The organism is Thalassospira lucentensis, from assembly GCF_032921865.1.
Classification (GTDB): Bacteria; Pseudomonadota; Alphaproteobacteria; order Rhodospirillales; family Thalassospiraceae; genus Thalassospira; species Thalassospira lucentensis_A.
Genome location: NZ_CP136683.1, coordinates 57,672 through 113,401 on the forward strand (window position 1 = coordinate 57,672; position 55,730 = coordinate 113,401).

The window sequence follows — 55,730 nt, forward strand, 5'->3', positions numbered from 1 at the left end:
CGCTTGGCGAAATCGCGATCATCGACACGGGTAACCTGATATCCATTGGTCTCAAGATATTCGCCGTAGGCATCACAGCATCCGCAGTTCGGATCCCGATAAATTGTGATCGATTTGCTTCTCTCACCAGCTACCGTCACGTTCTCTTGCGCCTCTCCTTTTCCCGGAGGGAACATTGTAAGTGCAGCACTTCCGGCAACAGCCAGGACCGCAACACCTGTCAAAATCACAAATTTTCTCATCTGTTTCTCCATCATCATATGTTCGAGATGGCGGTCCATGTCCTGCCACCGTCTGGGCTTTGTAAAACGCCGTCATCATTCACAATCGCGAGGTCATCGGCGCGCAACGGATGAACCGCGATAGCTGTTGCGATGACCTCTGATCGCTTTAACCAGGTGACACCCGCATCCAGCGAATGCCAAATTCCGGATGGCAATGCGGCGTAAAGTATGGCTGGTTGCGATGCGGCACTGACCAGCGCATTCACGGGTTCACCCTCAGGTAATGGTGCTTTGGGAGGTGCGGGCTTTCCAGCGGCAAGGGCATCCATGGCATCGCCCGGCTGGACATCCTGCCAACGGCAGAAACAATCCGGCACACGCGTTGCACCGGTATCGGTTCCGGCATACAACCAGATCCCGCCCATTCCGCTTGCCAGATCGATCGAAGACAGTGCTGTCAGATCTCGCTCGGCATTCGCCAGCCATGGCCGATCCATGACAAACGTCCATGACTGACCGGCATCATCGCTCTGCCATAAGCCGTCACCACGAATGGCGGCATATAAGGTATCGGGGTTTGTCACCGCCGTTGTGATGGCAGTGACGGCAGCTTCTGGCAGTCCTTGCCCGCGCACGTCCCAACTTTTCCCGCCATCGACAGACAGAACAATCCCGCCGGTATCCAGACCGCCAACAATGCGGCCCGGCCTTTCTGGATGTGTTGTAAAAGTGAGAATGGTGCCTTCCGACACCTTCGGCAGCGCTGTCCAGTTTTGGCTCCCATTGCGATAAAGAAGCGAGGTACCGCGCGCAACAATCAGCGAATTGCCGTCAAAAACGATTGCACTGCTTGTGCTTTTGCTAATCGCGGCAAAGGCCGTGGCTGGCAACAGGTAGAGGCCGGCACCCGCCATGAGACCGCGAAGCAGCACACGTCTGGAAACGGCGCCACCCACTATGGTGTTTCTCTTCATATGCCTGTTTCTCAAGGAGTTGGAGCTATCAGACCGTGATACGGAACCTGCTCACAATGATCCTATAAGGTTTGATCTTCAGGGGTCGGGCTCCCGTAAAAGCGGGGCGCTCAAGGCAGGGGCGGATTGCCGCCTGTCCATTGAGTGAAGCCGTGCTTTTGGGCCTCGTAGATCGGAAAACATGATTTCCGACCCTGTCTGAAGAAGCTCTCAAGCCCGCAATAAAAATTGCGGGCACGAAGCAGCACGTCATGAGAAATCGCGGTGATGCCCCATGACACTGATATCCTCAAACCAAAACGGATTAAGGAGATATCAGTTCAGAGTGTTGGTTCTGGGAGGGAATGGATCGGGAGAGTTTGAGCGGCCGGTAAGGCTGCCTGTCGGCCCGAAATGCTCGACTGAGGCGAGTGCAGGTATTGCAACTTGTACAGGCGAAATTGCGATAGTTGATACCTGAGGGCACGCAATATCGCAGTCCGGCATGATGTCGCCGCTGCCAGAACAATCCTGACAATTGTCCATTGCCAATTCCGCCATCGGCATCCCGACCTCCATAACAGCAGCATTGACCGTCTGGAAACTTGTCCCGACGGCAAAAGCAGCTATCAAAAGTATGGTCAAAAACCTGATGCGATTGAGCATGGTTTACTTCTATCCCAAGGATGCGATGCTGTCTATATCGAACTACAGTAAATCCTATTGCTGCACCTCTGTGCCCATATCCAGAGACTAGGAGAATTGTTGGGTTACGCAGCATTTAATAGGATTTGATTGTGCTTCATCTATAAATTGATTGTTAGCAAGTCATACCCGCAGATTAGTGAATAACTCAGCACAACAGGTTGTTCATCTGTAGCGCATAACGTGATTTCATGGCGACGAATGCAGTAATCTATTGTTTTCACCTTGCTGATGGCTCAAGCAGCAGATGTAAATTCGTGAAATAGTCTGTCTTTGCCACAATATTGCCACTTGACGAAACCGGGGGAGCCCGATATTGCGTATGTTGCAATGCATCACTAAGGAACATTCCGTGCGCATCCTTTCCTGCTTTCTTGCAATCGCGATAGCCATGACAGTTCTGCTGTCGGGGGTTGAGGGTGTGCAAGCAGGTTCGGGACATGGCCATGACAATCATCACGGCGTCATGATCGATGTTTCTGATAGCTCGCAACATGATCGACGTGACATGCATGCGGATCTTTGCGGTATGGCGGTTTGCGGCCCGTTCGTTAAAGAAGTAGAAGGTGTTCTGTCTTCCAGCCCAACGGTGCTTGCGGTAACATACTGGTATCAGGACCTGACTTTGACTTCCGCAGGTTTGGACGTTAGAGCCAAGCCTCCGCGTTCCTGAGATATTTCAGATTTTCCGAACATCCCTTTGCCTGGTTCAATCACTGTTCCTCGAATGAAACAGCGTTTTGCCTGAATTACAGCAGCGCAGACTGTTGTCGTGATTGAACATGGGACGAGGGCCTTCTTACTGAATATCTATTAGGAGCATATACATGCCCAACTTCAAGAATTCCCTTATGCGTCGCGTTAGCGTTTCAACCTTTATTCTTGGCGCGCTTGTCGGTCTTCAGTCACCTGCCTTTGCGGGTGCGGGTCATAGTGGCGGTCATAATGATGGCGTCGAAATCGGAGCGCCTGGCGATATCTCTGATGTTCGCCGGACAATTCGGATCACGATGGAAGACAATTTCTATGACAAGGAAAAGATTGTTGTTCGCGGCGGCGAAACCGTTCGTTTTCTAGTCGAAAACAAGGGTGAATTCGTTCACGAGTTCAACATTGGCACCGCAGCCATGCACGCGGACCATCAAAAAGAAATGATGATGATGATGGAACATGGGGCCCTTGAAGCAGACAAAATCAACATGGACATGATGGAAATGGACATGGGGAACGGCGAAACCATGAAGCACAACGATCCGAACAGCGTGCTTCTGGAGCCGGGTGATTCTGCCGAGGTGATCTGGACCTTCCCGAAAGACGCAGAACTTGAATTTGCGTGCAATGTCCCGGGTCACTACGAGAGCGGCATGGTCGGTAAAGTTCGCCTGCAGTAATCACTGCTTTTGGGGCTTGTGCCAGAGGGAAACCCTACCTATCCCCTCTGGCGCACCCGGCTCAAAGGATATCAAAAAATGAACAAGTTTCTTGGTAGTGCCCTTCTCGGTGCGCTAAGCGTTATTGCTGTGTCATCAGTAGCGAACGCAGCAACATATGACCTGTCAGTCGACTACGTAACAATCGACACAGGGGAAATGAAAACAAAAGCAATTGGCTATAACGGGTCCTCGCCCGGTCCGACCTTGCGCCTCAAAGAAGGCGAAGATGCCGTCATCAACGTGACGAACAACCTGGACGAGACTACATCTATCCATTGGCATGGGTTGATCCTTCCCTACCAGATGGACGGTGTGCCGGGCATCAGCTTCACCGGGATCGAACCGGGCGAGACTTTTACCTATCGCTTTCCTGTCAAACAGAGCGGGACCTATTGGTTTCACAGCCACTCTGGCTTCCAGGAACCAGATGGCGCTTACGGCTCAATTGTTATCGAACCCGAAAAACGCGAGCCATTCAAGTTCGACCGTGAATATGTCGTTGTTCTGAAAGACAAGCACCCTCATTCCGGGGCGCGTATTCTGCGCAACCTAAAGATGATGCCGGACTACTACAACCGTAACCAACGCACGCTCGGAGACTTCATCTCCGACGTTTCGGAAAACGGTTTGGGAGAAACTCTCTCTGAACGTGGAGACTGGGGCAGCATGCGCATGATGCCAACAGATATTGAAGACGTTCAGGGCTTCGTCGGCCTCATCAATGGTAAATCACCGGAACAAAACTGGACCGGACTATTTGAGCCAAACGAACGTGTGCGCCTGCGCTTCATCAATGCATCGGCCATGACTTACTTCGACGTCCGCATTCCGGGACTTGAAATGACTGTTGTCCAGGCCGACGGCAACAATGTTCAACCGGTCAAGGTTGATGAATTCCGCATTTCGGTTGCAGAAACATACGACGTGATTGTTCAGCCGACAGCTGAAAAGCCGTATGCAATCATGGCCGAATCAATGGGACGCTCGGGTTATGCATTCGGATCGTTGTCGCCGCAAGAAGGGTTGAAAGCTGAAATGCCAGCCAGACGCATGGACGCTCCGTTGCTGACAATGGCGGACATGGGAATGGATCACGGTAGCATGGCCGGAATGGATCATTCTTCGATGGGCAGTGGTAACGAGAACGGTATGGCTGGAATGGACCATTCGAATATGGCCGGAATGGATCATTCTCAGATGGGAATGTCCAAAGATGATCCCTTCTATGCCGCTGGAAGTGGTTTGACACCAAAAGCAGCCAATGGCGGAAAGTTCCTCTCCTATGCCGACCTGAAGGCACAGAAGCCTTTGTACCCTGAACGGCCTGCAACGCGTGAAATTGAACTGCGCCTTACCGGAAACATGGAACGCTATACGTGGTCAATCAATGGCGTCAAATATGAAGATGCAGAACCTATCCGCTTGAAATATGGCGAACGGGTGCGCTTCAAGTTCGTCAATGAGACCATGATGTCACACCCGATGCATTTGCACGGGATGTGGTCAATCCTCGATACTGGCAACGGTAAATGGGATCCGGTTAAACACACCATCAATATCAACCCTGGCATGACCGTTTATTCGGAAACCGAAGTTGATGAACCTGGGCAATGGGCTTTCCACTGTCACCTTAGCTATCACATGGCTTCTGGCATGTTCCGAAAAGTGGTTGTAGAGGGCGGTCCAGCCGTCGCGGCACTTGAGAATGGAGTTCAATAACAATGAAAACACTAACTTTGGCCGCGATTGGTGGTGGTGTTCTTTCCACGATCCTGTCCTTCTCGTTCACTGCCAAAGCAGACAATCACATCTTTTATGGCATTCAAATGGAGCAGTTTGAATACCGCTCTGGTGACGAAGGGGAAAATCTTTTCGTTTGGGATGGTGATGCATTTGTTGGCACCGATGAACTGAAGTTACGTTGGCAAGGCGAAGGCGAGCGTGATCTCAAAAACGACCTTTACGAAAACTTCGAGAACAGACTGGTCCTGCAAACACCAATCAGCGACTTTTTCGATGCCAAAGCCGGTATTCGTCTGGATACGCCAAGCACAACAGATCGTTGGTATGGAACCGTTGGAATCATGGGGCTTGCTCCTCAATGGTTTGAAGTCGACGCTGATCTGTTTGTCAGCGAGACCGGAGACGGCAGTGCGCGGCTTGATGTTGAGTATGAAGGCTTGCTGACCAATCGTTTAATCCTCACACCTTCGCTTGAGCTGAATGCTGCGTTCTCTGACGATCGCGAGATTGAGGTCGGACGCGGGTTTTCAAGCGCAGAGATCGGACTGCGGCTTAGCTATGACCTCATCGACCGTGCCGTTGCACCGTATATCGGGGTTGCCTATGAGCGGAAACTCGGCAAAACCGCAGACTTTGCAAAAGATGACGGCGAAGATTACGAGGCAACTTACCTCGTAACCGGTCTCCGCCTTCTTTTCTAAGCATCACACGACAGGGAGGACTTTCCTCCCTGTCTGTTTTGCCGAACCTTCTCAAGGAACCTAACTACAATGATGGAAATCGTCCACGATATGGGGCATCGCTTGACACACTACATATCAAGCGATGCACACTGGTGGGTTCATCTTGTATTCCATTTGGTGGTGTTTGGGGTGCCGGTTGCGCTAATTATTATTCTCAGCGCGACGGGATACAGGGCTTTAAGACGCCGCAGATCTGTTCTTGCGCAACAGGCTCAAAAGCCCTCGGCAAAGAGCGGAACAGCGCTCCTGCAGTACATATTCAGAGCTTCATGGAAGCGGCAGATAAAACTGGGGCTACTGGCGACGGCCTCTTTGCCGGCTCTTTACATGAGCCTCGAGCTTCCGAAGTTGATCATCAACAACGCCATTGAGTCAGGACATTTTCCAGTTACCTATTTAGGAATGGAGTTCTCTCAAACGATGGCTTTACTTACTCTCTGTCTGCTTTTTTTATTGGCGATTGGCGTGCATGGCTGGCTGAAATATCAGGTTAATTTGCAATCCGGTGCGCTGGCAGAACACATGTCACGCCGCCTACGGCTTGATATTTCAAAATTCAGCTTTCGAAAGCCATCCCCCAAAGGAGGGGAATTGATTCCGGTTATTGTGCAGGAGGTAGAGCCCGTAGCTGGATATGCTGCAGAGTCGATTGTGCTGCCTTTGTTACAAGGCGGTACATTCCTGACGATTCTGACTTTCATGCTCGTGCAAGATTTGGTTTTGGGCATCGCCGCAACCGCACTGTTGCCGCTTCAGATTTTTGTCATCCCCAGATTCCAGAAGAAAATTAATGCTTTGTCTCGAACGCGGCTGAAGGAAGTCAGAGTTCTCGGCGAGAAGATAGGGAACATCTCAAACGATAACCAGCCAGGTGCCCGGGATATTTACGGGTCATACAAGCGACTTCACGACCTTCGTCTCTCTATCCACAAGAACAAGTTCGCCATGAAGTCTTTAAACAATTTCATATCACAGATGACGCCCTTCTTCTTTTACACAATTGGAGGGTATCTGGTGATAAAAGGCGATCTCACGCTCGGGGCTCTAATCGCAGTATTAACTGCATACAAAGACATGGGCGCTCCGCTAAAAGAGCTCTTTCGCTACTATCAGGCGCAAGCCGATGCTCACGTCAGATACTCCGAAATCAAACCTTACATCTCAAAGGAAATCAACAGTACGGACAACCGGCTTGCAGATGTAACGGTTCTGTCTGAAGTCGGTTAAAAAAAACGTCCCCTTAATTGAGGTAGGTCAACGTAACTCGATATTTAAGGGCATAAGTGTTACGTTACTGCCCAAAGGAAGTTTGATCAATGAATGCACAGCAAGCACTAATACGCGCCGTACTGATCCTGCTCGTCGGGATTAGCGCTATAATGCTTGCTCCCCATATTGCAGTCGCGTCGACTGGATCTTTTCCTGCGCATTCTGCAGAACTCAATGGTTTTGACGTTGAACACCAGCATGACCTGGCTTCGTGCTGCCCTCAGGTTTCTTGTCACTCCACATCAGCGGTCCTTACCGAGATTATCCTACCGGTTTCCGAGTTTTCCCATGTACAGAACGGGATAGAAGAAGTGTCCCTTCAGCCGGTATCTCGGTCATGGATTTTCCAGCCTCCCATATCCTGATCCTCCCGAACAAATAGCGAATAACTGTTCTGGGTTCTGCACCTGCCGATGGCATGCGTACAGATCGAGCCTTGGTGTTCTGCACCATGCTGCTTTCAGACGGAACAGTCATACCTAAAGGTATTTATGGGATGGCGAAGAGAAATGGAAAATATTCTCAGTTGGTTGCTTTGGGGAGCCTTCATCATATTGATGATGCGCTTTGGTTGCGGTGCTCACATGTTTGGGCACAAAAAGCACACCCACAATAAGAAACAAGCGGACGGTCAGGCTGAGGCAATCCGATGGGAGCACCCTCAGTCCGCCGTTGACCCGGTTTGTCATAAAACTGTCGATCCGCGCATCGCCAAAACAGCCATTTATGGCGGTGAAGTATTCTACTTCTGTTCAGACACCTGTCGTTCGAAATTTGAAGTGTCGCCAGATACCTATGTCGATGGCAGCGCAATTAGCCGACAAACTCACGTATCGCCAAGCTAGTTCAGCGAAATCAATAGGCGGCAGCAACAGGACCAGGGTTGACTAGTTCCCTTGGTCTCACGTGTCTTCGAATATTTGATACATACGCATAAAACAAAGGCCCGAAGAAAATGAAAAAACAAATCAATTGGCCAAAGTATTTGGTTATCGGTTTTTTCGCAGTAGGGATCATCGCCATGACCCTGAATTCGTTTCTGCCCGGGAAAGATGACATCAAAGATCTTGAACTGACCGATAGCGGGATTGCGCTCCCCAGTTTCAGCAAGGAAGCCATGGTAGGAAAGCAGCTTTTCGATATGAACTGTGCTGCTTGTCACGGACGCAATGCAACAGGCACGGAACAAGGCCCGCCACTGATGCACAGAATCTACAATCCGGGACATCATTCAGATCGCGCATTCTATCTAGCTGTTCAAAACGGGGCGAAACAACATCACTGGCCCTTCGGCGATATGCCAGCCCAACCTCAGGTAAGTTCGGAACAGGTATCGCGGATCATTCGTTATATACGCGAGCTGCAGGAAGCAAACGGCATTATGTACCAACAACATCAAATGTGAGGCAGGGATGGACCATCAGTCAGAATACAAAAAAAACAGTATCTCGCTCCTTGGCGCCATATCCATGGGCACCGGTGTTATGATCGGAGCAGGAATTTTTGCTTTGACCGGACAAATTGCCGAACTTGCAGGAAAGTGGTTCCCGTTGTCGTTCCTGTTTGGCGCACTTGTCACTGCTTTTAGTGCTTATACCTACATCAAGATGTCAAACGCCTTCCCGTCAGCGGGCGGGATTGGAATGATTCTTCAAAAAGCATACGGGCCGGGAGCCATAGCAGGTGGCGCAGCATTGCTGATGGCCTTTTCGATGGTCATCAACGAGAGTTTGGTCGCAAGAACATTCGGAACCTATGTTTTGCGGGCTTTTGACCTGACAGATAGTGAAGTTCTGATACCGATCTTGGGTGTCTGCCTGATCATTTTTGCATATGCTGTCAACAGAGCTGGCAACAAATCGGTTGGTGTGTTTTCAATGGTCATGGCCACACTGAAGATCGGTGGAATTGCTTTGTTTGCAATTGCAGCTCTGTGGGCTGGTGGATATTCGTTCGAGCCGTCATCAACTGACGGCGCGAGTTTTCCTCTAGCCGGTTTTGTAGCATCAATTGCTCTTTCAATTCTAGCCTTCAAAGGATTCACTACGATCACGAATAGCGGCGCTGAAATCGTGAACCCTCACAAGAATGTTGGCCGTGCGATCACGTTCTCAATCCTGATTTGCGTTGTCGTATATATTCTCGTGGCGCTCGCTGTTGGCTCAAGTCTTGGCTTGGATGAACTGATAAAAGCCAAAGACTATGCCCTTGCCGAAGCCGCAGCGCCTGCATTGGGCCCTACCGGATTTTATCTGACTGTGCTGCTCGCAGTCGTTGCGACGGCCTCCGGTTTACTTGCAAGCGTGTTTGCTGTCTCAAGAATGCTCGCGATGCTGACTGATATGGAGATGATCCCACACAGTCATTTTGGAATGTCCGGTTCAATCAAAGACCACACGCTTGTTTACACGGTTGTCGTGGCAGCGCTGTTGACAATCTTTTTTGATTTAAGCCGGATCGCTTCACTTGGAGTGTTTTTCTATCTCGTCATGGATGTGCTCATCCACTGGGGATGTTTTAAGTATCTACGGCAGGAAATAGGTGCACGCGGCTTTGTTATGATTACAGCGATTGTCTTCGACATCATCGTATTGCTCGTTTTCGCCGGCATGAAATTGCAAAGCGACCCATCCATTGTTCTCATTGCAACCTTGATGATTGTTGCTGTGTTCATTTTTGAACGTTGGTTCCTGTCAAACCGGATAAACCAATCGGCCAAGGCGCACAGTCACGATCACTCAGGACATTGATAAACCGCAGTGACATTGAGGCATAACAGCAGGAAGCAGACCATGTCTGAGCATCATCATAAAAAGCACCAGCATAATCACAGAACGTCGGATCAAGCAGAACATGCAACCGATCCTGTTTGCAGCATGTCGGTCACGCTGGATTCCGATACACCACGCTCACCGTACGGCGATGAGACATATTACTTCTGTTCCCAGAAATGTAAGAGCAAGTTCGATAGCTCTCCTGAAAGCGTATTATCCGCAAAGGAAGAGACATCTGCTGCAAACAGCGCTTCGTCATCCGCTTCTCGCCGCTACACCTGCCCGATGCATCCGGAGATCATACGATCCGAACCTGGTTCCTGTCCGATCTGCGGAATGGCACTGGAACCGATGGATATACCAACAGAAAATGAGGAACCAAACCCCGAGATTCAAGACTTCAAAAAGAGATTCTGGTTAGGCGCAGCTCTTACGGTGCCGCTGATTGTCCTAACGATGGGGCCCTTTGTTGGTTTGGGTTTCATCCGAGAAATGATTGGAGAACGCGTTACTCTTTGGGTTGAGTTAATTCTTGGAACGCCTGTCGTCCTGTGGTCTGGCTTCCCATTCATGGTTCGTGGATGGAATTCTGTGGTGAACCGTTCTCTCAACATGTTCACATTGATCGGGATGGGTGTTAGCGCAGCTTATATATTTAGCGTCGTCGCAGTGATTTCTCCTGACATTTTTCCTGATGGATTCAGAGATGCACAGGGACATGTCGGTGTGTACTTCGAAGCTGCAGCTGTCATCGTTGTACTTGTGCTTCTTGGCCAACTGTTGGAATTGGGGGCTCGGGAACGAACCGGCTCGGCAATCAAAGCGTTATTGGGTCTTGCTGCGAAAACAGCCCGCATTATTGAAGATGATGGTTCTGAACGAGAAGTTCCTCTTGAGGATGTAACCGTCGGAATGCGTTTGAGGGTTCGCCCAGGTGACAAGATACCTGTCGATGGCGTTGTCGTTGAAGGACGGTCGTCAGTTGATGAATCCATGATTTCGGGTGAACCCGTTCCAATTGAAAAAAATCCAGATGACGATGTCACCGGAGCAACAATCAACGGAAATGGCAGCCTGATCATCCTGGCCAAACGGGTTGGCAAAGATACTGTCTTGAGCCAAATCGTTGATATGGTCTCCCATGCTCAGCGAAGCAAAGCGCCAATCCAAAAGGTTGCAGACACGGTTGCAGGCAAGTTTGTGCCTGCTGTTATCCTGGTTGCTTTGATCGCCTTCGTCGCTTGGGCCATCTGGGGGCCCGATCCGTCATTGTCATACGGGCTTGTCGCAGCGGTTGCTGTTCTGATCATTGCGTGTCCCTGCGCCCTTGGTTTGGCAACGCCGATGTCAATCATGACAGCGACCGGCCGTGGTGCACAAATTGGTGTGCTCATTAAAAATGCAGAGGCCTTGGAGCGATTTGCGAAGATCGATGTGCTCATTGTCGATAAAACCGGGACTTTGACAGAGGGTAAACCAAAACTTGCAGGTGTAATCGCCCAACCGGATTTTCAGGAGGAGGAAGTTCTTTCTGTCGCTGCGGCGCTGGAAAAGGGATCCGAACATCCATTGGCTGACGCCATTGTCAGTGCTGCTCAGGAGCGCGGATTGTCCCTTGATAAGGCAGAGGAATTTGAAGCTGTAACCGGTCAGGGCGTCACCGGAAAGGTGGGTGGCAAGTCGGTTGCCCTAGGTAATAGCAAACTCCTTCAGACTCTCAATATCGATCATTCTGCTGTTGATAAAACAGCAAATGATCGGCGAGATATGGGGGAGACGGTAATGCATGTCGTTATTGATGGAAGAATTGCCGGGCTCATTTCCGTAGCCGATCCGATCAAGGACACGACGTTGGAGGCTTTAAAGGCGCTCAAGAAGCAAGGCTTCAGAATCGTCATGGCAACCGGTGACAACCAACGAACAGCAAAATCCGTTGGCAATAAACTTTCCATTGACGAGATTCGGGCCGATGTCTCCCCAGAAGACAAAGCCAATTTAATTATGGAACTCAAGGCTGAAGGCCATCAGGTAGCCATGGCAGGTGATGGCGTCAACGACGCCCCTGCTCTTGCTCAGGCTGATGTCGGAATTGCGATGGGTACGGGCGCTGATGTTGCAATTGAAAGTGCTGGTTTCACCCTCGTCAAAGGTGACTTGAGCGGGATTGTTAGAGCCCGAGAACTCTCGGAAGCAACGATGCGCAATATCCGGCAAAACCTCTTCTTTGCGATGGTCTATAACGCAGCCGGTGTGCCTGTTGCTGCGGGTCTGCTCTATCCGTTCTTTGGCATTCTCATCTCACCAATGTTTGCAGCTGCAGCCATGAGCTTATCCTCGGTATCAGTCATTGCGAATGCACTGAGGTTACGTCGAGCAAGTTACTAGCATCCCAATATTGACTGATTGGGCGAGGGGTGAACCAGACAAGGCTGACTTTAATACACGACAGTTCACCCCTCGCCCATTTTAAATGACATACCAGCCAGCACTCAGAACTTTAAATCTCTTCTGATCCGTTCCCAAAATTCATCTGTCGACTTTTTACACTTGGTAGCCAGAAATCTATTTTCATCGAATTAGTGTTGATGCACTTATCTTCTAACCACCTATATAATTTGACTGAACAGTTTTTGTGTGAATAGCCCCTGGAATTGTAGACACCCGATAGCCTATAAATTGAGGCAAGGAGTTTACGATGCCCAAGAGTCATTTTACCGATGAGTTCAAGATTGATGCCGTTCGCCAGATTACCGAACGAGGCTACTCAGTAGCGGAAGTTTCTGCACGTCTCGGTGTCAGCACACATTCCCTGTATGTGTGGAGGAAGAAGTTCAGCAAGTCCCCTGATGCGATTGCTGAAGCTGATCAACAATCATCCGAGATACGCCGCCTGAAGCAAGAACTCGCCCGGATCACCGAGGAGCGCGATATTCTAAAAAAGGCAACCGCGTACTTCGCCAGGGATGCAAAATGAGGTACGCGTTTATTGACCAGCATCGCCGGGTCTATTCGGTCCGCACCATGTGCCGGTGTTTGCAGGTTCATCCCAGTGGCTTTTATGCCTGGCAGAAGAAACCACACAGCGCCCGGTTTCTGGAAGACCAAAGGCAGACCGCGCTTGTTCGCCAGATATGGGAAGATAGCGGTCAGGTATATGGCTACCGCAAGATCCATGATGATCTGATGGATATGGGAGAGCGTTGCAGCCCGAACCGTGTGGCCCGACTGGCCCGCAATGCAGGCATACGCGCGCGGATCGGTTACAAGAAGCGTCCCGGCAAATATGGCGGCAAACCGGCTGTCGTCGCTGACAACAAACTGGATCGGCAGTTTGATACCGCCAGACCAAATACCGCTTGGGTGACCGATATCACCTATATCAAGACACAGGAAGGATTTGCGTATCTTGCCGTCGTCATTGACCTTTATTCCCGCATGGTGGTTGGCTGGGCATTGAAGCAGCGACAAGATACAAATGTTGTTCTGCAAGCATTGCTGATGGCCGTCTGGCGGCGAAAGCCAAAGAACAGGGTACTGATCCATTCTGATCAGGGTTCCCAATATACCAGCATCGACTGGGCCGCTTTCCTTCGTCAGCACGATCTGGAACATAGTATGAGCCGCCGCGGAAACTGTTATGACAATGCTGTTGCCGAAAGTTTCTTTAACTTGCTTAAACGCGAACGCATCCGCCGCAGGGTTTATAAATCACGGGATGAGGCACGTCAGGACGTCTTCGACTACATAGAAATGTTCTATAACCCGAAGCGCAAACATAGTACCAATGGGATGTTGTCACCCGTCGAATTCGAAAGACGACAAATCTGATCAATCCGGGTGTCTACAATTCCAGGGGCTATTCAGTTAATTCAGAATAGGGAACTTGTCGCCTACCTCTCTAATTCCACATAACAATGAAGCCAAGGCCCTTGGCATCAAAATGGGGCAACCGCTTTTTGAAATCAAAGATCTCGTGCGCCAGCACGGCGTGATCGTGAAATCGAGTAATTACGGGCTCTATGGTGATATCAGCCGACGCGTCATGGAACTGGTTTCATCCGCTGTGCCGGAAAGCTCAGTCTATTCGATCGATGAAATCTTTGCCGATCTGTCAGACTGGCCCCTGCCCGATCTGACCATTTGGGCGCGGGCGCTGAAGGACAGGATCTATCGCGAAACCGGCATTCCAGTCGGAATAGGTATATCCCACACCAAGACGCTTGCGAAACTGGCCAATCGGCTGGCAAAGAAATCCGTCAAAGCTGCCGGCGTCCTGGTCCTCGATCGCCCGGACTGGATCGATCTGGCACTTGAACGAACAGAGGTTGGCGATGTCTGGGGTATCGGCCGCCAATATGCCCGCAAGCTGTCCGTTTTAGGCATACAGAATGCCCGGCAGCTTCGGGACATGCCAGACAGGTCAGCGCGAGACATAATGGCCGTGTGCGGCCTTAAAACGGTCCGTGAGCTGCGGTGTCAACGCTGTTTCCCGCTGGATGACAGCCCGACCGACAAACAGACGATTTGCGTATCTCGATCGCTTGCAAGTGAGATCACGTCCCCTGACGCGCTCTCTGATCTGCTTTTCAGCTTTGCCGGCCGCGGCTGCTTCAAACTGCGCCGGGCTGGGCTCGTCTCCGGTCGGATACAGATTTTTGCCCTGGGCAACCGGTTCCGTCCGGATCGGCCGCAATTCTCGCGCGCGGTCGATATCGGTCTACTGCCGTACTCGAACGACACCAGACATATCTGCATGGCTATTGGCCAGAATGTCGTTCGCCTCTGGCAACCGAGCCTTCAGGTAAAGAAAGCCGGAATCATGCTGCTTGATCTCTGTCGACCTGAAGCTGCCCCTCGGGACCTGTTTACACCGGCACCGATATCGACCTCGCCGCTGATGACCTCCATCGACCGACTGGAAGAAAAGTTCGGTCGTGATTCCGTGGTCATCGGCAGGTTGCCGCGAAGCCGCGTCGACTGGTTTACCCGGTCGGACAACCGCAGTCCCTGCTATACGACCCGCTGGAGCGACATACCTCGCTTCAGATGATCATCCCGGCGCATCTTCTGTAGGACGTTTCGACATGGATTTGACCAGGTCGCAGATCCGCTTGCGTTGTTCTTCATCCTCTATGCGGTAGAAATGCCGCAGCAGCTCTAAAGAATCACGTCTTTGCAGGGGATTGAGCGGGAAGGTGACATCTTTCGCCGACGTCAGATATCGTTCGGAAACGGCCTGATTGCGGACCTCATCAGGCATTTCCTCAAAAAAGAAACCGACCGGCACGCTGAAAATCAGGGAAAAGTCAAACAGCCTGGAGGCGCTGATCCGGTTGATGCCGCGCTCGTATTTCTGGATCTGCTGAAAGGTCAGATGAACAGCGTCGGCCAATGCCTGTTGACCCATGCCGTGAAACACACGCAGCATTTGCACCCGCTTACCAACATGAAGATCAACCGGATCTGGTCCGAGTTTCGACACATCTCGACTGCGGCGCCCGCGGCGATTGCGGCCAGGCGATGCTGTTTTATTCATACTCTCTCCCCCCGAAATATAGAGGAAGGGCCGTAATCCGGCCCTTCCCTGCTCGTATCCATTACTTTAGCCCTAACCGGGTTGTTTTTGCAGGTCTGTTTTGGAACGCAGCGCCTGATGCGCTGCGTTCAGATAAAACTGGGCTTCACGATAGACAGGATCTGCACCCAGCTTTGTCAGTTCAGCGAGAAGCTCGCCGCATGATTTTTCGAGTTCCATATGTTCAGAACGCATATTATCTCCCTGGTGTCTTGAACATGAAATCTCCCCCAACAGGTCTTTTGCCTGCCAGCAGGAGATTTTAAGCATCAGGGATTAACGGGCAGTCGTGGGATGGAAAATGCCACTCAGCAGATGAGTTGACCGACAAACACGTAAAACAACTTGCCTGTCGCAGGTGAAACCGGAGCGGACATCGGCGAGAATGCTCTCTTTTGCATCGGATGAAAGCAAATCGGCAATTCTCTGCCGTTCCTGAAAGCCGGCTAAGGTCATACACTCTCCCAAATGACAGTTTGAGCCAGGAACAAATGGGGTAATGCGCCAGTCAAAATTTAGATTTGGTCCCAGCCCGACCGGATCATTCAACCCATGTTAACGCCCGAATTGAAATCAGGCAAAACGTCTTTTGATGTCCTTCATATCTGCCTCTGGCAGGGATGGGTATTCAGGTTCAAGCATGTATTCAGGAAAGGCCGCAAGATATGCCTCTGCATCCATGGGTTCCTCTCCCATATACTGACGCTCATCCTGTTGCGCTTCATATTCCTGCCACCAGACAGAATAGTGCTCCTGGGCATGACGATCGGAATACTTGTCCCGCAGACTATCTGCATACTTAAAGCGGCAGGATACAAGCCCGATCAGCTTGCCATTCTCGCGTCTATAGCGAATGTGTGAAGCTCCATAGATCCTGCGCAACCGGGACAGTTCCGGCAAAGTTACATATAATACAATGTCATAGCATTTCTGCTTTTCAAGCGTTCCCGCAAGCATTCCTCAAGTCTCCCCGGCCGAAAAATCTATAATCAGTTTGGTTCCACCACCCTTATGGTTTTCCAACGTAACCTTCCCCCCCGATGAGGAAACAATGTTACGTATTACAGCCAGCCCCAGGCCGGTGCCGGCTGTTCCTTTTGTCGTGAAACTGGGCTCGAAACATAGCTCCAGATTTTCTTTCGCGATCCCTGGTCCTGTATCGCGAACAGTCAGGCGCCCCCTGCCATAGGCAAGATGGACTGTCCCCTCTCCACCCATGGCATCGCGCGCATTCGCAAACGCTTCGCTGAGAATTGAACGTAACTGTACAGGATCAAAAACCACTGTCCCGCGACAGGAAGAACTCTCCAGCCTGATGCCCGGCCCCAGAATCTCGGCAAATGAAACGCTCTCCCGCTCAATAAAGCTTTCAAGCAAAAACTCTTCTGACCGGATATGGGATGTCCCCCGTGCCAGCAGGAGCAACCTGCCGGTCAATTCGGCCATATGATCAATCAGGGCATAAGCGCTTGCAGCTTCCTTTTTCGGATCTCCCATGATCGCACGGTCAAAGGCCCAGCGCAGGCCGGGAAGTCGGGTATTGAATTCATGAACAATCCCGGCGGCAAACAAGCCAAGCCTTTCCATATGCAAACGGGCTTCTTCGGCCCGGGACAAACGCAGCTCTGCATTCTTGTAGTAAAGCGCCATAACGGCAATTGACGAGAGAGCCAGAAGGGTCAGCAGGCCGACGAACCAGCGATGAAAAATACTGCGCTGGGAAATGAACAAATCCGGATAAGCGTCATCACGGATCGCAAATTCCATGGCAATGGCCGAGAGCAACTCGGACTGCTCTGCCAGAAGGATTTTCAAAGCTTCCGGATTACCGGCCCTCATGGCATTGCCGGTCCATTCCACCTGTCGGCCAAAGTTCAAAATTTCTTCGTGACCCAGCCGGAGCTGACCGAAAATCGGCATTTCAGGCAACATGCGCCCCTGCCCCATATATATGGCGCCCTCAGTCACAAAATCATCGCTGTCACGCAAAGCCAGCGCAAATCGATGCAGGGCGCGTTCCGTTTGACTGATCTGCCAGATCGCTTCTGCATGCCAGCGGCTCGTGAGGTCAGCTTCCTCCTCGATTTCCATAGCCACTTTAAAAAGAGCGGCCGACAATCCGAGCACAACCAGGCCTGTTGCAACAAAAGCCAGAATGGTTCTGAGCGTCATTCTGCCACCAGTACCATTTCATCAAGCATCCAGACCCAGAAGGAATCCTTGACCGGACCGACTGTCGAATAATCATAAATGATCCGTAACGGACCACGATCCTCCAGTGCGATCCTGTTTCCATCGACCCGTGTCGCGAGCATCACATCCGTATCGATAAATTCACTGACCGGTATGCGCACATTGTAACCGTTCAATGCTTTTGCCAGGACAAATCCGGCATCCAGGGGCATATCGGAATCGGCCAGGACATCTCGCACGAGCGGCCCGGAAAATTTTTTTTCCACATCAGACCAGGTCGTTCGTGTCGAGATGACATTCTGATCAAAACGGTCAAGTTTGCTAAGTGCATAAGAATGCGAACCAATTTCGGTTGTCACTTTCAGCACCGGTTCCGTGGCACCAGCTGTAAAGCAGGGAAAGCCCGCCAATACAGCCAGTGCGAGTAGTCGCACCACTTTCATTCAATCCCCCATTTTTGTATGACACTAGGTCAGTGTTACCAAAAGACAAAAGTGAAGTCGTGCTTCCCACTCCAAAGGATAGGCCACTTTCGCACTGGTTGTAGCCAACTCTTCGGGCCTGTTCCGCATGAAGAAAGTCTTGATCGTCGAAGATGAACATATCACCAGAGAAATGCTGGTGCAGTCCGGACGCATCCTGTTCGGGGATGCCGAAATCCACTCGACAGCCAATCTGCCCGACGCACTTCAGGTGATCGACCAGTACAGACCAATCGACACAATTCTCCTTGATCTGCGCATTCCGGGAGCGGTCGGCATGGGTGGATTACGCGAAATCCGCAAAGTCGCCCCTACAAGCTGCATCATCGTCTGGACAGGCTCATTCGTGCCCGAGGATGCCCCCTATGCCATGAGTGCCGGGGCCAATGGCTTTTTGCCAAAGACGAAATTTCATCTCTCCGACCTTGCCGATGCCATATCCGAGATTGAACAGGGCAAGAAACTGACATTCGTCGATGCCGACAGCAGTGCCGGAATCCGGCGAACCTATACCGGATTGTCTCCACGGGAAAATGAAGTATACGAGCTTGTCTGCCGCGGCCTTGGCACGCAGGAAATCGCCCGACAGCTGGAGACTTCCGACAGATACATCAAACAGGTTCGCCAGCAGATCCGCAGCAAGCTGGGAACCTGAACCGGCTTTACTCAATTTGCTGCTCTACCCATGCGAGTAGTCCCGCCCGGTTCATATCAAAAGAAGTAACATACACGCCAAGAGGGCTTATATCATTTGCCCGTTCCGGATCGAAAGCGAGCTCCATGAACAGATTTTCCCTGGTTTCTGCAATCAGCTCGATGGCATATTCACCATCAGTGACAATGTTTCGGTAAAGCCGGACCTTAAGTTCGCCGGTCCAGGCAAACCTGTGATCCGGAAGCTCGATGAGCTCTCCTTCCGCGCCGAAAGGTAGAAGGGACAGTTTACGGTCATAGAACAACTGGGCAGGAGCAATATCAAGAATTTCGCGGGCTTTTTCCCACGCCCCACTCCCGAACATGCGTTCGGCAATACTGTCCGGATCATAAATTTGAGACAGGAAGAACGGAACACCTTCAATCTGGATCAGCGTCGTGCGCGCGAACCGGACAGCATTCATCACCTCTGAAGACAGGTCTTTAGAACGTGAAGGAAACTCCTGGATAAATTTTTCGCAATATTTGACAAGTTCCGGAACTGGAGAAACTTCATTTTCCAGTTCGCAAATCATCATCTCGGCGCCAATGCGAACCCGCTGACCCTGAAATTCAATATAACGGGGTCGATGCGATCGACAGGCCTTCAATGCGTCAAAACTCTGACCATAGGATAACGGATCCGTGCAATCGATCGGCTCAACATCCTGCGCCAAGGCCATCCGAAACAGGATCGGTGTCAACAGCAGCGCAATTCCCAGGGATTTAAATACAGTCATTTTGCCTTCTTACGCTCCCTTGCCACAAAATGATTCTGGATAAAGGCGCTACACCTTGTCGCATTGAATTTGCAGTCCTGCGGAAGCTCAATCTTGCTGGCCAATGCCAGTTTTTGTGCAAGTTGAAGCTGTTTTGAGCTTGGTGGAACTGGATGTTCTTCAATCCAGACTGACAGGCGCCTGGCATCCGACAAAACATTCTGTGGTACGGCAATCCCCAACTGTCCTGCCCGCTTTCGAACAAGTTCAAGCTGCTTGTCAGAAGGCTTGAAGACCGCATGTTCCCGGTGCCTGTTGATGAATTCCGAAAGAGCTTCCCGCGATGACAACAATTCTTCAGACAGTTCGAGTTCGGGATTTCCATGCGTGATCGCACGTGCCAGCGCAATCATTTCCCCGGAAGGAACCCGGAAAGCTTCATCCAGCTTCTGCCTGTGCTGTTCGAGAAAATCAGAACAGGCATCACGGTCCTGCAGAATTTCTTTCGATACGGGAATGCCAAGCATTTCCGCGGCCCGCCGAACCATAGCCTTCTGCTTTAAGGTCGGGGGACGTGATATGGAAATTCGGGAGATATCCACCAGATCCGCGGGTGCCTGACGAAGAGCTTCAACCCATCTGGCCGACAATTGGCGGATTTCAGCAATGACATCAGCCATGCCCGTTTTGCCCTGTTCGATCTCGCGCAATCGGGTTTCAATATAGGCCGTCATTTTAGGTGAAAGCAGTTCCGGAACAGTCTTACGCCACCCCTTGACGATTTCTGATCCCCTACCCGTTATCTCGATCTTCTTGACGGATCCGGCGATGTATAACCGCGCGCGAAGGCCCTTGATATGTTCGGCAAAAGTTGACGGCGTTCCAAACCCATATTTCTCAAGAGCCGCCTGAAGAGACTTTTCCGTAAACCAGGGTGCCGCACGGGTGCTTTTCCTTTTGATGGAACAGTCACTAACATGAACCGTCAATCCATCCTGCAGCTCTATTGGCAACCTGATATTCACACTTTCAGAACCAGCCTCTTCATCTTCATCAGCAGCCTGATATAAACGTCTCCAGCCTGGCTTGGTCACAACCTTGCCGGTGGTCCGGAATATCTCCCCACCCGGGGCCGTCCATGACACATTGGTTTGCAGAAACTCCTCATCAGGCAGATGAGATACCAGAAATCGTCTGGCGATCATGATGAAGAGCTGCTTTTCGTCTGGATCAAATGCAGAAAGATCAAGATTGGTGCTCTTCAGACGATTGACATTCGGGATAATGGCCGTGTGCGCCGTTATCTTTCTGTCATTGTAGATGTCGTCTCGCACCCTGAAGCCGGCATCCAGAATACCTGCCGAGCCTTCAGGACAGATTTCCTCAACCTGTCCCAGGCGATCAAGCAGCAATCCGGCTTCCGCTGCCATGCTCTCGGGCAGATATTCACAGTCCGATCGGGGGTAAAGGATGTGGCCATCGAGATACAGCCGGTTGGCGACAGCCAGTGTATGTGCTGATTCCCAGCCGAAATGATCGGCAGCATCCCCAAACAGTGAGCTTGAATTGTAGAGCCTTGGTGGCGCTTTCCTGCCCGGCTTTGTCAAAACTTCAAGGGAAATGCGATCGGGAACAGATGCGCCGATGCGATCCGCAAGTGATCTGTCAAAGATTTTCGGATCAGGGGAATGGATGAGCTCCACAGAGCTGCCACCAACACTGCAAACAAGCGCCGGTTCAAAATAATCTTCCGGTTTGAAGTTGCGGATGGAAGCACATCGATCTTCTATCAGTGACAGTACCGGACTTTGCACCCGGCCGCCGGAAACCACAATCGATCGCCGATCTCCCTGACTGAAGGCAAGGTGACTGGCTCTCGTGATTTCCAGACCGATGACAAAATCGGCGATACCACGTGTCAGACCTTCACGATATCTGCCGTCAAAGGTACTTGCCTGCTTTTCTGCTCCAAGCGCCTTGCGAAAGGTACGCTCATCCACTGCAGAAAAGATCAGACGGCCTATATCTCTCTTCCAGCCGGCGAATTCGAGGGCCTGTCGCCCGATCACTTCCCCTTCCCGATCGTCATCCGTCGCAATAATCCAGCGATCAACCTGCTTGCTGAGATCGGTTATGATACGGAACTGGCGGGCCTTGAGCGCACCGTTGGAGCTTTCCGCATCCACACAATATCTGAAATCCCTGAAAGGAAACGGCAAGCTGTCAAATGACCAGGTTTTTAACGCGGGGTCATATTCTTCCGGCGAAAAAAGCCGGAAAAGATGGCCGGCTGCCCATGTAATGATATTGTCGCCGATCCTGTAAAAACCTGCCGACTTCTCTGCGGCAGACGGTTTTCCGCCCAAAGCCCGGGCCAGGACGGCTGCCTGGGTGTGCTTTTCGGTCAGGTAACCGGTGATCATGCAGCGTCACCAAAAGTATCCCGATCCACAACCGTAAAGGATCCCAGCACATCACTTTGAGGTATGAACCCTTCAAAGGCGGCAACGAAATGAAATCCTTCCTGGTTTCTCTCGGCAACAACGCATTGCGCGGCAATGATCCAGTTACCGCCCTCGACATGAAGCATGAGAGGTTCCATGCTCATATTGTTGAAGCCGATAATCGTGAAAGGAAACCGATCCGTCAGTTCCTTTCTTGTCCAGCGCGTTTCCACCAGAGGCAGGTTCTCCCAAACCCCCTCTGGCGATCGTCGTGACTGATCGTCAAGGGCGACAACAAACATCATTTCCCCGGCAAAGGGTCGTTTTACCGACCGGACAGCTTCGCGCCAGTCTGGGGCATCCTCAACACGTTGTGCGACTGTTTCCTCTGCATGTGGCAGATATCCGCACACAAGAACCGGTGTTGGCATCACTTATCCCTCTTGAATAGCGACAGACCATTCGTCGACAACAGAGATGGCCAGGTTCGACGCGCCCCACGGGGTTTTGCATTGTCGAATGTCGCGGCTGTCTCCGCGGCCTCCCGGACCACCAGACGAATGCTGCTAACGGTTAACGGATTTACTCCGTTGTCGTCGGCAATCGTCGCCAATTCTTCAAGCGAGCGGCGAATGCCATCTATGTCCCTGCCCTGCCGGCGTTTACGCCTGAAGGCAAGAAGATCACGCCAGGCGTCACCATTGTTTGCAGGTGCCAGACGTGGAAAATGAGTGATACGGCCAAGGCTCTCGGCAATCTTCCGGCGCAGGTCAAAATCCGGGAATTTCCGTGAAGCTGGATGGCCAAAATATTCAGGTCGATGCAGAAAATACCAGATTGCCAGAGCGCGTTCTTTTCCATCGCCTTTCCCGGACACCATTCGCGCAAATCTCTCTGCCGCGGCGCGCGGATCGGCATAGATACCGTCAAACATCTCTCCCGGCAGATCAAGGCTGTCGCCGCGCCGGCGATACGGTCGCGGTTTGACTTCCCTGCCACTTTCGATATCCGATAAAGTTTCAAGCAGATGTTGCGAGTGTGCGCGCCACCAGATCGGTGCCCGTTCGCGAAGATCTGTCGATCGCTCATAGCTGACCCGTTTGCGATTGCTGCGCAGGGTATCGACACCCTGATAGATGCGGGAACGCAGTCCGGGACGGTCTTCCCGACGGCTGAAGACAAGCGGAACATCGTAAACCCTGCCAAGCCGTGCAATATCGGCGCAGAAATCATCAAGTTTACGGCGGGACCGATCCAGTGCAAGAGCACGGCCGTCTTCATCGAAACCCGAAATCACCATATGGACATGCGGACGGCCGGGTTTGTCTCGATGTATCGTCCATAATACGGGGCGGCCTTCCATCGCAAAATTCTGGAAAATGAATTCGCGGGTAATCGCCTGCATGCGTGCTTCGGCATCTTCATCGCTCAATCCGGCCTGGCCGGCATCAATCGACCAGATCAGATGATGCGCCTGATATCGCCGCATATCATCTGGTGAGGATCCTTCGCGGCCCGGTTTGCGATTATCGGCATCTGACAGAATATGCCAGTTGCGCAGCTGCGCCCGACGTTGCCCGAAAGGAACAATCGCTCCGAATTCGTCATAAAGGTCCAGATGCATGGCAGGGCGGGAAACAGATCGATGCGCGCAAGCAATGTAGTCAATAAGGGCACCGACGGCTTTGGATGTTTTGGCGGGGGAAGACGTATGCTTGACGACAACAGACTGGCCGGAGCCCTGGTCCCACCCCTCTCCTACTGAGCGAATTCGGTAAGTGTTTCCCCCGGAAATCATTTCGACTTCCTCTCGCCTTTACTGGCGAGAAAGCTCTGGGCTTCCCCCACCACCGAACGAACCTGGGCGGAAACACTCTCGACAGTATCGATCTGCTTGCGAAGATCCGCCATTTCGACGCCGGCCGGATTTTCAGGCTGTGCCCCAAACAGACTGTGCACACGAATGGTGACCTGATTGAGCAACGTGCCAACAGCCTGTAACTGCCTGGTCAAACCCTTGACAGTTGCATGCTCTTCTTCCGTGAAAACGGTTTCATCCTGACTCCCCAGACGCGCCTCGACTGCTTTCCTGACAAAGCTTGAAAACCCGCGTCTGCCAGCCTTGTCATTGATCTTGTCGATGACATCTGTCCCCAACCGAACGGATTTCACGGTCCTCTCCAGCTTCCCTGTCATTGAAAGCCATCTCCCCCAAATACCAACGTCATACATATGGGTATCAAAAGATAATTTATCTTTCAATGAACAAATAAATGTCATACAAATCCCTAATCCTGCAAAAGACTTTTTGAGGGATTAGTATTTTAGGAAAATGGCGGTCAAGGCGTTGGTTTGAGCGGCATTTGAGACATTTATTAAAAGAACATGCCGGTTTGCCGTCATGTATTGAAAGATAAAAATGCAGCACCATGATTGTAGCAGGCAGGCTAAAAGGCGTGTCACATGTTTCATTCAGCGTGTCAGTATCGACGTCACGCGTATCACTTGATCAAAAAGGTGTGTCGCAAAAGGGGTAGGTATGTACAAAAGCTTGAAGGCAGGCTTTCTGCGCGAGATCAACCGCATCTGGCAGGCTCTGCAACATCAGTTCTGGCCCCCGTTTCGTGCGGATTTCCGCGGGTGGAGGCACTGGTTCTGGGTAAATTTCCGCTATATCGTTCTTCGCGCTGTATGGGGATGGCTGCTGATCGCACTGGTAATTGTCGGCCTGCTGGTTCTGAGCCGGTGGTTGCGGGGAGAGTTCCAGTGACACGTCATCGTTTTGTCCTGGCACTTCTGTGCTTTTTTTCCTCACCGGCATATGCAGGCGATACATGCCTCGAAGCAGCCCGCTTGATCGAGAATGAATTGCGCATACCCGCAGGATTGCTTGTCGCTATCGGAATACGTGAGAGCCGTTTTCATGGCGTCATGTGGCCATGGTCCGTCAATGACCGGGGCAGAGCCAAACGATATGCGACGCGCAGGGATGCAGAGATCGCCGTGCATCGACTTCAATCTGAAAGTGACAGCTTCGATCTTGGCTGTTTCCAGATCCACTGGCGCTGGCTGGGTAAATCATGTGCCGATCAGGCGAGTGATCTGTTTGAAGCGCGAATTAACGCTCGCTGCGCCGGAAACCACCTTAAGGAAATGCGGGCTTATACCGGATCATGGGATAAGGCCGTGATGGCATATCACGTTGGCCCGGATCGAAAAGGCAGCCAGATCGAAGAAAGAGGTCGTGATTATGCCTGTGCGGTTGCAAAGACCTTTGCATCATTGCGGGGCACTTCTGTAGACTGTGCCCGGTGAGGAGCAGGAATATGGCTGATAAGAACGATCCGGAATGCCATCTTGATTTCAGCAATGTGTCGCATCACGATCTGAAAAATGTGGCGGACAGACTGGCCGGCTTTTTCTGCCAGGACATTAGTGCCCTTCCCTCCCCCGTTTCCGTGACGCGTCGGCCGGGCAAAGCCGATCTTCTTCCTGAAGGCCAATCGAAGATAGAGCCCGGGACGGAAACGGTTGAATGTGTCGTGATCCCGTTTCCAGAGAGATCTGGCTTCTTTTGAATTTTTGAGGTTTGTTTTGATGGCAGGACACCTCGAATTCTGCAGGCCATTCTTTCTTCGTTTCAGCAAGTTATCCACAGGTGGTAAATTCATCACTCTCTCTTAGGGGTGTTATAACTGTGTTATGATTCTGTGTTAAGGGTTCTGTGGATAAGTCTGCAACCCTTGTCACGCGTGGCTTTGCGGGTTGTTTTTTTGAGGTCTCGGTAACTGATACCCCGATCCAAGGTAATTAAAACCCCGTTCTATGGTAACTGATACCCCGATTGTCGTTCCTGATCATCTGCGGTAACTGATACCCCGAATCCCTTATATTCACGACTCCATTTTACCACTTTTCGAAGGTCGGGGTCGGCAATCACTTGCTGATCGACCTTCTCGTCACTTATTTCTTGTTGCATCGGTACTCAAAACCACGAACCGAAGGTACTCAAAACCACGAATGTGTCATGCCGGGTAACTGATACCCCGAAAAAAACTTCATGCATGATGGCGATTCAGTCGACATGGTACTTAATACCCCGAAAAGTGCCTTTCGGTAACTAAAACCCCGAACTCATGGCAAAGGTAACTAAAACCCCGAATGTATCAGTTCGGGTAACTGATACCCCGAAGCTTGACAATTGGTAATTGATACCCCGAATATCAGTCACCGATACCACGAAGTGGGGAGTAAAGGGTGGCAATCGAGATCGACGTAGAAGACGTGGAAATCATTTCTCCAGGTGATGATCTCGCTTTGGTGCCAGAAAGGCATCCACAGTATGATCTCTTTGTTTGTGATGTCGCGGACGCGGTTCTGAAGGACATCATGCCGCAGCTCGAACACCCCTTCTATTCTCTGAGCAAAAAGCCAGAAACAACGATACGTGAGTATCGTCATAATGATCAGTGGATCCGAGTTGTCCCCAGCGTCAAAGGGCTGGCAACCATTTATGACAAAGACATCCTGATCTACTGCATTTCCCAGGTCATGGCAGCAATGCGTCGCGGTGAGCCTGTAAGTCGGCGAATCTCGATCAGCATTCGTGATCTTCTGATTTTTACCAATCGCGGGACGTCTGGAAAGGATTATGACGCCTTGGTCGATGCACTTGAGCGTATCAAGGGCACTGTCATCAGCACGAACATTGTGACGGGAGATGAAGAGCAGACCGATACGTTTGGCCTGATAGAAAAGTCATCTGTTCGCCGTAAGCACGGTTTGGATGGACGTATCATTTCCTGTGAGGTTGAGCTTTCCAAATGGGTTTTCAATGCTATCAAGAGCAATGAAGTGCTTACCTTGCATCGCGACTATTTCCGACTGCGCAAACCGCTTGAACGTCGCATTTATGAGTTGGGGAGAAAGCATTGCGGCAAACAGAAAAGCTGGCGCGTATCAGTCGGCATGCTTTGGAAAAAGTCAGGGTCAAAAAGTCCCGAAAAGCGGTTTCGACAGATGGTTAAGGATGTGGCAGCCAGCAACCATCTGCCAGATTACGAGATCCACTATGACCAAAAGAGCGATATGGTCAACTACGTTAATCGTGGGACGATGAATGCGGCTACGACTTCAGCCGAACCTTGGAACGGGCCAGTAAGCCCGGATGTTTACGAGGGTATTCGAGAAAGAGCACCTGGCTGGGATCCATACATGATTGAGCAGGAATGGCGAAACTGGCTTGGCGATCTCGATACCAACCCCCGTAATCCGGATGCTCATTTGCTTAAATTTGCGTCTACCTGGTTTGATAATCGGGGAAAACCGGCTTAGTTGATCTTATCAAGTCAAAAGAAAAAGGGATCGTCACGGACGATCCCTTTTCTATGAGCAGGAGCGGAGTTACCACCGTCGCCATCACACCAGCACCAATTGCCCATAGGGTTTCGAAGATATGGTACAAAGGTTTAGTCAGGTATTTTTTGCAACGCTTCACAGTGCAGGTCTCGGACTTCGAATTCTTTGATTTTTCGCTCATGGTGACCTCCTTGAAATAATGCCCGACCGCATGGATAGCGACCAGGACGACAAAAAGGGCCATCAGAGCTAGCACAATGGCGGGGATCGAACCCGCCCCAACTCCAGTAAGCTCGGTGTTCAGTTTTTTTAAATATAAGACAAACAGCAGGAATAATCAATATTCATGAGCGGGAATAATATGTTACGTGGCTATAAGCTCGATTGAACATGAAAAAGGGGGGGGCATTACGCCCCCTGCCCTGCTTAACTGGTCTTCTCAGTCATTTCCTGCGGCCGCGAGGCATTTCAGCACAAAGAGCAATCAGTTGATCGTCTGTCAGCTTGGACAGTGCATAAATTCCGAGGCGGGCGATTTCATTGTCGAACAGAGAGAGTGATTGCCCTTTCTCTCTACCGGCCAACAGGATCTTGACCTTAAGGTCCTCGATTTTGGCAACTTCATCTTTCGAGAAACGGAAATTCTTACGCTCGAACTGGATTTTGGCAGGCTTATCGCTTGTTTTCACAACAGCTGGGCTTGTTGTTACGGCGGCACCAGATACGAATTCACTCGCCTTTGAAGAGCTATCTTCCGTATTCAGAATCTGAGTGTTTTGGCGCTTTTTTAACGGCTTGCTGATGATTGGTGTCTTGCTCATTTTATGCAGCCTCCTCAGATGCGGCTGTGAAGATTTCGAGAATTTCCTGCTGAAGGGCTACCATTTCCTCTTTAGCCTTCGCATCCGGACGAGGCATTTCATGTACAGTCAAGCCCAGAGCAGGAGCCCGGCTGTAAGCGTTACGGTTCACAATTGCTTTTTTATAGAGGAAGAAACTTTCAAGAGGATCCTCTTCATCCTCGACAATGGCTCTCAAAGCGGCTTTTGCTTCACTGACTGATGATGCATTGACACGGTTGAGGATGAGACCCGCTTTCAGATCCGGATTGTTGATCTTTGCGCCCTCGATAATTTCGTGAACCTGGCTCAACGTCCATGTATCAAATGACGAGGCATTTATTGGACTTACCAGGACATCTGCGACAAGGAGTGCCGAACGAAACTCGGTACTGTCGAATCCACCCGCGTCAATGATTGCGACATCATATTGCGGCGTGAGCTTTTTGACGTCCTTATGCAGATTTTTGCCAAACTGGCTTACAAGTGTAAGTTCATGGAAGTCTTTGCCCTGCCCTTCCACGGTTTCGCGACCAAGTTCTGCGCGTTGGTCATTCCATGTAACCAGCGATCGTTGATTGTCTGCGTTTACAAGCAGCACTTTCCAACCCATAGCCGCAAACAGGGTAGCCAGATTGGTTGCTATTGTCGTTTTGCCTGTGCCGCCCTTTTGGCCGCCTGTCACGATGATCCAGCAGTTATCTTCTTCAGTCATCGATCTGCTCCCTCATTTACGCGCGTTAGGCGTCATATGTGTTAAATACGCCATTTGCGCAAGTGGCGCATTATGCGCCATGTGTGTTTGATCTGCATCATGCGCTAAATCTGTTAATGCGGTGTTAAGCACATGATCTGTTATCCGTGTATTATCTGTGTGAACAGCATTAAGCGCCTGATATGTACTATATGTACCATATGTAATAGGTGTCTTACCTGTATTGTGCGCCTAATACGCCCTGTTCGTCAACGGCGCATCGCACATATAATACAGTGAATACGTCTCATGCGCTATATGCGCATGAAGTGCCTTTCATGTTTTAACTGTATTATATGTGTGATCTGTATATATAGCAAAAGACGTACAATCTGTATTGTGCGCTATAAGTGTCTTCTGTGCCACAGGAGCTAAAGGCATCTGGACGGCATCTGCCTCATGCGTGAGGGCTGTGAATGGTGCCTTGTCTGTATAAGGTGCATCATACAGTCAATCCACCAAAGTTATGATAAAATCGACAATAATGTGCCTCAGGCACAATAAATATTGTCTTCTGTGCCTGAGGCACTATAGTGGTGTCAGCAGTCGGGAGAGGGCAGGGATGGTGGTTCACAATATCAGGCCGATAACACCCAGAGAACTTCACGATATCGGTGTGTATCTTAATGATGGCAGAACATATGGCTGGCAGGGCAAGCTGGCAGCTTTGCTCAAGAAAAATAATCATACATCCATTTCCAAATGGACAAAAGACAATCACTATTGCCGATTGAAAATGGGCATTGACCGCATTTCGGGTGAAGATATCCAGCATATGCGTCTGCTGGTACGCCTGAAACAAAAAGGCTTGCTGCAGGAGTTTCTGATTGCGGCCCAGGCAAACTTTTACAGCGAACAGCAAGAACAGGCACAAAAACCGGTTCGGGAACAGATCGCTGAAGCTTTGAAAGACGAGGATGAGCCAGAAGAGCCCCGTAAAGCTTCAGGCAGATGGGATCCTATAAAATGATTGGGGCAGGGTAGGGGGCTGCGAAGGAAATGTGCCCCCACATATAGACGGATCTTGTTTTGGGGGGAATCATCTTTGGGTAATAAGAAGAAAAAAACGGGAACCATTAGCGATCACCCGGATATTCGCAGACGTGTGACTGAATTTCTACAGGCTACAGTCTCACGACAGTCGAGACATGATGGCAATCGAAGGCACGGACTTCTTACAGGCGGATGGCGGCTAGTCAATGGTGTTGGCCTGTCAACCAGTCACGAAATACGGAAACTCCAGCAGGAAGTAACAGTAAAAATTGTGCGCCAGATCGGTCCGACTGGTTTGGACGAAGGAGAAATTGATCGTATTCTCTGGAATGAAGTGGTTAATTTACATCGCGACGGTATTTGCGATGTAAAAAACAATCGCTTCAAGGAGATCGTAACTAAGACCCTGAAAGCAATTGATGACGGCTCGTCGAAACGCCAGCAATTGTTTTTCAGGAACCCAGTGGTCCAGAGAGTTGCTGGAAGTAGCAAGGTTTCGATTGGACCTGTAGAAATATTAACAAATGATACGGTTCGAGCAGAAATTGAACGCTTGGGCTCAGGTTTTATGGACTGGTCTGAGTGGGCCAGCCCTTATATTTGGCGTGTTGAAAGCGTAAGTGCACAAAGTAAAGCTCGAGCTCAGGCTGAATGGTATATCGACATCGCCTGCGGATTCCTGGCGATCTGCGACAAGATATCGAAGCAATTCGATATCTATCGAGTAGGCTGGCAGATGTATCATCCAACTGAAATGCGCGAGCCCTTTACACGTGAATTCGGAATTTCAGACGGCAGATTGTTTGAGAATAATATGATGCACCACTATCAGATTGTCATTGAAAACAGTCTAGTCAGTTGGTTGCAATCTCCTGATACTCAAGCCAAGACTACGATATTGTTTCAAAGTGAAACCGGTTCTGTTGGTGCAAGACTGGGAGTTGCGCTCGGATGGATGGCAAGAGGGCTGCAAGCTGCAAAGCTGGAGAGCAGATTGCTGTTTTTCTCTACGGCACTAGAAACGGCGCTTGTTTACAGCGGTGAAGGTATAGCCGATCAGTTGGCCCGCCATGGAGCCTGTGTTCTATTTGATGATATTCCCAGTCGACTTGAATTGGCGGCACAACTAAGAGAGTTGTATGTTTCCCGATCACGTCTTGTTCACGATGGTGACCGACTACTTCACCGGATCGACGTCAATAGTCTGGAATATCTGACCTTGGCTACATTGCATGAAATTTGGCTGAAAGCAGATTTATCCATGCCAGTTGATGTGTTTGGAAAGCTGTTAAAGAAAAGTGCTTTCGGTTTTCCAATGGAATGGAGCAGGGAAGGTATCACGTGATACCCGTTTTAATGCAATTCATGATTTCGCGAATTGCAGCGAAACGCGAACACAAACGTGTACGGATTTCGTGTCTGCCAAGTTTGCAGTTCTGCACGCAGATTTAAGTGCGCTAAAAACGTGATGTGCAAACGTGCTGTTTGTGAACAAAAACGCAGTCACAAAAACGTGCAATGTTTGTCGTGCGATTTATGTTGAACTTTATGAACAAAATACGTACAAGAATACCTGTGTCGCACGAATGCAAGTTTGTGCACACTTTCCGAGGCCCGCGTTTTTCGCGGGTCTTCGTGTTTGTGGGGAGGGAATGTGACGTACATTGCATACCTGGATGAATTCGGTCACATCGGCCCCTACATTTCCCGCACAGATCCCAAGTTCAAAGAGAGCCCGGTTTTCGGGCTTGCAGGGCTGATACTGCCAGCGACGGAAGTTCGTTCATTCGGTACTTGGTTTTTCCAGAGAAAACAAGAGCTGCTTGCCTGGGAAATAAAACGCGCAGAGGAACATCCGGCCACTTGGGAAAAGAAGGGTGCTGCTTTATATACCCTTCGCAATATCAAGAAGTATCCAGAAGTCCGACGGATGACGAACCGCGTTTTCAATCGTATCGAGAAAATTGGTGGTCGGGTTTTTTACGTCGGTACGGAAAAGACACATCCGATTGATGAACATGATGCTAATCGGCTTTACCTATCAGTTTTGAAAGAAGCCATCAAACGCATCGATCACTTCTGCCACGAAGACTGTGACAATGGCGCTTCCTTCCTTCTTGTGCTCGATGAGCATGACCAACGGCAAGCATTGGTTACGGCTGCTGCACAAGCAATGTACAACACAGATGATCCGCGCCGAAGACTGATCGAGCCGCCTTTTCAGGTGGAAAGCCATCGCTATCAGACCTTGCAAGCCGCGGATTGGATTGCAGGCTTGGTTGGGCGCCTTGGTGCGTGTTGGGCCGAACCCGACCAATATGCAGACTGGGAGCCTTTTCGGACGTTCTTCGAAGCTCGCCTTAACCGGGCTTCCGTCCGAAGCGGAGTGCGCACTGGCGCCAGGGCACGTTTTGACGAGCAAGAAGTAGAGCAGATTGTCAGGGCTTTGGACGAATAAGTGGGGTAGGGGATGGCAAGACCTCAAGGAAAGCGATATCCAAATCCAATTGGCGCTGGCGCCTACGTTACGCCGTCCCGTATTCGGAGGTTTAGCAAAGAGTTCCAAAAGCGATTGATCACCAATTGGTTTTTCGATCGTTTTGAGGACCCGGGCGCCGGGACATCTCACAATGGAAGTGAAGGGGGATATCTCTATATCCACGGCGGCCCCTATGATGCCCGTGAAGCAATAGAAGCCGAGTTTAAAGCCGTTGTTGGCGTAGAAGTCATTGATAAGGCAATCGACTTTGTGGAAAGAGACGGGACGCATGAATGGGCGCCCAGCCCTAAACATCCAGACTACATAGCCTACGATGGGGAGCCTGAATCTTCACGAGATGCAGATAATCGATTTTTCGATTTTGAAGCCGGTTTTGAGCGCAGTCCGGTTGGTTTCCCAAATCTTGGGGAGGGAGTATTTTACTCTGTGCCTTGGGATCGGGAGTTAAAGGTATCACCTTCAGAAGTGCGTAGTCTTACGCCTCAAAGACAACATGAGTTGATCGAGCATTGGTTCTATCAAATGTTTGAAGCACTTTCTGACGGTCAAATAACCCCGGCGGAAAACCATGGTTATCCATTAGACCGAGGCCGGACCTACAAAGCCAGAGATGCAATTCTCAACGAATTCATTGAAATCGCAGATCAAAGCGTCATTCTCGATGTTATTTCCAAAGTTCATAACACTGGTGGGACTGTTTGGGGACCAGGTAGGCTTCATCCAGACCGGATGGGATTGGAGTTTGGTGGTGAAACAGCGGCGTCATTCTTTGAAACCAATAAACCCTTTGGTCAGCCAAATCGACCGCCGTTCGGTGAAAGAGACCTGATTGCCGATCACGAACAGATCGATGCACGTCTGGAGCTTGGTGCACGCTCGTCGTTCGGCAGCTCATATGATCGGGCTGTTCGTCAAGCATTCCAAAGACATGCCGCTGATCTGAGAGCGCTCCTTGAGCAGCCGGCGCCACCCAAGGCACGGCACGGCGGTATAGGTCACAATCAACCTCCCTCAGATATTGAACTTGATGCAGAACATAAGGAAGAGCTGCAGGCCGCAGTCGTGACGATCAGCGAAGAACTTACCCATGAACGTCCCAATGTCCGGAAGATATCACGCGCTGCGCGTGTTTTTCAGTCCGTTGGTCGATGGGCTGCCGGAAAGCTCGACATGACACTCGATGCATTCTTGACAACATTTGGCTCTACATTGGGAAGGAGCGCTGCAGTTGGTGTTGGTCTAATTGGATTGGGCCATGTTTTTCAAAAGGCGATGGAGATTTACCAGCTGATCATTGGGTGGCTGAATGCCGTGGTGCTGCCATTATAACCCATAAAGATAGCAATCGATGTGCCAGTCTATAGTCGGCCTCACAGATTGCATAAGGTGATGGGTTAAAGAAGCTGGTTCTGGACGTTCAAACAGGCTATAAAAAGGCTCGGGACCCGGTCCGAGCCTGCTGCAGGGCTGAAGCCGCGCATATCTGATCTACTTACGCTGATCGACCTGTTTTGTTGGCCGGTTGGTAATCTGCAGTCAACCAGGCGTTAAACAAAAGAGGTTTGACATGGTCGACCAGGTACTCCGTCTTCTTTCCACCAAAATCACCGATATCGACTTTCGCCGGGATCTGAAGCATCAGCTCCGCGCGATACCTTCATTGGAGCATGCCAAGCTGGGCTGGCTTGATGAAGCCATTGCCCGGGGATTTGGCTTTCGCAGTCATGCAGCACTTCTTAACGGTGCCAATCGTGAAGTGACCGAGATTTCCAATCAGGGTTTTCGCGACCGATTGCTGGAATTTGGCGTAACGGCAGAGGGAAACCTGTTTCGCGAAACAGTTCTTAAGCTGATAGAGGGCAGTCCCGATGTGAATGATGCGGCGCCCCTGCCGGTTATTATCAGTGAGGAACAGAAGCGCCTGCTGGAATCAGTCTCGGGCGAGCGAGGCAATCTTCTTGTCTGCGGATCTGATCCGGATGCCAATTGCTCCATGCTGGTCGAATTGATCCGAGATCCTGAGCTGTCGTTTTCTGGCCCGCCGTCTTATGCTTTGACACCGGATCATGGGCCGCATGCAGTCTGGATCGCGGATACCGGTGTATTGACGATGAAGCTGCCTGAAGATGCAAAACTGCAGAAAGACATGTTTCTGCACACTTTGCGACATCCAGGAATAGACTGCGTGATTAATGGCATTACACAGGCTACGCTTGAACAGACACGCTTTCACATGACAAGCGGGATCCGCTGCACTGTTTCAATGGCCATCGAAAATCGGTATCAGACGATTGATGACGCGATTGATCTGTTCATGATCGGCGATCGGGTAGGGCAGGTAAGGCGCTATCTTCATTCAGTCCTGCATGTCGAACCGGTTGATGGGGCCGTGCGCATCATGGAAATGCGGAGAATTCAATACAGCACGTCTCTTGCATAGCCCTGATCCATAATTTCTTCAGTGTGTCGGCAGAAAAACCCCCATCGAATTGGGCTTGTATGCCAGCATGAAGGTAGTCTTGAACACTGGAGAAATCACATGATGACAATCAACTGGGCTGCCAGCTATGCCTCCGCCCGGCAGTTGCTGATGAAGCGTACCGGGCAGGAGCCCGCACCAGAACAGATCTGGGCCACGGCCGTAACGGCAGTCTGTATCGAGTTCGACGATCTGACTTATTCAGGCATCATTTCCAAAGAAGAGCCGGGCTATATTACTCTGGTCGCTGTCATCTACCGGGGCAGGACCATCATTATGGTTTTCGCCGGAGATGAACTGATTGATTGTTATCTTGAGCTGGAGCCCGCCATCCGATTTGCCAGTCTGGAGTTGGCCATGGATGAAATCGACAAGTGGATGGATTTGAAACCGGCGCCGGCACCCGAACCTGAAACCTCTTTCGAGCCCTGAAAAAGAAAACCCCGCCAGATGGCGGGGTTTCTCATGGGCACATGTCAGATAGCCTGGCTTTTGTTTGAGGGAATTTCTGCCTGTTCAGATGTGTTCTCCGGCGCCACGGGTGTGAACACAATCCGGATATTCGCCTGATCGGGCAATTCCTCTCCAAACCAGGCAAAAATTTTCTCTGCCCGGATAGCCAAAGCCCTTTGTTGCGAGAAAACAGACTGTGACAGGCTGGCTGCAAAGGCATAAGTGATGCTGCATGCGAGAATGATCACAAGAAACTGTTGCGCGATATCGACCTGAAGAAATTCCTTCAGGGTGGCCATTCCCGACAGCAGCATAATGGCAGGTAGCCAGAAAATCAGAAGCCCAAACAGGTTTCTTGCTCGATACACAGCGTGGACCAGTTGTTCTGATACCGTTGTAAGTCCCAATTTCCAGAAATATCGGCTCTTGAGGATGCCAAGATCGATCGTGGCGATATCAATGCCGGCCATCTGATGAACCAGATGTTCGCCGTCAAAAATATCGGCTCGCACATGATCCGTCATCAGGTTCTGGTATTGCTTCCTATACTGGAGGCTTCCCATGATCAGGAACGCTGCCGCAGACAGATACAGGATGCCAACGGCGTTCATGATGCTGCTGTAGGCTTGGGTCGTGATCACAAGTTTTCCCATAACGAGAAAAGCGATCGCGGCGCAGATGACGATCATCAGCCCATTTGCCATCCGCTCAGGCATGCCAAACAGGGTAGGGGCGGCAAAGCGCAGAAACTGATCAATCAGGGTTTGCGGTTTGATTTGCGATGTCATGACGGCTTCCTTTCAGGTCCTTCAGAGATTTGCCAGCTGATAACCATGGCTGGCGGTGATGCGTGAGAGCAGATCAAAGAAGCGATGCCTGATCTGGTCACGCGTGGCGGCATTGGCTGCGGTCAAACGGATGGTTTTATCCTCGATGTCGGCCGTAACCGATTTCAGCCAGGCAAGCGGGTTGGGGCAGTCAACGGAGGGATTGTCGGCAAAGTCCCGGGCAATGCGCGCCCAGGCATCCGGCATCTTGCCAAGCCAGTCTTCAGAGGCAGCCGGCAAGGATGTATCAGCTGGACGTAAAGCCTGCAGATGATCGAGCAGCTCGGTGCGTTTGAGCGCACGAAGAGAGGAAAGCTCGTTCAGTCGATCGATGACCGCATCAAGGCCAACGCGGTTAATCGCCAGACAGACATGCTCGGCTGCATTGTCGTTCGACCAGGGCTGGACCGAAAGCTGCTGCCATCGGCGAACAACCACTTTGATCAGTTCACTTTCATCCCGCGGGAGGGCAGGAAGAACTGAGCCGGTATTTTTTCGGGTCGTCTGGTTTGCATGAGGATCGGCTTTCGACCTTCTATCCGGGTTTGATAAATCCGTGTTCCTATTGGAAGCGGAATCTGTTGCCGGTGCAGAAGCGGCAGCTGTTGCCGGTACGATTTTTCTTTTCGGTCGGGTTTGAGGGGCTTTGGTCTCGCTGGAAATCCCGATCAGCTGATAGGTGTTGCGGGTATTGAACCAGCCAGTGGCACGTCTTTGCTTCAGCACCAGATTGTGCTCTGCGAGCTCATTGAGTGCATTGCGAACGGTTCTTTCACCAAGGCCGGTTGATTTTGCGAGTGTCGCGACTTTCGGAAAACAGCCCAGCGTCTGGTCATTGACGAAACTCACCAGGGCGCAGGCAACCAGGCGGGCTGTTGAAGAAAGGTTTTCGGCCTGAAAGATGCGGCTTTGCAACCAGGCAAAGCGGTTAACAGCCGATGTGCCTTTCGAGGAAGGTGATATCCCGGAAAGTCGGGTTTTTCTGGAATTAACGGTCACGTTTTTCATTTTTTCGTGCCTCAGTCACATTTTGGGGTTGAACATGACCGTTCACGCCCGTATATTCAGGCATGTTGGGTCGCTTCTCGCAGCAACGGGAGCACTGACATCAAACAGACGGGCCGAAGCCGCTGTAACCAAGGCGAGCCTATCCGTTCAGGCACCAAGTGATGCCTGGCAGAAAAGCAAAGACCCTTTGTTCAGCACCAGCAGATGTCTGGTCTGTTGTAAGAGTGTGCAGCTCTTATGAGTTTCTGGGCCCCGCTTCGGCGGGGCCTATGTTTTTACGGGCTCACATAGACCTCCGCAGTTTCAAGTTTTTGAGTAATCCAGCTCAGGTCGAGATGCCGGGGCAAAGGATCGGCAGGATCCCATCCGCCGCCCACATCCGTATGAGGGGTCGCAAGCCTGTAGCTTGCCGGGACGACGCCCTGACTTTGCAAGACAAGTGGCAACTTCTCGCCAGCGCGAAAACCGGGGCGGGTTTCTGTGAGTTCGTTCGGATCGTCCGCATCAGGCCAGAAAACCACGTCTTTGCCATGCAGGACGGACCAGTCGATCTTCTCAAGCCGGTTGGTACCGCCATGCCAGCTGGTCGTGGCATCAAACCGCGCAAAGGGGTGACTTCCTGATTGCCGTTGACGTTCTCCGGCATCACGTGTCTTTTCCCCCTCGAGGACGAGCACGGATTGCGCCTGATTTACCGCTTTGACATCCATCAGGGGCTGGGGAGCAGGGAGCCCGGCATTATGCCAGCGATCCATCTCGACATTCGTTTCCCTGTGTCGAACCCTGCACCAGGTGAGGGGGAGAATGAGTTTTGTGCGGGATTTTCGGGAATCCTCGAACTCGATGCGATAGCTGTAGCCGGCAATGGTGCCATCGAGCCGTTCAAACCGCCAGGTACCGGCAAGGCAATGTCGATGTTTTTCGGGGATGACGGGAGCGGTGTCGGGGCAATCGCGATATACCTGGACAATGTCGTATTCGCTGTTCGATTTTTTACCCCGACTTCCCTGCTCGTGACCGATCTCGACCGTGGGTCTCTCTGCGGCAGGAATTTGCAGAAATTCTCTTGCCAGCTCTATGGCGCGGGACTGATTGCCCATGCAATGCGCGACAAACACGTCATAGACGCCGTGATAGCCTCGCTGGCATCCGGCCCAGTCTTTTCCAGTGAGCTTGGCTATGTTGAACTGGAAAGACCCCTTGTTTCCCTTGCGTGCTGCTGAACCCAGGACATCACCGCAGCAGAATTCCTGCCCATAGAGCACGCCCGCACGCAACAGCCATTTCAGGGCTTCTGCAGGGCTGTCATTCAGCCTGTCCTTGATCTGTTCAAGCGACATGCTCATGGGTTACTCCAGCACCAGACCTGTTGTGGTGTTCTGATTGCCCGCAGGTTGCTGCAGGACAAGGCCTGTTCGGGCTTCAGGGGCGGCAGGGCTGTCGTCCAGAACAAGACCGGCGGCAACTTCTTCGCCGGAGCGGCGGCGCCGGCCAATCGCGGTTGAAGGCTTCATATCCGGAACGATTGCCTGCAATTCCGAGGGGAGGCGCTCGCCTGTGACCTTTTTGAAACCGGCCTGCAGGATCTGTTCGAGCAGCAGGTACCGGTTTTTGATGTTGTTGCGAATGCAGTATTCGGTGATCGCCTCTACATCATCGACTTTCAGGCGGATCCGGGTGAAGTGAACGTCATCCGTATCTTCAAGCGGGCTGAAAACCGATTTCTTTTTCTGCATCGGCCGGACATTTTCCGGGCGCTGCATATGCGAGGGGATGACGGGGATCTGTTTGCCCGTTTCCGGGTCATAGTGAAGTCCGAAACCGAGATGGGCGAAAATCTGGCCGAATCGTTCCCGCGAGGTTTTGCTGCAGGGCTCGCTTTTCAGAACCTTGTCGATCGTATCAAACGAGAGACGCCGGCTGAACAGCTGGCCGGAAAGTTCGATCAGTTCCGTCTTGTTAAGCTTCTGTTTTTGCAGGACAATCTTGCACAGGGTCGGGTCGAGCTCCATCTCGACGGCCCAGTCGCGCTGGTTGGGAAGCTCGTGATAGATCTTCATGTATCTTATCCCGGATCGGTTTCTGATAAGGACAAACTAAGTCTTTCTAACATCAAAAGACAAATGGATTATTGAGCATGTCCCGTTTGAGGATTGGTAAAGATGGGATATGTGCAAGGAATCCTGCGGATTCCCCGCCATGAAAAAATATTGAGTCTCAGGTCGATATCTGGGCGGCAAGAGAAGAAATGTAATCAATTTTCTCAACCGGATAGGGGGAATCCACCTTGACGAACAGGGATTCGAGGGCGCCAGGCGCACCGAGATAGGCGATTTCGACATTCTGCGAGGCGGCATAGTCAGAGACGGCGTCAACATGACCGTCTTCTTCGGAAAGTGTCCCGTTATCAACGATTACAAGGGCCATCAGTTCGTCAGGCTGCAGATTGAGACTGCCGGCAAATTGCTGTTTGAAGCGTCGCATGGCACGGGCTGCCCGATAGATCGGGCAGGGGGCCTCGTCGCCATCATGGCTGTTCCATTCGGGGGAATCCGCAGAAACGGATGCCTGCCATTCCTGTCCCAGCAGATCGAGCGTCTGGATGATGATGATCTGATCGGCACCGAACGCGATCATGTCACAGATGATGAATGGATCGTCTCCGAACTCATCGGGTGTAAAGGCGGCATCGCCGAGTTTTGCCGGATTTAGCCCGATATCAAGCCGGCATTCATAATCGATCGAGTGGAAGAAATCGCGCAGGGTCGGAATGATGCGCGAAGCCGGGCGCAGCGGCACATCGAGCGACAGCCCGAAGCTGACAGCCTGCTGGTCGACAGGTTGTGTCTGGCTGTCTTCGGAAACAACCGTTTTCCCGGCGGTAATTTCCATGACCGGTTCGGGTGTTTTTTCCGGGGATTGCCGTGCGGGAGGCGGTGTTGGCCTGTCTTCCTTCCAGGCAAGTCTGACATTGACCTTCACAGGCGGGCGCCAGCCCAGGAGTTTTCGGGCAGGTCCGAAGCCAATCCGGATGCCTTTGCCGGTCAGGCGGAAAGGCACGGCAATGCCTCGGGCGATGCCCCGGAGCAGGCCTGACCAGAATTCGGCTAGAAACATGATGCCTGCGGCAGTTGCCGCGGGCAGGCCGACCAGAATGACGACCAGGCTGAGCCCGAGGAAGGCGAGCAGGGCAGACCTGTATTCGCCGATCTGCAGAACCGTGAGTGTCCGGTACAGGCTTTGCCAGTGTTCGGGATTGGCCAGATTGACATCCCAGACGAGGTAAACACCGAGCCCGTACAGAACCAGTAATGTGAGAGATGTCATCAATGCCGAGACTGCTTTATTCATGATTGTTCTCTTTTGGTGCTTCTGGTCTGGTTCAGGGTTTCGGCGAGGAGTTCCAGTTGTCCGAGAGCTTCCTCGTCAAAGCGTGTCTGTCTTTTCCCGGCCGGGAAGGGAGGGCTGTATTTGTGAGGGTTGTTCCGGATCGTATCCATCACCGATGCAGCACTTGTTTTTGCCAGATCGCGCTGGATGTTTTTGAGGGCCTTGCCCGGATTGATCCAGGTATGGGCAAAAACCCTTGCGAGATTCCGGCGGAGATGTCTGAGCCGTGCCATCAGGATTTTGCGATCCGGTTCGGGACGGTATTGCTGCTCAGGCCGGAGATTTGCCAGCAGATTGACCGGTGCCGGTGTCTGCTGTTTTGTTTCGAGACAGGTCTTGAGCGTGCTGTACCATCCCGGCTGTTTGGGGAGCCAGGCGACACGCGACAGTTCTTCCAGATTTTCGATGACATAGGGGCTGTCATCCAGGCATGGCAGAAGGGCGAGCAGGCCATCCGGATCCTGCAATGTGGGGCGCTGTCCGAGGATGAAGGCGCCATGGCGCAGGGACAGGGCCACTCTGGAGGATTGGGCAGGCAGGCAGATCCAGTCCCCGGGAAGGGAGAGAATCCGGTTTGTCGGGTCTGTTGAGCTGTTCATATCCGTCATTCGGCAGTCCGGCAAAAATGTCATTGAAAGAAATATTGCAACCGAATCCGCAGAAAATCAAGATTGTTGAAGTGGTTTGTCATACAGACCAAAACTTGTAATTTACAATCGGGACAATTCGTTATTATATGAGGGGAACCGGCTTGTTTCTTCATCGGGAAGCATGGCCTGCCGGGATCGAATATCTGACAGGAAAGCCGGAGAAACCGGTGGATGCTGAAAGAAGAATTGAAGGAGCTAGCCCGTGAAGAAGCTGATCTGTGCCCTTGCCACCTTGCTGCCACTGTCCGGCTGCTGGTGGAATGATGCCCCGGAAACCTATAAGGGGGTGGCGACGCTCACATTTGAAAATGGAGACATGGTCACACGCGATTTCGCTTGTGATTTCCGTGGGCAGGAGGCCAAGCGCATTTGCAGTTTTGCAATCTCTTTCCGTGATGAGCGTTATGCAATCCAGGTGCCTGAATGGGAGTGCGGATACAAATTGCCCAGCTACAAAGATGCCTGTGATTCTATGCGCATAAGGGAGCAACCGAAATTTGATGCGGCGCAACAGTGGATCGCGGGCCTATATGACTCTGCGCTAAACAACAGATCAATCATTGTCCGTATTGATGCTCATGCTCGCAAGGAAGACCGTTATCTGGTTTTCATTAGCAGCGAGTTACCATGGTACCGTGTAAGCAATCCAACAGTGCCGACCGACAATGGCGAAATGGCATATCTGGCTAATTCTAGTCAGCTTGATGAAGGTGTAAGTCATGAATTGAAAGTCGATAAGCTCGATTTCTTTCTGTCTCGTGTGATCAAAAAGATCGAGTTGGATAACAAAGGGGATATGTCATTCGATCCTTTGGCTGCTCCGATGAAGGCGACACTTGATATCCGCTGGGAACCGGTCCCGGCAAACAGCCTGACCTCGTGAGGAGCTAGCCCGTGAAGAAGCTGATCTGTGCCCTTGCCACCCTGCTGCCACTGTCCGGCTGCTGGTGGAATGATGCCCCGGAAACCTATAAGGGGGTGGCGACTGTAACATTCGATAATGGTGAGAGCTTCTCGCATGATTTTGCCTGCGACTTCAGGGCGCAGCAGGCAACCCGCCATTGCGACTTTGTCCTGTCCTTCAAAAAGAAAGATTGGATTAGTGTTGGAGTCAAGTCGGGCCGGGAAAGCGAGATCATCTCCGAAGATATCAAATCCTACCTGCCAGTATACAACCATGTGAAAGTGGGTGACGGGCTCAGACAGAGGGTCGCGAAAGATGGCAGAATATCAGTAACAATCGATGCGCATGCTCGGGAAGAAGGACGATATATGCTGTTAACTGCGTTTGACGGCTGGTGGCTGGCCAACACTCCGGCTACGGCAACTCGCGAAGGTTCCCGTCAGACCTACTATGTGCTGGAAAATGATGGTTTGAGTGAAGGCTTCACTATGGGCTTCAAGCCCCGTTTTTCTTTTTATGTGGAAAATCTGAAATATTCAACCAAACGAGGAGTGTGGGAATATTGGGATGTTCAATATGATGGTCCGACAAGTGCCAAACTGGACATTCGCTGGGAACCTGTGCCGGCGAACAGCCTGACCTCGTGAGGAGCTAGCCCGTGAAGAAGCTGATCTGTGCCCTTGCCACCCTGCTGCCACTGTCCGGCTGCTGGTGGAATGACGCCCCGGAAACCTATAAGGGGGTGGCGACTGTAACATTCGATAATGGTGAGAGCTTCTCGCAAGATTTTACCTGCGACTTCAGGGCGCAGCAGGCAACCCGCCATTGCGATATCAAATTTCATTTCGACATGAAGAACTGGATAAGTGCGGAGAGAATTGACTTTCCTCAGGCGGAAAAAGAAAAGTTAGGCTTTTATTATGCAAGTATGGAAAACCAGTTTGGATCTGCGAAAGCTGGGGAAAATCTTCGAAAATCCGCTAGCAAGGGAAGCATTGAAATCTCTATCGATGCTCATGCCCGGAAAGATGACCGTTATTTGTTGAATATGATGATGGGAAGCTGGTGGTCTCCTGATCAGTACCCTACGGCACCCCGTGAAGGAACCAACTATAAATTCTATGTGCTTGAGGATGATGCGTTAGGAGAGGGTTTCGAGATGGGATTTTCCAGTAATTTCGAGGACCTTGTCGAATTTAGAAAATTTGTGACGCCCCCGTTGCAACGCGCGGTTTGGAAATTCTTCAGGCTTCAGTACCATGGTCCCGCGAGAGCAAATGTTGAAATCCGCTGGGAACCAGTGCCTGCAAACAGTCTGACTTCTTGAGAATTGACCATGAGCCGTGAAGGGCGTATTGTTCCGCAATCGGTGCATATTCACCGATCGGGTTTGGCGACCCGTGTAACGTAGGCGCTCGAAACCGCGCCGTCTTTGCGACTTAGCGCGGTTTTTCTATGGTCGGGCGCAATGGGAGACCTTCGGGTCTGCCGGTCCCTACGTACCGGTTCGCCAACCTGTTGTTGCCCGGCCACCCTTTTGGCGAGGGGTTCCGGGTTCATATGAACGTAGGAGTCTCTCATGAGCGAACCATTTTCCGCCCGGAATCTGCCTGACACCAATTTCCCGAAAACCATCCAGTTTCAGGACACAGAACTTTCCATCATTGATCACGATGGGCGAGTATGGCTCACCAGTACAGATTTGGCGCGGGCTCTGGGATATGCTCATCCCAATAAAGTCACGGCACTGTACAATCGTGTGAACGATGAATTTTCAGAAGATATGACCCTCTTACTCAAGTTGAGTACGAGGGGCCAAGTAGCCCCTACCAGGCATCGGATTTTCTCCCCCCGCGGCTGTCATCTGATTGCGATGTTTGCCCGGACGGATCGTGCCAAGGAGTTTCGCAAATGGGTGCTCGATGTCCTGGAGGGGCTGGAGCATCAACATAGGGCGCATCCCGATCCCTATGCCGGGATCGATCTGGCCGCCATTGACCGGCGGGCAAGTGCGATCGGCCTGCAATTGCAGGGGCAGGTGCGAGACTGGCTGATCCGGGCGGCCAGGGATGCCGCATCCGGATCAGGCACTGTCGATCCGCAAGCCCTGCCTTTGCCAGCAGCTCTCCAGTCGCTGCTTGAAGGTGCCCCGGCCCTGCAGGATCCTTCTGCAGCCCAGATGATGGCCGGACGGCCGGTTCTGGGGGTCTGGGATGATCTGCCCGAAATGAGCATCCGATGGACCGATGAAACGCTGGGGCGCCAGCTGGAATTCCTGATCTTCGGCTATCACGCCCTCACTCGGGAGCCGGTGATAAGGCGTGTGCTGGCCGGCAACTGGGTCATCGCCGCCCAGCTCTCCATCGTCCATATCCCCGATTTCCGCTTTGTTGCCGCCTTCGGGCCGCGGCAGGGGTGAGGGTTCCGCTTTCTTATTGACGATCGCGTCAATAAGCGTATCTTGTGTATGTTCCGTAACATGTGGGAGAATCCCAAATGCTCGAAGTCAAATCCACACAGCTTGCGAAAGAGTTTGGAGCATTTCGTTCAAAAGCACTGGTCGAGCCGATCAGTGTGACGACATATGGTCGTCCGGAGCTGGTATTGATGTCTCATTCAGAGTTTCTCAGGCTTCGACGCGGTTATCGCGAAGCGATACGTGCCGAAGATCTGAGCGAAGAAGACTTGGCTCAGATCATGGCAGCAACGCCCGCCGAAGGTTCGGAAGCCTATAATTCCGAGCTTGAGGGGTAATCTGCATGCCTTTGCCGGAGCCTGTGCCAGGGCGTGTCATTCGATATAATTTTCTTTGGTCGGATGAGGCGCGCGCTGGCGCTCTTGAAGGCAAAAAGGACCGGCCAGTTGTCATCGTTCTGGCCAAGAAGCAAGAGAACGATGACAAACTCGTCTTTGTGACACCGATTACCCATAGCACACCTGACGATCCGGAGCGGGCTCTGCCCTTACCTCGAAAAACAGCCCTGCGCCTGGGGCTGGATGAAGAGCCCGCCTGGATCATCATTGGTGAACTGAACAAATTCATTTGGTCAGGGCCGGATATTCGGCCTCTGCCTGATGCCAAAGATGTCTGGACCTATGGCGACATACCACAACAATTGTTTGTCGATATCCAGATGGCGATCACCCGGTGCCAGACCCACAAAAAATTGAGAACCTCAACGCCTGAATAATTGGATGACGACAGTCATCCGGATTGGCAGGGCTTTACCTTGCCGGTCCGACCCTGAGGGTCAGGCCGCGACCAGAGGCTGTGCGCGTTCGAGCTTCTCTTTTTCATCGAATTTCATCTGGAAAACGGTCCTTTAAAAGACGGCGCAGAACAGTAGCGCAACTGCTTGCACTTATGTATAATGCAAACATTACAGGCACCATAGGAGATAGCAAGCAATGCCATCCATCACCATTCGCAACGTTCCTGATGAAGTGCATCGGGCAATTCGGGTGCGCGCTGCCATGCATGGACGTAGTGCAGAGGCTGAACTCCGCGACATTCTGGATAAGGCGGCGAAGCCCGAGGGGCGCCTGAAGCTCGGTTCGCTGTTAGCCTCCATTGCCCGCGAGGCGGGCGGACTGACCGATGCTGAAGCGGAGAGCTTCAATCAGCTCCGCGACAAAACGCCAGCCGAGCCTATGAGGTTTGAATGATCGTCATCGACACCAACGTCATTTCCGAGTTGTGGAAAATCGCGCCGAATCCCACCGTTTTGGCGTGGATCGATGAACAGGCCGTTGAAACACTCTATTTATCCGCGATCACCGTGGCCGAAATCCGCTACGGGCTTGCGACAATGCCCGAAGGCAAGCGTCGCAAGGTCTACAAGGAACGGCTGGTGAACGAGGTTCTACCGGCCTTTGCAGGTCGCGTTCTGCCTTTTGATATGGACGCTTCACAAGCCTACGCGAACTTGATGGCGCGGGCCAGGGCCGAAGGTCAGGCCATCGGCACGGCAGATGGCTATATCGCTGCCATTGTGAAGGCACGTGGATTCAGCATTGTTACGCGCGACGTTGCCCCATTTCAGGTGGCAGGTCTCAACGTCATTAATCCATGGGAAACATAAGGTGAAGTCGAGTCAAGGTCGCCAGGTTTTTCAATTATTTGGCTGTATTTCAAACAACTGACAGGTAGATCCTGTGAAGATCGGGTCCAGAGTTTGGGTTAATGATTTGTCCCGGCCGGGGTTGCTATATCCCAACCCCGGGACAGTTATTGCCGAAACGTGGAAATCCGACGCACACTTTACCGGTCACCTTTGGAAAGTACGTCATGACGATGGCCTCGATTGCTGGTACCGCGATCAGGATCTGTCACCATTCCTTCGAATAGTTTCCGATAGAGGCAATTAAAGTGATGACAGTTATCCGGAACTGACTGTCATCGGTTACAGGGGCTTACATTTTCCGGCCTGCCGGCTTGGTGCCGATTGAACTGACCGCGGTCATGGCGGACTGTTCTTTCCCGGATGACCGACCGGTCAGGTCATTGAGCAAGCCAAGCCCGGTTTCGAGCTGACGCCGCTCCTGAAGCATCATCCGGGGCGGGGATGCTGTCCGGTTGATCTCCTCGATGCGATGTCGTGTCACCTCACGCAGCGCGTCAAGTTCTTCAGGCGGTTTTGCAGCCAGGCTTGCGCGGGTCCGATCCAGAAGTCCCTTGTCATGGGCAGTGTCAAGGGCAAGCGGTGTCAGACCGGCATGGAGCCTGTCATCCGCAATCTTGGTGCCTTGCATGGACGGTGCTGCTGAGACGGTCGCTCCGGAAGATATCTGTTTTCCCGGTTCCAGCGACTGGGCCAGTCCGTCTTCCCAGGACGCGATCATCCGCTCGCCAATTTCACGAAATTCCGGATGATCCTTCATATAGGTCCGGATTTCGTCCCGGGTTGCACTGACAGCTTCCGCGACCTCATCAATGATCGCCGCGGCCTGATGGTGCCGAAGGCCCGCCCGGCTGCCAAGCTCGATCAGTTTATCGCGCTCCGGCCATTTGCCGTTGCCGTCAATCACGAGCGCCATCCTGTCGCTCGGAATATAGGCCGTCGTGGTGACGATGTCATAGGCGGGTGCCAGCTCCATGCGGCCATTGACATCGTCATAGAGCAGGGCAAAGTTTTTGAGATGGGCATCGCCATTGCGCAGCATGCAGTTCAGGGCGATCAGCCTGAACATCTCCGGGCCCTGGCGAAACCATTGGGCATCGCCCATGAATTGCTGGGCCCGTTTCATGACGGCACTTTCATAACTGCCGTCATATTTGCGATCGGCGGTTTTGCCGTTCAGAACACAAAAATCCTCCATGCCCAGATAGGTGCCATCCGGTTTGAGATCAAAGCGGTCAATCACAAGTGCCTCGCCGCTTTCCGACAAGCGATGTGGCGGTACCCGGAGACCGGCCCGCTCGGCTGCCTGGAGACAGAAGAATTCATTGGCAGCCAGTTCCGGATATTCACGCGGGTCCCACAGTTTGACAATATGGGTCGCGCCCCGGAAGCTTGGCGACAGGCGCGTATTCGGATCGCTAAGATTGTCCCGGATCAGCACTTTTGGCTGCACACCGCTAATCCCGGAATGCTGGGTGAATCGCTCGACCAGATAATCGAACATCTCGCCATTGCGCCGGCTGCGCAGGATCTCGTCGATCGAATGAAAAGGAACATCCTCTCCGGGCTGCTCATCCGGACCTGTATATCGCAACCGACCCATCTGGGTGCGGCCAACAACCGAGATCAGATCGAAATCATCGAACGTGCCAAGAGCCTTGGAAAACTGTCGGGAAATCCGGTCCCGAAGATAGCCTTCAGGGAGGTTCATCTCAAAGATCGGCAGAAGGCCGCGGGATTGGTCCCAGGAGGCAGGGCGGACCGGCATGGTCATGGAGACGGCCCGGTCCGGGCTTGCGGCATGGTCATAGGAGAATGTTGTTCCGGAATTTCCGTGACGATCAAGCAACCCGGCTGATTTCAAGTCACTCCATACCCTGATTGTCATCCATCAGATCCTCAAGCGTGGGGCGGCCGGAATTGGCCGGAACAATTTTGAGATCAAGGCCCAGAACGGCCAGCAGAACGCTAATCTTCACATAACCCAGTTCCGAGATCCGGCCTCGTTCAAGATCACTGAGTGTTGTCCGGGAGATTCCGACGAATTTGGCAAGCTCTGCCTGTTTCATATTCTGAAACTTGCGTGCGGCCTGTATCTCCTTGCCGATATCCTGTAGCGAAAGCATGGCCCTGTCCATTCAAAATGTACCGTATATTGGACATTTAAGGATATTTTACCCTTAATGTAAAGTATATTGGACATACCGGGCGAGAAAGAATGAGGTAACCTCATTTTTTATTGACGGTACCGTCAATAAGCGTATCTTACTCGAAGTAAGGAATTAATCTTACCTAATGAGGTATGCAGAAATGGCAGTGCTTGAAGAAATTGCAACCGTGACGTCCAAGGGGCAATTCACGCTCCCGAAGCCTTTGCGCGATGCAATGGGTGTATCGAAGGGCATGCGGTTGGTGTGTTCCCTTGATACAGCAGGAGGTGCTGTGATGCAGGTCAAACGTGCTGAAGCCGGTCATGAGGATCCAGCAATCCTGGGATTTCTGAGCGTAATTGAGAAAGACATGGCCAACGGAAATCTGTTTGCGTTGCCAACCGATCTTGAAAATCGCATGCGTATTGCAGCAGCTGAAGATATCGACCTCAATGAAGTGATTGAAGGCGATGTTGCGCTTTGACCAAGGTCAATGACTGGACACTTCTGTTTCACCCAATGATCATTGAGCAACTGCTCAAACTTGATCAGGCGGCTCAGAAGGCATTGCCGGCTAATCCCGGCAATGCCAATGTTAAGCTGTTCAAAATGGTTTCCAAGCTGATTTATGAAACCATCCCTCTAAATCCTGCCGCTCGTGAATTTCGTCAGGGCACTACACTTGGCGAATCTTACAAACATTGGCGCCGTGCAAAATTTGGTGGTCGTCGATTCCGGTTATTTTTTCGATATGACAGTACTCGGAAGATCATTGCCTTCGCTTGGGTCAATGATAACAACACCAAGAGAAAAGCCGGATCGAAAAACGACCCTTATGCCGTGTTTCAGGGCATGCTGGACAGGGGTAATCCTCCCGATGATTTCTCTGATTTGATCAAATCATGCAAACCGGACTGGCGTAAGAAGCAGGACTGACAAACCCGCTTTATGGCACTGGAATGCTTCCCAACCCTTATGAGCGGTTCGCCAGATTGAAAATGGCAGTCAGGACGGCCAAAACCATCAAATAGACTGTTATCCGTTGCAAGGAAAACAGCCTGTGGCTGTTGGTCAGCCAGAACTCTTTCAACGGAGAGGCATGGATCTGGTTCAGTCGGCGGAACATGCACGAAATTTCCATCCGGTAGGTTTCGATGTTCCAACGATCTCGATCATAAATGCGATAGAAGGTTTCAAGCGCATCTGTAGCGCTGTCCATTCAAAATGTAAAGTATATTGGACATACCGGGCGAGAAAGAATGAGGTAACCTCATTTTTTATTGACGGTACCGTCAATAATATAGCATAAAGGCTATATAGCGAATTCGCTATGGCGCTTTGAGGTCTGCATGTGGGAAGTCTTGACGACAGATATCTTCGACGACTGGTTTGACAATCTGGATGATACGGATAGAGCCAGAATGACGGCCTTGCTTCTTGTTCTCGCAGAGAAGGGACCAACATTGGGTCGCCCCTATGCTGATACGGTCGAAGAATCCTCGTACAGCAACATGAAGGAATTGCGTGTTCAAAGCAAAGGGGATCCGCTGAGAGCCTTTTTTGCTTTCGATCCGAAGCGCCGCGGCATCGTGTTGTGTGCCGGGAACAAAGCCGGAGATGAGAAACGGTTTTACAAGGAAATGATCCCGATAGCAGACCGTGAATTCAAAGCACATTTAAGCAAGAATAAATGACGAAACGACAGAAATGGAGTAGGCAAGATGGCAAGAACGCTGAATGAATTGTTGGCGCGTGAAAAGCCGGAAGTTGTCGCCCGAGCCAAAGAGGAAGCTGCCGAAATCCTGATGGAGCTGAATTTGGCAGAGCTGAGAGCAATGCTGGATAAAACTCAGGGTGAAATAGCGCTGGCACTTGGTGTTGCGCAGCCCACAGTTGCGCGCATGGAGAAACCCAGTAACGATCTACGGGTTTCCTCTTTGAAACGATACATCGAAGCCGCCGGTGGTAAATTGCGACTGGATGTCGAGCTGCCGGACGGAAAACATTTCGGTTTTTCCGTTTGACGAGTATTTCGTCACAGATTTTTGAATTGAGCGTATGAACGGGATTGCGAAAGCAATGCGCTCCTCCGGCTTCAGTCTCGGCTGAAGTTACCCGCCCAAGAGCGGTTGTAAAGCGAGCCTGGTTTAGAGAAGCCCCGCCGGATAATCTGGCGGGGCTTTCTCATTTCGATCGAATATTCAATGCATGAATCTCCTGCAGAAGAGACCAGAAGAAAACTATGCAGCTTTATGGCACTGGAATGCTTCCCGACCCTTATGAGCGAATTCTTCAGAATGTGCTGCCATCGCACTCTTCATCGAAACGCAATAACCAGCGGAAGAAGACAGAGCAGCAAAGCAGTTCCGATTGCAAGCAGTTCAGTAACCCTGTTCAGCCGTCGATCAGTCTGAGTTCGATGGCAGGCAAGATTATCCATCTTTTCCTCGATGCGAGATGCCCTGTGATCGAATTTATGCAGGAAAACCTCAAGATCATCGGTCGGCCCGGCCATTTTATGCATCCTTGTGCCATTGGTTATGGTCATGGAAGGATCCGCCTTCCTGTCTCGGCATTAACGAGGCTGATGTAAAGAAACATAAAATATGAGACTTACAGGTATGAGTAAAAACAAAGGCTTATGGGTGGATTGGCTCACTAAATATGAGACTGAAACACAAAATATGAGACTCGGCAAAAATTACAGCCTTGCTGAGAGTTTTTTTGAAATCCTTGATGACATCTCCGCTGAAACACGCGGCGCACGTGAAATTCGGCCAACCGACCGATCAATAACGGGTTTACTAAAAGTAGCCCCTGACCAACCACAAATACCCTTCGAATTGTCACTGGAACGCGATTTTGCTATCTTGATGACCGGAAGAAGGGGTGTTTTTTCAATCGAAGCTCAGCCGGTCACCATCAGATATCTGGATGACCTGGGCAAAGAACGAACCTACACGCCCGACTTTCTAATCACGCGTTATCGTCATGAGTTGGAGCGGCCGGAATCTGGCCTGCACACCATGCTGGTGGAAATCAAATACACTTCCGACCTTGATGGTAAAAATCAGCCAACCCTTTTGCAAAAATTCAAGCACGCAAAACAATGGACCGAGTTCAAAGGCTGGTCCTTTAGCGTCTTCACCGAAAAAGAAATCCGAACATCAGAACTTGAACGTGCTCGTGAGCTCCTGCCCTATCGCTTTCTGGATTCTGATACTCCGGTAGAATTTGCAATTGACCTGTTTGTCCAGCAGCACAAAGTTGCGACAATCCGGCAAATCACAGATGCTCTTCACAATTTTTCTGAGGAACAAGTTCACACAGAAGTTCTCAAGATGCTTGCGACACATCAGCTTTTTGCCGATGATGAAAGTAGATTAGATGCTGATTTATCGATCTATTTATTATAGTTTCGATATCGTTATGTTTCTTTTGCGTAGGCTAGGAATTTGACATTCCAAAACACTCAGCCAGACAAAATTGACGACGAGCGTTGGGATAGCGCGCTCGAACGTCGGCAAGTTATTGAACGATGGCTTGAAATTGCCAGCCCGACCAAAGAACTGGCTGCAGATTTTGCTGCTAAATTGAATTGCAGTGTCCCGACGTTTTACCGCTGGGTAAAAAATTTCAGGAAGGATCATCAGACTTCGAGTCTTGTGGTTGGCCTTAACAGAGGCAACAAGACCAAACAACGCCTCCATCCCGACGTCGAAAAAATTATCTCTGATGTAATTAAAAACCTTTATCTGACAAAAGAGCGTCCGATACGGGCACGTGTTGTCGAAGAAGTCGAGTTGCAGTGTTTCAAAGCCAAACTTTCACCTCCTTCAAAACCTACCATTTATCGTCGAATTGCAGACGTCCCGGCTTTCATAGCGACAGAACATCGCTATTCTAAAAAGAAAGCGAAACATCTTTTTGAGCCACACAAGGGTTCTGCAACCACGGCAACTCGTCCTCTCGAACAAGCCCAAATCGACCACACCCCGACCGATATTACTCTTGTTGACCCTAATGAACGCGAAGGAATTGATAGAGCCTGGATCACGTCGGCCGTCGATTTATACAGCCGCGCCTGCACGGGCTTTTATCTTTCTTTCGGAGCGCCAAGCTCACTATCTACCGCCCTCTGTCTGACACAAGCTGTCCTACCCAAAGAGCAACTGCTGCGTGAACATAAAATCTCGGGCAATTGGTCAATGCAGGGACTTCCGGAGAAAATTTTCGTCGATAACGGCTCAGATTTCCATAGCGCAGCCTTCAAACGAGGCTGCGATCAACACGGTATTTCCCTTGACTATCGTCCTAAAGGAGCACCGCAATTTGGTGCTGTGATTGAGCGTTTTGAATAGCCCCTGGAATTGTAGACACCCGATAGCCTATAAATTGAGGCAAGGAGTTTACGATGCCCAAGAGTCATTTTACCGATGAGTTCAAGATTGATGCCGTTCGCCAGATTACCGAACGAGGCTACTCAGTAGCGGAAGTTTCTGCACGTCTCGGTGTCAGCACACATTCCCTGTATGTGTGGAGGAAGAAGTTCAGCAAGTCCCCTGATGCGATTGCTGAAGCTGATCAACAATCATCCGAGATACGCCGCCTGAAGCAAGAACTCGCCCGGATCACCGAGGAGCGCGATATTCTAAAAAAGGCAACCGCGTACTTCGCCAGGGATGCAAAATGAGGTACGCGTTTATTGACCAGCATCGCCGGGTCTATTCGGTCCGCACCATGTGCCGGTGTTTGCAGGTTCATCCCAGTGGCTTTTATGCCTGGCAGAAGAAACCACACAGCGCCCGGTTTCTGGAAGACCAAAGGCAGACCGCGCTTGTTCGCCAGATATGGGAAGATAGCGGTCAGGTATATGGCTACCGCAAGATCCATGATGATCTGATGGATATGGGAGAGCGTTGCAGCCCGAACCGTGTGGCCCGACTGGCCCGCAATGCAGGCATACGCGCGCGGATCGGTTACAAGAAGCGTCCCGGCAAATATGGCGGCAAACCGGCTGTCGTCGCTGACAACAAACTGGATCGGCAGTTTGATACCGCCAGACCAAATACCGCTTGGGTGACCGATATCACCTATATCAAGACACAGGAAGGATTTGCGTATCTTGCCGTCGTCATTGACCTTTATTCCCGCATGGTGGTTGGCTGGGCATTGAAGCAGCGACAAGATACAAATGTTGTTCTGCAAGCATTGCTGATGGCCGTCTGGCGGCGAAAGCCAAAGAACAGGGTACTGATCCATTCTGATCAGGGTTCCCAATATACCAGCATCGACTGGGCCGCTTTCCTTCGTCAGCACGATCTGGAACATAGTATGAGCCGCCGCGGAAACTGTTATGACAATGCTGTTGCCGAAAGTTTCTTTAACTTGCTTAAACGCGAACGCATCCGCCGCAGGGTTTATAAATCACGGGATGAGGCACGTCAGGACGTCTTCGACTACATAGAAATGTTCTATAACCCGAAGCGCAAACATAGTACCAATGGGATGTTGTCACCCGTCGAATTCGAAAGACGACAAATCTGATCAATCCGGGTGTCTACAATTCCAGGGGCTATTCAGTTTGTCTTTGCCAAGCTCCTCTCCACCAAGAAACCGTTCAAAGTCGGGAATACTCCAACGATGTCGAACATTGATACCGTCTTGACGACACGCGATAACAGCTTCGCGAATAGAGTTGTTAATTGTCCACATGGGGTTGTGGCTCTCGCCAGACTTGGAGAAAGGCCAATCAACATCATGAACAATCCCAAAGTCTGTCTTGAAATGATGCAAGATCTTCATGAGCGGTATCAGTATCGCTTTGCCTCGTGCTCGAATGATGCTGGCACTCCGCTTCAAATTGGAGTCTTCATTCTGAACAGAGCCAAGGAACGCAGCCTGTTCGGTATCTCCCTCCACCAGGATAGGATAACTGCCAAAAAAAACTTCAGCCAAACTGACATCCGTCAATTGCAGTGCCTTCAGGTTTTCTTTCTCATCAGGGGAGAACGACACCTGGTCTGCTACATAGATAAGCGGCGAGATCGATTTTCCGTCGACAGACCGCTCCAATCTTGCGATCGTCGTGTGATCTTCCAACGGGTTGATGAAATAAGGCGAGTGCATAGAGATGCGTTTGAGCCAAACGGGCCGCCATCGGATGCAACGCATTTTCCGGCTCGTCCATGAGCAATATATAGCCGGGCAATGCAGGGTCTTCCGCGTCGGCAGGAAAATCTCCGGTACCGTCTAAGGCAGCAAGTGTCGCAGCTAACTGTTCTATTTTGGCCTCATCTCTTGTTTTCTTCTTTTCTTCGCTGATCAAAGCCTTCTCAACAGCGGTACGACGCTCCTTGTCACGCTCCATCTCGTTATGGACCTGTAGCATCGACCAAAAAAGTGCTCGGCGCGCTCCCGTGCCTTGCTGGGTAAGCTGAGACTTTCCACTTGCCTCCTCGATCCTTATTCCTGATCCCTGTTTAAGTAAGGTCTCAATTTTCAAATCTGGTGGTGGCATTTCCACTTGCAGCTTTACCCCGAGATCAGGAAATACAGCTTGCAAGCTCCCCATCACTTTTTCTGAGATTTCATTTATCCGTGCTTCGTGCGGTACAGCCACTTTATTCACTGTATCGGCAAGTGCCAGTCTTGCTTTAAACAGATCCGAATTCTCGTCCTTCGCGGACGCCTTTAACTCGGTCACGATGGGGCTCAAAGCCAAAGTGAGGAGCACTTCTTCCGTTTTGATCGCGTCATCTAGAGAACCGACACGCATTGGCTTTGGTAAACGAGACTTGAATACATTGTCGGCCCCGCCGGCCTTACCATCACTTGCCCAGTCCTCGACCTCTGGATCCCAAGTCTCACGCGTAATGCCTTCACGATCTGCAGGCCATATCCAGCGACTTCGTACGATGCGCAGACCGTTGCCGTCATCAAATTTCCATTTCTCGTCAACATTGCCCATACCCTCAGGGATATGCACATCAAGTTGAATTTCCGACGCTTCACCTTCGGGAGCCCAATTGCAACGATCCTTGGCATAATCGAATGAACTCGGCGTGTGCGCCAGCTCGTAGGCTCTCAGGATTGTAGTCTTTCCGGCGTTGTTTGCACCAACCAGGCAAAGAATATTGTCCAGCTTAACGGTCAATGTCTCGCTGCCAATACATCCGACATTCTTTACGGAAATACTTACTAGTTTTGATCTCATCTCTCCCCCCATTTGCCAAAGGAACGTCCCAATCAGAAGGTATGAAAAAACCTTCCAGATCGATTTGTGCAATTTGATGGGAGCCATTCTAGACCAGAAGCAAACGTCAATGCTTGATCAACCACGCCCCAATTAAGA

64 protein-coding genes (1 of these 64 only partly in view) are annotated in these 55,730 nt (G+C 51.2%); 38 read left to right on the forward strand and 26 right to left on the reverse strand.

What is annotated here, in order from left to right:
• The 3 genes from R1T41_RS00255 to R1T41_RS00265 all read right to left on the reverse strand — a co-directional run.
• Nucleotides 1-242: the 5' portion of a DUF411 domain-containing protein gene (locus R1T41_RS00255; RefSeq protein ID WP_114095852.1), read on the reverse strand. The gene continues 247 nt to the left of window position 1, outside the view; the window shows 242 of its 489 coding nt (coding positions 1-242); it begins with the start codon at nt 240-242; the stop codon falls past the left edge of the window.
• A gap of 14 nt (nt 243-256) precedes the next feature.
• Nucleotides 257-1,198: a hypothetical protein gene (locus R1T41_RS00260; protein WP_317337014.1), complete on the reverse strand. Its 942-nt coding sequence runs from the start codon at nt 1,196-1,198 to the stop codon at nt 257-259.
• 315 nt (nt 1,199-1,513) lie between these two features.
• A complete protein-coding gene (locus R1T41_RS00265; protein ID WP_063089330.1) occupies nt 1,514-1,843 on the reverse strand; it encodes a hypothetical protein in 330 nt (109 codons plus the stop codon).
• 355 nt (nt 1,844-2,198) lie between these two features.
• Here R1T41_RS00265 and R1T41_RS00270 point away from each other — a divergent pair, with 355 nt between their 5' ends.
• From R1T41_RS00270 to R1T41_RS00320, 11 genes are all read left to right on the forward strand, one after another.
• Complete coding sequence (locus tag R1T41_RS00270; protein ID WP_197482590.1) at nt 2,199-2,555, forward strand: hypothetical protein; 357 nt, start codon at nt 2,199-2,201, stop codon at nt 2,553-2,555.
• A 154-nt stretch (nt 2,556-2,709) separates the two neighbouring features.
• Entirely contained in the window at nt 2,710-3,273 is a 564-nt protein-coding gene (locus R1T41_RS00275; RefSeq protein ID WP_317337016.1) for a plastocyanin/azurin family copper-binding protein, read from the forward strand.
• A 78-nt stretch (nt 3,274-3,351) separates the two neighbouring features.
• The gene (locus tag R1T41_RS00280; protein ID WP_317337017.1) at nt 3,352-5,034 is read left to right on the forward strand and encodes a copper resistance system multicopper oxidase; all 1,683 of its coding nucleotides are present in this window, start codon (nt 3,352-3,354) and stop codon (nt 5,032-5,034) included.
• 2 nt (nt 5,035-5,036) lie between these two features.
• Entirely contained in the window at nt 5,037-5,759 is a 723-nt protein-coding gene (locus R1T41_RS00285) for a copper resistance protein B (protein ID WP_063093944.1), read from the forward strand.
• A 69-nt stretch (nt 5,760-5,828) separates the two neighbouring features.
• Nucleotides 5,829-7,028 (forward strand): ABC transporter ATP-binding protein, encoded by a 1,200-nt coding sequence (locus R1T41_RS00290; protein ID WP_064781636.1) that lies wholly within the window; start codon nt 5,829-5,831, stop codon nt 7,026-7,028.
• A 551-nt stretch (nt 7,029-7,579) separates the two neighbouring features.
• On the forward strand, nt 7,580-7,915 hold the full coding sequence (locus R1T41_RS00295) for a YHS domain-containing protein (protein WP_064781637.1): 336 nt from the start codon (nt 7,580-7,582) through the stop codon (nt 7,913-7,915).
• A 110-nt stretch (nt 7,916-8,025) separates the two neighbouring features.
• Nucleotides 8,026-8,475 (forward strand): c-type cytochrome, encoded by a 450-nt coding sequence (locus R1T41_RS00300; protein ID WP_317337020.1) that lies wholly within the window; start codon nt 8,026-8,028, stop codon nt 8,473-8,475.
• Between the two features lie 7 nt (nt 8,476-8,482).
• Nucleotides 8,483-9,820 (forward strand): APC family permease, encoded by a 1,338-nt coding sequence (locus R1T41_RS00305; protein WP_317337021.1) that lies wholly within the window; start codon nt 8,483-8,485, stop codon nt 9,818-9,820.
• A 42-nt stretch (nt 9,821-9,862) separates the two neighbouring features.
• Complete coding sequence (locus R1T41_RS00310; RefSeq protein ID WP_317337023.1) at nt 9,863-12,229, forward strand: heavy metal translocating P-type ATPase; 2,367 nt, start codon at nt 9,863-9,865, stop codon at nt 12,227-12,229.
• Between the two features lie 310 nt (nt 12,230-12,539).
• Nucleotides 12,540-13,672 (forward strand): IS3 family transposase gene (locus tag R1T41_RS00315; RefSeq protein ID WP_317336890.1). Its coding sequence is split into 2 segments (ribosomal slippage): nt 12,540-12,789 and nt 12,789-13,672, totalling 1,134 coding nucleotides; the frame shifts between segments, so codons are not numbered across the junction.
• A 55-nt stretch (nt 13,673-13,727) separates the two neighbouring features.
• A complete protein-coding gene (locus tag R1T41_RS00320; protein WP_317337024.1) occupies nt 13,728-14,894 on the forward strand; it encodes a Y-family DNA polymerase in 1,167 nt (388 codons plus the stop codon).
• On the opposite strand, the gene R1T41_RS00325 is transcribed toward R1T41_RS00320, so the two are convergent.
• From R1T41_RS00325 to R1T41_RS00345, 5 genes are all read right to left on the reverse strand, one after another.
• The gene (locus R1T41_RS00325) at nt 14,895-15,380 is read right to left on the reverse strand and encodes a helix-turn-helix transcriptional regulator (protein ID WP_317337025.1); all 486 of its coding nucleotides are present in this window, start codon (nt 15,378-15,380) and stop codon (nt 14,895-14,897) included.
• Nucleotides 15,381-15,452: 72 nt separating this feature from the next.
• On the reverse strand, nt 15,453-15,614 hold the full coding sequence (locus R1T41_RS00330; protein ID WP_317337028.1) for a hypothetical protein: 162 nt from the start codon (nt 15,612-15,614) through the stop codon (nt 15,453-15,455).
• A 378-nt stretch (nt 15,615-15,992) separates the two neighbouring features.
• The gene (locus tag R1T41_RS00335) at nt 15,993-16,376 is read right to left on the reverse strand and encodes a hypothetical protein (protein WP_317337030.1); all 384 of its coding nucleotides are present in this window, start codon (nt 16,374-16,376) and stop codon (nt 15,993-15,995) included.
• A 3-nt stretch (nt 16,377-16,379) separates the two neighbouring features.
• Nucleotides 16,380-17,591 carry a HAMP domain-containing sensor histidine kinase gene (locus tag R1T41_RS00340; protein WP_317337032.1) on the reverse strand — a complete coding sequence of 404 codons (1,212 nt, stop codon included), beginning with the start codon at nt 17,589-17,591 and terminating at the stop codon, nt 16,380-16,382.
• On the reverse strand, nt 17,588-18,055 hold the full coding sequence (locus R1T41_RS00345; protein ID WP_317337033.1) for a molybdopterin-dependent oxidoreductase: 468 nt from the start codon (nt 18,053-18,055) through the stop codon (nt 17,588-17,590). The genes R1T41_RS00340 and R1T41_RS00345 overlap by 4 nt, the downstream gene beginning before the upstream one ends.
• A gap of 127 nt (nt 18,056-18,182) precedes the next feature.
• Here R1T41_RS00345 and R1T41_RS00350 point away from each other — a divergent pair, with 127 nt between their 5' ends.
• A complete protein-coding gene (locus R1T41_RS00350) occupies nt 18,183-18,749 on the forward strand; it encodes a response regulator transcription factor (protein WP_317337036.1) in 567 nt (188 codons plus the stop codon).
• A gap of 7 nt (nt 18,750-18,756) precedes the next feature.
• Here R1T41_RS00350 and R1T41_RS00355 read toward each other — a convergent pair whose 3' ends face one another.
• The 5 genes from R1T41_RS00355 to R1T41_RS00375 all read right to left on the reverse strand — a co-directional run bounded on the left by R1T41_RS00355 (nt 18,757) and on the right by R1T41_RS00375 (nt 24,230).
• Nucleotides 18,757-19,527 (reverse strand): hypothetical protein, encoded by a 771-nt coding sequence (locus tag R1T41_RS00355; protein ID WP_317337037.1) that lies wholly within the window; start codon nt 19,525-19,527, stop codon nt 18,757-18,759.
• Nucleotides 19,524-21,929, reverse strand: a complete 2,406-nt coding sequence (locus tag R1T41_RS00360; RefSeq protein ID WP_317337039.1) for a DNA topoisomerase — start codon at nt 21,927-21,929, stop codon at nt 19,524-19,526. The genes R1T41_RS00355 and R1T41_RS00360 overlap by 4 nt, the downstream gene beginning before the upstream one ends.
• Complete coding sequence (locus R1T41_RS00365) at nt 21,926-22,381, reverse strand: hypothetical protein (RefSeq protein ID WP_317337041.1); 456 nt, start codon at nt 22,379-22,381, stop codon at nt 21,926-21,928. The genes R1T41_RS00360 and R1T41_RS00365 overlap by 4 nt, the downstream gene beginning before the upstream one ends.
• The gene (locus R1T41_RS00370; RefSeq protein WP_317337042.1) at nt 22,381-23,574 is read right to left on the reverse strand and encodes a relaxase/mobilization nuclease domain-containing protein; all 1,194 of its coding nucleotides are present in this window, start codon (nt 23,572-23,574) and stop codon (nt 22,381-22,383) included. The genes R1T41_RS00365 and R1T41_RS00370 overlap by 1 nt, the downstream gene beginning before the upstream one ends.
• A gap of 170 nt (nt 23,575-23,744) precedes the next feature.
• Nucleotides 23,745-24,230, reverse strand: coding sequence for a hypothetical protein (locus R1T41_RS00375; protein WP_317337043.1), 486 nt, complete (start codon nt 24,228-24,230; stop codon nt 23,745-23,747).
• Between the two features lie 259 nt (nt 24,231-24,489).
• Between R1T41_RS00375 and R1T41_RS00380 the strand changes: the two genes are divergently transcribed.
• The 4 genes from R1T41_RS00380 to R1T41_RS00395 all read left to right on the forward strand — a co-directional run bounded on the left by R1T41_RS00380 (nt 24,490) and on the right by R1T41_RS00395 (nt 27,284).
• The gene (locus tag R1T41_RS00380) at nt 24,490-24,720 is read left to right on the forward strand and encodes a hypothetical protein (protein WP_317337045.1); all 231 of its coding nucleotides are present in this window, start codon (nt 24,490-24,492) and stop codon (nt 24,718-24,720) included.
• A complete protein-coding gene (locus R1T41_RS00385; RefSeq protein ID WP_317337048.1) occupies nt 24,717-25,265 on the forward strand; it encodes a transglycosylase SLT domain-containing protein in 549 nt (182 codons plus the stop codon). The genes R1T41_RS00380 and R1T41_RS00385 overlap by 4 nt, the downstream gene beginning before the upstream one ends.
• 11 nt (nt 25,266-25,276) lie before the next feature.
• On the forward strand, nt 25,277-25,528 hold the full coding sequence (locus tag R1T41_RS00390; RefSeq protein WP_317337051.1) for a hypothetical protein: 252 nt from the start codon (nt 25,277-25,279) through the stop codon (nt 25,526-25,528).
• 679 nt (nt 25,529-26,207) lie between these two features.
• Nucleotides 26,208-27,284, forward strand: a complete 1,077-nt coding sequence (locus R1T41_RS00395) for a replication initiator protein A (RefSeq protein ID WP_317336848.1) — start codon at nt 26,208-26,210, stop codon at nt 27,282-27,284.
• Between the two features lie 467 nt (nt 27,285-27,751).
• Here R1T41_RS00395 and R1T41_RS00400 read toward each other — a convergent pair whose 3' ends face one another.
• Entirely contained in the window at nt 27,752-28,129 is a 378-nt protein-coding gene (locus R1T41_RS00400; protein WP_317336849.1) for a hypothetical protein, read from the reverse strand.
• Nucleotide 28,130: 1 nt separating this feature from the next.
• Nucleotides 28,131-28,862 (reverse strand): AAA family ATPase, encoded by a 732-nt coding sequence (locus R1T41_RS00405; RefSeq protein ID WP_317336850.1) that lies wholly within the window; start codon nt 28,860-28,862, stop codon nt 28,131-28,133.
• Nucleotides 28,863-29,463: 601 nt separating this feature from the next.
• Between R1T41_RS00405 and R1T41_RS00410 the strand changes: the two genes are divergently transcribed.
• The 6 genes from R1T41_RS00410 to R1T41_RS00435 all read left to right on the forward strand — a co-directional run bounded on the left by R1T41_RS00410 (nt 29,464) and on the right by R1T41_RS00435 (nt 35,305).
• Nucleotides 29,464-29,871, forward strand: coding sequence for a hypothetical protein (locus tag R1T41_RS00410; RefSeq protein WP_317336852.1), 408 nt, complete (start codon nt 29,464-29,466; stop codon nt 29,869-29,871).
• A gap of 75 nt (nt 29,872-29,946) precedes the next feature.
• Nucleotides 29,947-31,239 carry a HEPN domain-containing protein gene (locus R1T41_RS00415; protein ID WP_317336854.1) on the forward strand — a complete coding sequence of 431 codons (1,293 nt, stop codon included), beginning with the start codon at nt 29,947-29,949 and terminating at the stop codon, nt 31,237-31,239.
• Nucleotides 31,240-31,548: 309 nt separating this feature from the next.
• Nucleotides 31,549-32,352, forward strand: coding sequence for a DUF3800 domain-containing protein (locus R1T41_RS00420; protein WP_317336855.1), 804 nt, complete (start codon nt 31,549-31,551; stop codon nt 32,350-32,352).
• A gap of 12 nt (nt 32,353-32,364) precedes the next feature.
• On the forward strand, nt 32,365-33,723 hold the full coding sequence (locus R1T41_RS00425) for a hypothetical protein (protein WP_317336856.1): 1,359 nt from the start codon (nt 32,365-32,367) through the stop codon (nt 33,721-33,723).
• Between the two features lie 193 nt (nt 33,724-33,916).
• Entirely contained in the window at nt 33,917-34,834 is a 918-nt protein-coding gene (locus R1T41_RS00430) for a hypothetical protein (RefSeq protein ID WP_317336857.1), read from the forward strand.
• Nucleotides 34,835-34,933: 99 nt separating this feature from the next.
• Nucleotides 34,934-35,305: a hypothetical protein gene (locus R1T41_RS00435; RefSeq protein WP_317336858.1), complete on the forward strand. Its 372-nt coding sequence runs from the start codon at nt 34,934-34,936 to the stop codon at nt 35,303-35,305.
• 44 nt (nt 35,306-35,349) lie between these two features.
• On the opposite strand, the gene R1T41_RS00440 is transcribed toward R1T41_RS00435, so the two are convergent.
• The 6 genes from R1T41_RS00440 to R1T41_RS00465 all read right to left on the reverse strand — a co-directional run bounded on the left by R1T41_RS00440 (nt 35,350) and on the right by R1T41_RS00465 (nt 41,150).
• Complete coding sequence (locus R1T41_RS00440) at nt 35,350-36,015, reverse strand: hypothetical protein (RefSeq protein ID WP_317336859.1); 666 nt, start codon at nt 36,013-36,015, stop codon at nt 35,350-35,352.
• 120 nt (nt 36,016-36,135) lie between these two features.
• The gene (locus tag R1T41_RS00445) at nt 36,136-37,068 is read right to left on the reverse strand and encodes a helix-turn-helix domain-containing protein (RefSeq protein WP_317336861.1); all 933 of its coding nucleotides are present in this window, start codon (nt 37,066-37,068) and stop codon (nt 36,136-36,138) included.
• Nucleotides 37,069-37,436: 368 nt separating this feature from the next.
• The gene (locus R1T41_RS00450; RefSeq protein ID WP_317336862.1) at nt 37,437-38,507 is read right to left on the reverse strand and encodes a hypothetical protein; all 1,071 of its coding nucleotides are present in this window, start codon (nt 38,505-38,507) and stop codon (nt 37,437-37,439) included.
• Between the two features lie 3 nt (nt 38,508-38,510).
• Nucleotides 38,511-39,221 (reverse strand): hypothetical protein, encoded by a 711-nt coding sequence (locus R1T41_RS00455; protein WP_317336863.1) that lies wholly within the window; start codon nt 39,219-39,221, stop codon nt 38,511-38,513.
• A 157-nt stretch (nt 39,222-39,378) separates the two neighbouring features.
• Nucleotides 39,379-40,512 (reverse strand): hypothetical protein, encoded by a 1,134-nt coding sequence (locus R1T41_RS00460; RefSeq protein WP_317336864.1) that lies wholly within the window; start codon nt 40,510-40,512, stop codon nt 39,379-39,381.
• The gene (locus R1T41_RS00465; protein ID WP_317336865.1) at nt 40,509-41,150 is read right to left on the reverse strand and encodes a hypothetical protein; all 642 of its coding nucleotides are present in this window, start codon (nt 41,148-41,150) and stop codon (nt 40,509-40,511) included. Before R1T41_RS00465 ends, R1T41_RS00460 begins: the two co-directional genes overlap by 4 nt.
• Before the next feature lie 253 nt (nt 41,151-41,403).
• Here R1T41_RS00465 and R1T41_RS00470 point away from each other — a divergent pair, with 253 nt between their 5' ends.
• The 8 genes from R1T41_RS00470 (at nt 41,404) to R1T41_RS00505 (ending at nt 46,187) form a co-directional block, all read left to right on the forward strand.
• Complete coding sequence (locus R1T41_RS00470) at nt 41,404-42,084, forward strand: hypothetical protein (RefSeq protein WP_317336866.1); 681 nt, start codon at nt 41,404-41,406, stop codon at nt 42,082-42,084.
• Nucleotides 42,085-42,095: 11 nt separating this feature from the next.
• Nucleotides 42,096-42,752, forward strand: a complete 657-nt coding sequence (locus tag R1T41_RS00475; protein WP_317336868.1) for a hypothetical protein — start codon at nt 42,096-42,098, stop codon at nt 42,750-42,752.
• 11 nt (nt 42,753-42,763) lie between these two features.
• On the forward strand, nt 42,764-43,432 hold the full coding sequence (locus tag R1T41_RS00480) for a hypothetical protein (RefSeq protein WP_317336869.1): 669 nt from the start codon (nt 42,764-42,766) through the stop codon (nt 43,430-43,432).
• Between the two features lie 252 nt (nt 43,433-43,684).
• Complete coding sequence (locus R1T41_RS00485; protein ID WP_317336870.1) at nt 43,685-44,524, forward strand: Bro-N domain-containing protein; 840 nt, start codon at nt 43,685-43,687, stop codon at nt 44,522-44,524.
• A gap of 77 nt (nt 44,525-44,601) precedes the next feature.
• A complete protein-coding gene (locus R1T41_RS00490; RefSeq protein WP_317336872.1) occupies nt 44,602-44,859 on the forward strand; it encodes a type II toxin-antitoxin system Phd/YefM family antitoxin in 258 nt (85 codons plus the stop codon).
• Between the two features lie 5 nt (nt 44,860-44,864).
• Complete coding sequence (locus R1T41_RS00495) at nt 44,865-45,296, forward strand: hypothetical protein (protein WP_317336873.1); 432 nt, start codon at nt 44,865-44,867, stop codon at nt 45,294-45,296.
• A gap of 217 nt (nt 45,297-45,513) precedes the next feature.
• Entirely contained in the window at nt 45,514-45,771 is a 258-nt protein-coding gene (locus R1T41_RS00500) for a FitA-like ribbon-helix-helix domain-containing protein (RefSeq protein WP_317336874.1), read from the forward strand.
• Nucleotides 45,768-46,187 (forward strand): type II toxin-antitoxin system VapC family toxin, encoded by a 420-nt coding sequence (locus tag R1T41_RS00505; protein ID WP_317336875.1) that lies wholly within the window; start codon nt 45,768-45,770, stop codon nt 46,185-46,187. The genes R1T41_RS00500 and R1T41_RS00505 overlap by 4 nt, the downstream gene beginning before the upstream one ends.
• Before the next feature lie 331 nt (nt 46,188-46,518).
• Here R1T41_RS00505 and R1T41_RS00510 read toward each other — a convergent pair whose 3' ends face one another.
• Both R1T41_RS00510 and R1T41_RS00515 read right to left on the reverse strand, forming a co-directional pair.
• A complete protein-coding gene (locus tag R1T41_RS00510; protein ID WP_317336876.1) occupies nt 46,519-48,114 on the reverse strand; it encodes a type II toxin-antitoxin system HipA family toxin in 1,596 nt (531 codons plus the stop codon).
• A complete protein-coding gene (locus R1T41_RS00515; protein ID WP_317336877.1) occupies nt 48,092-48,352 on the reverse strand; it encodes a helix-turn-helix transcriptional regulator in 261 nt (86 codons plus the stop codon). The genes R1T41_RS00510 and R1T41_RS00515 overlap by 23 nt, the downstream gene beginning before the upstream one ends.
• A gap of 184 nt (nt 48,353-48,536) precedes the next feature.
• Between R1T41_RS00515 and R1T41_RS00520 the strand changes: the two genes are divergently transcribed.
• Nucleotides 48,537-48,860 (forward strand): type II toxin-antitoxin system PrlF family antitoxin, encoded by a 324-nt coding sequence (locus R1T41_RS00520; protein WP_317336878.1) that lies wholly within the window; start codon nt 48,537-48,539, stop codon nt 48,858-48,860.
• Entirely contained in the window at nt 48,857-49,312 is a 456-nt protein-coding gene (locus R1T41_RS00525; protein ID WP_317336880.1) for a type II toxin-antitoxin system YhaV family toxin, read from the forward strand. Before R1T41_RS00520 ends, R1T41_RS00525 begins: the two co-directional genes overlap by 4 nt.
• A 37-nt stretch (nt 49,313-49,349) precedes the next feature.
• Here the strand turns inward: R1T41_RS00525 and R1T41_RS00530 are convergent, their stop codons facing one another.
• The gene (locus tag R1T41_RS00530; protein WP_317336881.1) at nt 49,350-49,595 is read right to left on the reverse strand and encodes a hypothetical protein; all 246 of its coding nucleotides are present in this window, start codon (nt 49,593-49,595) and stop codon (nt 49,350-49,352) included.
• A 130-nt stretch (nt 49,596-49,725) separates the two neighbouring features.
• Between R1T41_RS00530 and R1T41_RS00535 the strand changes: the two genes are divergently transcribed.
• From R1T41_RS00535 to R1T41_RS00560, 6 genes are all read left to right on the forward strand, one after another.
• On the forward strand, nt 49,726-50,070 hold the full coding sequence (locus R1T41_RS00535; RefSeq protein WP_317336882.1) for a type II toxin-antitoxin system RelE/ParE family toxin: 345 nt from the start codon (nt 49,726-49,728) through the stop codon (nt 50,068-50,070).
• Nucleotides 50,071-50,097: 27 nt separating this feature from the next.
• Nucleotides 50,098-50,400, forward strand: a complete 303-nt coding sequence (locus R1T41_RS00540) for a helix-turn-helix domain-containing protein (RefSeq protein ID WP_317336884.1) — start codon at nt 50,098-50,100, stop codon at nt 50,398-50,400.
• 218 nt (nt 50,401-50,618) lie between these two features.
• Complete coding sequence (locus tag R1T41_RS00545; protein ID WP_317336886.1) at nt 50,619-50,969, forward strand: hypothetical protein; 351 nt, start codon at nt 50,619-50,621, stop codon at nt 50,967-50,969.
• 28 nt (nt 50,970-50,997) lie between these two features.
• Nucleotides 50,998-51,792 (forward strand): TnsA endonuclease N-terminal domain-containing protein, encoded by a 795-nt coding sequence (locus tag R1T41_RS00550; RefSeq protein ID WP_317336888.1) that lies wholly within the window; start codon nt 50,998-51,000, stop codon nt 51,790-51,792.
• Nucleotides 51,793-51,831: 39 nt separating this feature from the next.
• On the forward strand, nt 51,832-52,737 hold the full coding sequence (locus tag R1T41_RS00555) for a DDE-type integrase/transposase/recombinase (protein ID WP_317336889.1): 906 nt from the start codon (nt 51,832-51,834) through the stop codon (nt 52,735-52,737).
• Between the two features lie 53 nt (nt 52,738-52,790).
• Nucleotides 52,791-53,923, forward strand: a protein-coding gene (locus R1T41_RS00560) for an IS3 family transposase (RefSeq protein ID WP_317336890.1) whose coding sequence is annotated in 2 segments (ribosomal slippage) — nt 52,791-53,040 and nt 53,040-53,923 — 1,134 coding nt in all. Because the reading frame shifts where the segments join, the coding sequence is not laid out codon by codon here.
• Here the strand turns inward: R1T41_RS00560 and R1T41_RS00565 are convergent.
• Both R1T41_RS00565 and R1T41_RS00570 read right to left on the reverse strand, forming a co-directional pair.
• On the reverse strand, nt 53,924-54,394 hold the full coding sequence (locus tag R1T41_RS00565; RefSeq protein ID WP_317336892.1) for an ATP-dependent endonuclease: 471 nt from the start codon (nt 54,392-54,394) through the stop codon (nt 53,924-53,926).
• A complete protein-coding gene (locus R1T41_RS00570) occupies nt 54,378-55,592 on the reverse strand; it encodes a hypothetical protein (RefSeq protein ID WP_317336894.1) in 1,215 nt (404 codons plus the stop codon). Before R1T41_RS00570 ends, R1T41_RS00565 begins: the two co-directional genes overlap by 17 nt.
• Between the last annotated feature and the right edge of the window lie 138 nt (nt 55,593-55,730).

What these genes read in the sequence shown, in the direction of transcription:
- R1T41_RS00260 (WP_317337014.1), bottom strand. Translation starts at nt 1,198, where the DNA reads ATGAAGAGAAACACCATAGTGGGTGGCGCCGTTTCCAGACGTGTGCTG.
- R1T41_RS00265 (WP_063089330.1), bottom strand. Translation starts at nt 1,843, where the DNA reads ATGCTCAATCGCATCAGGTTTTTGACCATACTTTTGATAGCTGCTTTT.
- R1T41_RS00275 (WP_317337016.1), top strand. Translation starts at nt 2,710, where the DNA reads ATGCCCAACTTCAAGAATTCCCTTATGCGTCGCGTTAGCGTTTCAACC.
- R1T41_RS00280 (WP_317337017.1), top strand. Translation starts at nt 3,352, where the DNA reads ATGAACAAGTTTCTTGGTAGTGCCCTTCTCGGTGCGCTAAGCGTTATT.
- R1T41_RS00285 (WP_063093944.1), top strand. Translation starts at nt 5,037, where the DNA reads ATGAAAACACTAACTTTGGCCGCGATTGGTGGTGGTGTTCTTTCCACG.
- R1T41_RS00290 (WP_064781636.1), top strand. Translation starts at nt 5,829, where the DNA reads ATGATGGAAATCGTCCACGATATGGGGCATCGCTTGACACACTACATA.
- R1T41_RS00295 (WP_064781637.1), top strand. Translation starts at nt 7,580, where the DNA reads ATGGAAAATATTCTCAGTTGGTTGCTTTGGGGAGCCTTCATCATATTG.
- R1T41_RS00300 (WP_317337020.1), top strand. Translation starts at nt 8,026, where the DNA reads ATGAAAAAACAAATCAATTGGCCAAAGTATTTGGTTATCGGTTTTTTC.
- R1T41_RS00305 (WP_317337021.1), top strand. Translation starts at nt 8,483, where the DNA reads ATGGACCATCAGTCAGAATACAAAAAAAACAGTATCTCGCTCCTTGGC.
- R1T41_RS00310 (WP_317337023.1), top strand. Translation starts at nt 9,863, where the DNA reads ATGTCTGAGCATCATCATAAAAAGCACCAGCATAATCACAGAACGTCG.
- R1T41_RS00325 (WP_317337025.1), bottom strand. Translation starts at nt 15,380, where the DNA reads ATGAATAAAACAGCATCGCCTGGCCGCAATCGCCGCGGGCGCCGCAGT.
- R1T41_RS00330 (WP_317337028.1), bottom strand. Translation starts at nt 15,614, where the DNA reads ATGCGTTCTGAACATATGGAACTCGAAAAATCATGCGGCGAGCTTCTC.
- R1T41_RS00335 (WP_317337030.1), bottom strand. Translation starts at nt 16,376, where the DNA reads ATGCTTGCGGGAACGCTTGAAAAGCAGAAATGCTATGACATTGTATTA.
- R1T41_RS00340 (WP_317337032.1), bottom strand. Translation starts at nt 17,591, where the DNA reads ATGACGCTCAGAACCATTCTGGCTTTTGTTGCAACAGGCCTGGTTGTG.
- R1T41_RS00345 (WP_317337033.1), bottom strand. Translation starts at nt 18,055, where the DNA reads ATGAAAGTGGTGCGACTACTCGCACTGGCTGTATTGGCGGGCTTTCCC.
- R1T41_RS00350 (WP_317337036.1), top strand. Translation starts at nt 18,183, where the DNA reads ATGAAGAAAGTCTTGATCGTCGAAGATGAACATATCACCAGAGAAATG.
- R1T41_RS00355 (WP_317337037.1), bottom strand. Translation starts at nt 19,527, where the DNA reads ATGACTGTATTTAAATCCCTGGGAATTGCGCTGCTGTTGACACCGATC.
- R1T41_RS00360 (WP_317337039.1), bottom strand. Translation starts at nt 21,929, where the DNA reads ATGATCACCGGTTACCTGACCGAAAAGCACACCCAGGCAGCCGTCCTG.
- R1T41_RS00365 (WP_317337041.1), bottom strand. Translation starts at nt 22,381, where the DNA reads ATGCCAACACCGGTTCTTGTGTGCGGATATCTGCCACATGCAGAGGAA.
- R1T41_RS00370 (WP_317337042.1), bottom strand. Translation starts at nt 23,574, where the DNA reads ATGCATCTGGACCTTTATGACGAATTCGGAGCGATTGTTCCTTTCGGG.
- R1T41_RS00375 (WP_317337043.1), bottom strand. Translation starts at nt 24,230, where the DNA reads ATGACATTTATTTGTTCATTGAAAGATAAATTATCTTTTGATACCCAT.
- R1T41_RS00380 (WP_317337045.1), top strand. Translation starts at nt 24,490, where the DNA reads ATGTACAAAAGCTTGAAGGCAGGCTTTCTGCGCGAGATCAACCGCATC.
- R1T41_RS00390 (WP_317337051.1), top strand. Translation starts at nt 25,277, where the DNA reads ATGGCTGATAAGAACGATCCGGAATGCCATCTTGATTTCAGCAATGTG.
- R1T41_RS00400 (WP_317336849.1), bottom strand. Translation starts at nt 28,129, where the DNA reads ATGAGCAAGACACCAATCATCAGCAAGCCGTTAAAAAAGCGCCAAAAC.
- R1T41_RS00405 (WP_317336850.1), bottom strand. Translation starts at nt 28,862, where the DNA reads ATGACTGAAGAAGATAACTGCTGGATCATCGTGACAGGCGGCCAAAAG.
- R1T41_RS00410 (WP_317336852.1), top strand. Translation starts at nt 29,464, where the DNA reads ATGGTGGTTCACAATATCAGGCCGATAACACCCAGAGAACTTCACGAT.
- R1T41_RS00425 (WP_317336856.1), top strand. Translation starts at nt 32,365, where the DNA reads ATGGCAAGACCTCAAGGAAAGCGATATCCAAATCCAATTGGCGCTGGC.
- R1T41_RS00435 (WP_317336858.1), top strand. Translation starts at nt 34,934, where the DNA reads ATGATGACAATCAACTGGGCTGCCAGCTATGCCTCCGCCCGGCAGTTG.
- R1T41_RS00440 (WP_317336859.1), bottom strand. Translation starts at nt 36,015, where the DNA reads ATGATCGTCATCTGCGCCGCGATCGCTTTTCTCGTTATGGGAAAACTT.
- R1T41_RS00450 (WP_317336862.1), bottom strand. Translation starts at nt 38,507, where the DNA reads ATGAGCATGTCGCTTGAACAGATCAAGGACAGGCTGAATGACAGCCCT.
- R1T41_RS00455 (WP_317336863.1), bottom strand. Translation starts at nt 39,221, where the DNA reads ATGAAGATCTATCACGAGCTTCCCAACCAGCGCGACTGGGCCGTCGAG.
- R1T41_RS00460 (WP_317336864.1), bottom strand. Translation starts at nt 40,512, where the DNA reads ATGAATAAAGCAGTCTCGGCATTGATGACATCTCTCACATTACTGGTT.
- R1T41_RS00465 (WP_317336865.1), bottom strand. Translation starts at nt 41,150, where the DNA reads ATGAACAGCTCAACAGACCCGACAAACCGGATTCTCTCCCTTCCCGGG.
- R1T41_RS00485 (WP_317336870.1), top strand. Translation starts at nt 43,685, where the DNA reads ATGAGCGAACCATTTTCCGCCCGGAATCTGCCTGACACCAATTTCCCG.
- R1T41_RS00490 (WP_317336872.1), top strand. Translation starts at nt 44,602, where the DNA reads ATGCTCGAAGTCAAATCCACACAGCTTGCGAAAGAGTTTGGAGCATTT.
- R1T41_RS00495 (WP_317336873.1), top strand. Translation starts at nt 44,865, where the DNA reads ATGCCTTTGCCGGAGCCTGTGCCAGGGCGTGTCATTCGATATAATTTT.
- R1T41_RS00500 (WP_317336874.1), top strand. Translation starts at nt 45,514, where the DNA reads ATGCCATCCATCACCATTCGCAACGTTCCTGATGAAGTGCATCGGGCA.
- R1T41_RS00505 (WP_317336875.1), top strand. Translation starts at nt 45,768, where the DNA reads ATGATCGTCATCGACACCAACGTCATTTCCGAGTTGTGGAAAATCGCG.
- R1T41_RS00510 (WP_317336876.1), bottom strand. Translation starts at nt 48,114, where the DNA reads ATGACAATCAGGGTATGGAGTGACTTGAAATCAGCCGGGTTGCTTGAT.
- R1T41_RS00515 (WP_317336877.1), bottom strand. Translation starts at nt 48,352, where the DNA reads ATGCTTTCGCTACAGGATATCGGCAAGGAGATACAGGCCGCACGCAAG.
- R1T41_RS00520 (WP_317336878.1), top strand. Translation starts at nt 48,537, where the DNA reads ATGGCAGTGCTTGAAGAAATTGCAACCGTGACGTCCAAGGGGCAATTC.
- R1T41_RS00530 (WP_317336881.1), bottom strand. Translation starts at nt 49,595, where the DNA reads ATGGACAGCGCTACAGATGCGCTTGAAACCTTCTATCGCATTTATGAT.
- R1T41_RS00535 (WP_317336882.1), top strand. Translation starts at nt 49,726, where the DNA reads ATGTGGGAAGTCTTGACGACAGATATCTTCGACGACTGGTTTGACAAT.
- R1T41_RS00540 (WP_317336884.1), top strand. Translation starts at nt 50,098, where the DNA reads ATGGCAAGAACGCTGAATGAATTGTTGGCGCGTGAAAAGCCGGAAGTT.
- R1T41_RS00545 (WP_317336886.1), top strand. Translation starts at nt 50,619, where the DNA reads ATGCAGCTTTATGGCACTGGAATGCTTCCCGACCCTTATGAGCGAATT.
- R1T41_RS00550 (WP_317336888.1), top strand. Translation starts at nt 50,998, where the DNA reads ATGAGTAAAAACAAAGGCTTATGGGTGGATTGGCTCACTAAATATGAG.
- R1T41_RS00570 (WP_317336894.1), bottom strand. Translation starts at nt 55,592, where the DNA reads ATGAGATCAAAACTAGTAAGTATTTCCGTAAAGAATGTCGGATGTATT.